General features: G+C 39.3%; 46 protein-coding genes and 1 pseudogene. 5 read left to right on the top strand and 42 right to left on the bottom strand.

Annotated elements, in window-relative coordinates; all coding sequences use genetic code 11:
* From RQ973_RS04435 to RQ973_RS04580, 30 genes and pseudogenes are all read right to left on the bottom strand, one after another.
* The coding region (locus RQ973_RS04435) for a Rib/alpha-like domain-containing protein (protein WP_311522912.1) at positions 1 to 1,735 on the bottom strand (1,735 nt) is incomplete at its 3' end.
* Positions 1,736 to 2,522: 787 nt separating this feature from the next.
* Positions 2,523 to 5,315 carry an isoleucine--tRNA ligase gene (gene ileS / locus RQ973_RS04440; protein WP_311522913.1) on the bottom strand — a complete coding sequence of 931 codons (2,793 nt, stop codon included), beginning with the start codon at positions 5,313 to 5,315 and terminating at the stop codon, positions 2,523 to 2,525.
* A gap of 274 nt (positions 5,316 to 5,589) precedes the next feature.
* Positions 5,590 to 6,348: a DivIVA domain-containing protein gene (locus tag RQ973_RS04445; protein WP_311522915.1), complete on the bottom strand. Its 759-nt coding sequence runs from the start codon at positions 6,346 to 6,348 to the stop codon at positions 5,590 to 5,592.
* Positions 6,349 to 6,357: 9 nt separating this feature from the next.
* Positions 6,358 to 7,143, bottom strand: coding sequence for an RNA-binding protein (locus RQ973_RS04450; protein WP_311522917.1), 786 nt, complete (start codon positions 7,141 to 7,143; stop codon positions 6,358 to 6,360).
* Complete coding sequence (locus RQ973_RS04455; RefSeq protein WP_049548720.1) at positions 7,140 to 7,403, bottom strand: YggT family protein; 264 nt, start codon at positions 7,401 to 7,403, stop codon at positions 7,140 to 7,142. Before RQ973_RS04455 ends, RQ973_RS04450 begins: the two co-directional genes overlap by 4 nt.
* The gene (locus tag RQ973_RS04460) at positions 7,403 to 7,954 is read right to left on the bottom strand and encodes a cell division protein SepF (protein ID WP_311522920.1); all 552 of its coding nucleotides are present in this window, start codon (positions 7,952 to 7,954) and stop codon (positions 7,403 to 7,405) included. The genes RQ973_RS04455 and RQ973_RS04460 overlap by 1 nt, the downstream gene beginning before the upstream one ends.
* A 9-nt stretch (positions 7,955 to 7,963) precedes the next feature.
* Positions 7,964 to 8,635: a YggS family pyridoxal phosphate-dependent enzyme gene (locus RQ973_RS04465; protein WP_248035604.1), complete on the bottom strand. Its 672-nt coding sequence runs from the start codon at positions 8,633 to 8,635 to the stop codon at positions 7,964 to 7,966.
* A 5-nt stretch (positions 8,636 to 8,640) separates the two neighbouring features.
* Entirely contained in the window at positions 8,641 to 9,897 is a 1,257-nt protein-coding gene (gene ftsZ / locus RQ973_RS04470; protein ID WP_311522921.1) for a cell division protein FtsZ, read from the bottom strand.
* 17 nt (positions 9,898 to 9,914) lie between these two features.
* The gene (gene ftsA / locus RQ973_RS04475; protein WP_281335631.1) at positions 9,915 to 11,288 is read right to left on the bottom strand and encodes a cell division protein FtsA; all 1,374 of its coding nucleotides are present in this window, start codon (positions 11,286 to 11,288) and stop codon (positions 9,915 to 9,917) included.
* 242 nt (positions 11,289 to 11,530) lie between these two features.
* Positions 11,531 to 12,385, bottom strand: a complete 855-nt coding sequence (gene rfbD, locus RQ973_RS04480; protein WP_311522923.1) for a dTDP-4-dehydrorhamnose reductase — start codon at positions 12,383 to 12,385, stop codon at positions 11,531 to 11,533.
* 215 nt (positions 12,386 to 12,600) lie between these two features.
* Positions 12,601 to 13,650: a dTDP-glucose 4,6-dehydratase gene (gene rfbB / locus RQ973_RS04485; RefSeq protein ID WP_311522924.1), complete on the bottom strand. Its 1,050-nt coding sequence runs from the start codon at positions 13,648 to 13,650 to the stop codon at positions 12,601 to 12,603.
* A gap of 12 nt (positions 13,651 to 13,662) precedes the next feature.
* Positions 13,663 to 14,256: a dTDP-4-dehydrorhamnose 3,5-epimerase family protein gene (locus RQ973_RS04490; RefSeq protein WP_311522925.1), complete on the bottom strand. Its 594-nt coding sequence runs from the start codon at positions 14,254 to 14,256 to the stop codon at positions 13,663 to 13,665.
* Positions 14,257 to 15,126, bottom strand: a complete 870-nt coding sequence (rfbA, locus tag RQ973_RS04495; protein ID WP_311522926.1) for a glucose-1-phosphate thymidylyltransferase RfbA — start codon at positions 15,124 to 15,126, stop codon at positions 14,257 to 14,259.
* Positions 15,127 to 15,183: 57 nt separating this feature from the next.
* Positions 15,184 to 15,618: pseudogene (locus tag RQ973_RS04500) on the bottom strand (UDP-galactopyranose mutase); the annotation flags it as partial.
* A 25-nt stretch (positions 15,619 to 15,643) separates the two neighbouring features.
* A complete protein-coding gene (locus RQ973_RS04505; protein ID WP_075227274.1) occupies positions 15,644 to 17,059 on the bottom strand; it encodes a flippase in 1,416 nt (471 codons plus the stop codon).
* Positions 17,056 to 18,237: a hypothetical protein gene (locus tag RQ973_RS04510; RefSeq protein ID WP_075227273.1), complete on the bottom strand. Its 1,182-nt coding sequence runs from the start codon at positions 18,235 to 18,237 to the stop codon at positions 17,056 to 17,058. The genes RQ973_RS04505 and RQ973_RS04510 overlap by 4 nt, the downstream gene beginning before the upstream one ends.
* Before the next feature lie 8 nt (positions 18,238 to 18,245).
* Positions 18,246 to 19,217 carry a DUF6625 family protein gene (locus tag RQ973_RS04515; RefSeq protein ID WP_075227272.1) on the bottom strand — a complete coding sequence of 324 codons (972 nt, stop codon included), beginning with the start codon at positions 19,215 to 19,217 and terminating at the stop codon, positions 18,246 to 18,248.
* Entirely contained in the window at positions 19,210 to 20,184 is a 975-nt protein-coding gene (locus RQ973_RS04520; protein ID WP_075227271.1) for a capsular polysaccharide synthesis protein, read from the bottom strand. The genes RQ973_RS04515 and RQ973_RS04520 overlap by 8 nt, the downstream gene beginning before the upstream one ends.
* 31 nt (positions 20,185 to 20,215) lie before the next feature.
* Positions 20,216 to 21,268 carry an NAD(P)-dependent oxidoreductase gene (locus RQ973_RS04525; protein ID WP_075227270.1) on the bottom strand — a complete coding sequence of 351 codons (1,053 nt, stop codon included), beginning with the start codon at positions 21,266 to 21,268 and terminating at the stop codon, positions 20,216 to 20,218.
* A 2-nt stretch (positions 21,269 to 21,270) separates the two neighbouring features.
* Complete coding sequence (locus RQ973_RS04530; protein WP_060805244.1) at positions 21,271 to 21,990, bottom strand: 2-C-methyl-D-erythritol 4-phosphate cytidylyltransferase; 720 nt, start codon at positions 21,988 to 21,990, stop codon at positions 21,271 to 21,273.
* Positions 21,991 to 22,887 carry a phosphorylcholine transferase LicD gene (locus tag RQ973_RS04535; protein WP_075227269.1) on the bottom strand — a complete coding sequence of 299 codons (897 nt, stop codon included), beginning with the start codon at positions 22,885 to 22,887 and terminating at the stop codon, positions 21,991 to 21,993.
* Positions 22,888 to 22,892: 5 nt separating this feature from the next.
* The gene (gene cps2T / locus RQ973_RS04540; RefSeq protein ID WP_075227268.1) at positions 22,893 to 24,065 is read right to left on the bottom strand and encodes a beta 1-4 rhamnosyltransferase Cps2T; all 1,173 of its coding nucleotides are present in this window, start codon (positions 24,063 to 24,065) and stop codon (positions 22,893 to 22,895) included.
* A gap of 37 nt (positions 24,066 to 24,102) precedes the next feature.
* Positions 24,103 to 25,473 carry a sugar transferase gene (locus tag RQ973_RS04545; protein ID WP_311522930.1) on the bottom strand — a complete coding sequence of 457 codons (1,371 nt, stop codon included), beginning with the start codon at positions 25,471 to 25,473 and terminating at the stop codon, positions 24,103 to 24,105.
* A gap of 16 nt (positions 25,474 to 25,489) precedes the next feature.
* Complete coding sequence (locus RQ973_RS04550) at positions 25,490 to 26,179, bottom strand: tyrosine-protein kinase (protein WP_075227266.1); 690 nt, start codon at positions 26,177 to 26,179, stop codon at positions 25,490 to 25,492.
* Between the two features lie 10 nt (positions 26,180 to 26,189).
* Positions 26,190 to 26,882 carry a CspC family polysaccharide chain length determinant protein gene (locus RQ973_RS04555; RefSeq protein WP_075227265.1) on the bottom strand — a complete coding sequence of 231 codons (693 nt, stop codon included), beginning with the start codon at positions 26,880 to 26,882 and terminating at the stop codon, positions 26,190 to 26,192.
* Between the two features lie 8 nt (positions 26,883 to 26,890).
* Positions 26,891 to 27,622, bottom strand: a complete 732-nt coding sequence (gene cps4B / locus RQ973_RS04560) for a capsular polysaccharide biosynthesis protein Cps4B (protein WP_311522932.1) — start codon at positions 27,620 to 27,622, stop codon at positions 26,891 to 26,893.
* 1 nt (position 27,623) lies between these two features.
* Entirely contained in the window at positions 27,624 to 29,069 is a 1,446-nt protein-coding gene (locus RQ973_RS04565) for an LCP family protein (protein ID WP_311522933.1), read from the bottom strand.
* Positions 29,070 to 29,565: 496 nt separating this feature from the next.
* Positions 29,566 to 31,524, bottom strand: a complete 1,959-nt coding sequence (locus RQ973_RS04570) for a peptide ABC transporter substrate-binding protein (RefSeq protein WP_075231276.1) — start codon at positions 31,522 to 31,524, stop codon at positions 29,566 to 29,568.
* A gap of 158 nt (positions 31,525 to 31,682) precedes the next feature.
* Entirely contained in the window at positions 31,683 to 33,650 is a 1,968-nt protein-coding gene (locus tag RQ973_RS04575; RefSeq protein WP_075231275.1) for a peptide ABC transporter substrate-binding protein, read from the bottom strand.
* 316 nt (positions 33,651 to 33,966) lie between these two features.
* Positions 33,967 to 35,577 carry an alpha-glucosidase gene (locus RQ973_RS04580; protein ID WP_311522934.1) on the bottom strand — a complete coding sequence of 537 codons (1,611 nt, stop codon included), beginning with the start codon at positions 35,575 to 35,577 and terminating at the stop codon, positions 33,967 to 33,969.
* Positions 35,578 to 35,727: 150 nt separating this feature from the next.
* Between RQ973_RS04580 and RQ973_RS04585 the strand changes: the two genes are divergently transcribed.
* Positions 35,728 to 37,212, top strand: a complete 1,485-nt coding sequence (locus tag RQ973_RS04585) for a DUF1846 domain-containing protein (RefSeq protein WP_311522935.1) — start codon at positions 35,728 to 35,730, stop codon at positions 37,210 to 37,212.
* Positions 37,213 to 37,579: 367 nt separating this feature from the next.
* Here RQ973_RS04585 and glmS read toward each other — a convergent pair whose 3' ends face one another.
* From glmS to nrdR, 12 genes are all read right to left on the bottom strand, one after another.
* Positions 37,580 to 39,388: a glutamine--fructose-6-phosphate transaminase (isomerizing) gene (glmS, locus tag RQ973_RS04590; protein WP_311522936.1), complete on the bottom strand. Its 1,809-nt coding sequence runs from the start codon at positions 39,386 to 39,388 to the stop codon at positions 37,580 to 37,582.
* A gap of 1,096 nt (positions 39,389 to 40,484) precedes the next feature.
* Entirely contained in the window at positions 40,485 to 42,500 is a 2,016-nt protein-coding gene (gene recG, locus RQ973_RS04595; RefSeq protein WP_311522937.1) for an ATP-dependent DNA helicase RecG, read from the bottom strand.
* A 24-nt stretch (positions 42,501 to 42,524) separates the two neighbouring features.
* Positions 42,525 to 43,628 carry an alanine racemase gene (gene alr / locus RQ973_RS04600; RefSeq protein ID WP_075231809.1) on the bottom strand — a complete coding sequence of 368 codons (1,104 nt, stop codon included), beginning with the start codon at positions 43,626 to 43,628 and terminating at the stop codon, positions 42,525 to 42,527.
* On the bottom strand, positions 43,618 to 43,980 hold the full coding sequence (acpS, locus tag RQ973_RS04605; protein ID WP_075231820.1) for a holo-ACP synthase: 363 nt from the start codon (positions 43,978 to 43,980) through the stop codon (positions 43,618 to 43,620). The genes alr and acpS overlap by 11 nt, the downstream gene beginning before the upstream one ends.
* A 45-nt stretch (positions 43,981 to 44,025) precedes the next feature.
* Complete coding sequence (locus RQ973_RS04610; RefSeq protein ID WP_311522938.1) at positions 44,026 to 45,057, bottom strand: 3-deoxy-7-phosphoheptulonate synthase; 1,032 nt, start codon at positions 45,055 to 45,057, stop codon at positions 44,026 to 44,028.
* 1 nt (position 45,058) lies between these two features.
* Positions 45,059 to 46,090 carry a 3-deoxy-7-phosphoheptulonate synthase gene (locus RQ973_RS04615; RefSeq protein WP_000232201.1) on the bottom strand — a complete coding sequence of 344 codons (1,032 nt, stop codon included), beginning with the start codon at positions 46,088 to 46,090 and terminating at the stop codon, positions 45,059 to 45,061.
* 81 nt (positions 46,091 to 46,171) lie between these two features.
* Positions 46,172 to 48,685 (bottom strand): preprotein translocase subunit SecA, encoded by a 2,514-nt coding sequence (secA, locus tag RQ973_RS04620; protein ID WP_311522939.1) that lies wholly within the window; start codon positions 48,683 to 48,685, stop codon positions 46,172 to 46,174.
* Between the two features lie 643 nt (positions 48,686 to 49,328).
* Positions 49,329 to 50,639, bottom strand: a complete 1,311-nt coding sequence (gene der / locus RQ973_RS04625) for a ribosome biogenesis GTPase Der (RefSeq protein WP_045762664.1) — start codon at positions 50,637 to 50,639, stop codon at positions 49,329 to 49,331.
* A gap of 13 nt (positions 50,640 to 50,652) precedes the next feature.
* Positions 50,653 to 51,366: an NADPH-dependent oxidoreductase gene (locus tag RQ973_RS04630; RefSeq protein WP_311522943.1), complete on the bottom strand. Its 714-nt coding sequence runs from the start codon at positions 51,364 to 51,366 to the stop codon at positions 50,653 to 50,655.
* A complete protein-coding gene (gene dnaI, locus RQ973_RS04635; protein ID WP_223140149.1) occupies positions 51,363 to 52,259 on the bottom strand; it encodes a primosomal protein DnaI in 897 nt (298 codons plus the stop codon). Before dnaI ends, RQ973_RS04630 begins: the two co-directional genes overlap by 4 nt.
* A complete protein-coding gene (locus RQ973_RS04640; protein WP_311522946.1) occupies positions 52,260 to 53,426 on the bottom strand; it encodes a DnaD domain protein in 1,167 nt (388 codons plus the stop codon).
* Positions 53,427 to 53,900, bottom strand: a complete 474-nt coding sequence (nrdR, locus tag RQ973_RS04645; RefSeq protein ID WP_001203674.1) for a transcriptional regulator NrdR — start codon at positions 53,898 to 53,900, stop codon at positions 53,427 to 53,429.
* Between the two features lie 139 nt (positions 53,901 to 54,039).
* Here nrdR and RQ973_RS04650 point away from each other — a divergent pair, with 139 nt between their 5' ends.
* The 4 genes from RQ973_RS04650 to RQ973_RS04665 all read left to right on the top strand — a co-directional run bounded on the left by RQ973_RS04650 (position 54,040) and on the right by RQ973_RS04665 (position 57,414).
* On the top strand, positions 54,040 to 54,405 hold the full coding sequence (locus tag RQ973_RS04650) for a GntR family transcriptional regulator (RefSeq protein WP_248035513.1): 366 nt from the start codon (positions 54,040 to 54,042) through the stop codon (positions 54,403 to 54,405).
* 3 nt (positions 54,406 to 54,408) lie between these two features.
* Positions 54,409 to 55,104: an ABC transporter ATP-binding protein gene (locus RQ973_RS04655; RefSeq protein ID WP_311522947.1), complete on the top strand. Its 696-nt coding sequence runs from the start codon at positions 54,409 to 54,411 to the stop codon at positions 55,102 to 55,104.
* A gap of 15 nt (positions 55,105 to 55,119) precedes the next feature.
* On the top strand, positions 55,120 to 55,851 hold the full coding sequence (locus RQ973_RS04660; RefSeq protein ID WP_311522948.1) for a hypothetical protein: 732 nt from the start codon (positions 55,120 to 55,122) through the stop codon (positions 55,849 to 55,851).
* Between the two features lie 306 nt (positions 55,852 to 56,157).
* A complete protein-coding gene (locus RQ973_RS04665; RefSeq protein WP_311522949.1) occupies positions 56,158 to 57,414 on the top strand; it encodes an ISL3 family transposase in 1,257 nt (418 codons plus the stop codon).
* Positions 57,415 to 57,671: the final 257 nt, after the last annotated feature.

Here is a 57,671-nt window from a genome sequence, read left to right on the forward strand (position 1 = left end):
CTGGAGTTTTAACAGTAACCTTAACTGGAACTTCTTCTGTTGACTTATCTGGGTAAGTTACTACAACTGTTGCGTCTTTTTCACCATCAGTTGCTGTATCTACTGGTGTCTTGAACTCGAATGTTGTTCCTTCTGGTAGATCTCCTACATTACCAATTGAATCTTTGGCAGATGGTTTATCTCCTGGTTTAACAGTTTGATCTTTCGCTACTGGTGTGTACTTATCTGCATCGCTACGTGGGTCTTTTACTTCAAATGTAATCGTAACTTCCTGTGGAGCTTGTTTGTAATGTGCTGGGTAAGTGACTACTACTGTTTTAGTGTAAGTACCTGCTTCTGTAGCAGTTGGTGCTTGACCGTCTTTCCATTTGAAGCTTGTTGCACCACGGTAGTTATTTGGGAATTCTGGTGTTCCAGCTTTATTGGTTACATAAGTAGCTGGATCAGCAGCAAAACTTCCACCAACTTTGGCAGTGTAGTTTTCTTTGACTGCTACTGCTTGGAATTTTGAACTTGCATTATCTATGAAGTTATCCATATAACCAGTCATAATCTCGGTTTTTGCACCAACAGCACCACCTGTACCTTGTAATCCCGCTACATAATCAAGTGGTTTCGACTTATCAAGAATTGGTGTATCATAAGTAATAGTCCAACTTGGATTTTTACCTAGCCAATCTCCTGCAACATCTGCTGTTAGTGTATATAAAGCCTGTGAACGCGCTGCTGCCTGAGCTGCTGCTTCTGCCTCTTTTCCTTTTAGCGCTGGATTGCCAATATTTTTGTAGTATTGCGTTAGTTTCTTAGTCATCTCATCGCCAGTATAGACGTTCGTTTTACCTTTTGCCCCCATGACATAAGAACCATCATTATTCTTCCAGTCAGTACGGGTACTCATGACTTTGCCATTTTTATCAGTCTGCACAATATTCCAGTTAGTTGGAGTACCTACTGAGTCTTTTGGTACAGTAAAGTAGGTATATCCGCTTGCTGCATTTCCAACTCGCCCGCCATTAACAACAGTTGTCCAATGAATGACATTTTTAGCGTTATCAACTTTGTAAGAAATCTTTATATAATCATCAACAACAACCTCGCCCCTTTTTTTATTTGTATACTCAAGGTTTTCAGCCCCTTCTGATGCTCGTGGTGCTGTTGCTCGTAGTGCACGATTAGTACGTGGTTTAGCTACTAAAGAACCATCTTTGATCGTTTGTGCTGCTGTCAAGTTTGCTCTTGACCCATCTGCAAAAGCAACAACTACTGAGCCGTCTGCTTGGACTTGAACATCAGTTGCTGTAGGGTTTGCTGCCTTAACAGCTGCCACAACTTTTGCTTTTTCTTCATCAGTCAGTGCTGCTGGATTGTAAACAACAGTCACTTCTGGAGCTTGGATGCTGTCTGCTTCCTTAGCTTTTTCAGTCGCAACTACTGGTTCTTCTTCAGAATTTTGAGTAGGTTCAACTGGTTTTTCAGCTTTTTCTCCAGTTGCTACTACTGGTGCCACTTCTACAGCTGGAGCTGCATAAGTTGGGTTCTCTTCAGATACAACTGGCTTAGTCCCATCTGTTGTAGAGCTAGTTTCTGGTTTAGCTTCTACTGTATCTGCTTTGACTGATGGAGCTACTAAAGTAGCCCCAACCGCAAAAACAAGCGAACAACCGAAAAGGAAATGTTTTCCTTTTTTGATCATACGCCAATTCTTTTGTTCTGCATTTTTACGATTAAAATACATATTTATTTCTCCTTTTGTGTTTATGTAGTATTATAAATACAATTTTATTATAATCTTTTTACTTAGATAAATCAAATTTATTCTTTAAATTTCTTTCAGTTTATTACATTCCAAATATATACATATAAGTTTTTATAATATCTAAATATAGTTTTTCTCTATTTTGTTAGTTTTTTTCTTAAAAACTTGATGTTCTTTTAAAATCAAAAAGAGCAGAAATTTTAACTACACAAACATATATATTTTATGTTTTGTTAGAAACTCTTCCTTATCCTCCTAGAATACGTTGATTAGCTGCTAGAATTCCAAATTTACACACGGACTTAGATATTTCTTAAGCAGCCTGCTAACAAAAAGTGCAATTTTATTTTATAGTGTAATGAAATCAAATCTGAACAAATTGACTAGGGAAATCAGAGTGATTTTTATCCATGTTTTAGAAGCAACAGTGTACTATTCAATATTCAATCTACTATAACGGAGTATGAAAATATAGTGGATTGAAATAAGATATGAACAAATCGATTAGGAAAGTCAAAATAATTTTTAAAAATGTTTTAGAATTCGTAGCGTACTATTCTAAGTTCAATCTACTATAGAATCCATAGCCTACTATTCTGGATTCAATCCACTGTACAAAAAAGATACATGGTAAAAATAGTATTACAAGAAAAAACGCATACTATCAAGACTTTAAAAGTCTTGATAGTATGCGTTTAATGTTGGAGAGCGCTATTGGCCTTTCTTTTCAAATCAACCTTTGGACTACCCTCGCCATTTTTTACTTTTATTTTACTTCAAATCCTTCTGCGACTGCATCCGCAAAGTTTTCTTCTACGATACTTGCACAGTGGTCACAGATGGTTGCGTGGTAGCAACGTTCTGCTGTTGTTGGATCTATGCGACGGCAACGGTCACACACTTCACCAGATGCACGTTCTACAGTGAAAGCTACATCTTCAAAGGCTACTGCACCTTCTGGAGCTGCACCTTCTGCGATAGTCAATTCTGAGACGATCAAGAGTTGAGCAACATTGCTATCAACAGCTCCAAGAAGAGTTTTCACCACTTCATTTGGGTAAACTGTCAAGTGTGCTTCAAGTGATTTACCGATAACTTTTGCATTACGAGCTTCTTCCAAGGCTTTTTGTGCTTGTCCACGGAAGTCCATGAAGGCTGCCCATGTATCCAAGATTTCTTCTTGGTTAGCAAATGACTCTGCTTCTGGCAATTCTGATAATTGAACGAAGTCTTCAGCTTCAAACTCAAGATATGACCAGATTTCTTCCGCAGTGTGAGGAAGGATTGGTGTCAAGAGTTTCGTAATTTTGACAAGAATGTCATAGAAGACAGTCTGCATTTGATGGCGTTCCAATGATTTGGCACCTTCGATATAAACAACATCTTTGGCAAAATCAAGGTAGAAGGCTGACAAGTCAACGTTGATAAAGTTCACCAAGGCCTTGTAGATTGTCAAGAATTCAAAGTCTGCATAAGCATCACGAATGGTCTTAACAAGCTGGTTAAAGCGAATCGTCATGTACTTATCAACTGAACGAAGTTCATCGTAAGCTACTGCATCCTCAACTGGGTTAAAGTCAGATGTATTGGCAATCAAGAAACGAAGGGTGTTACGGATCTTACGATAAGTTTCAGAGACTTGGCTCAAGATATCCATAGAGATACGCACGTCGTTGCTTGAGTCAACACTGGTTACCCAGAGACGCAAGATTTCCGCACCGAATTGTTTTTCAACATCGCTTGGAGCAATGGTATTTCCAAGAGATTTAGACATCTTCTCACCTTTACCATCAAGGGCAAAACCTTGTGACAAGATTTGTTTGTATGGTGCCACACCATGGTTAGCCACAGATGTGATAAGAGAAGAGTTGAACCAACCACGGTATTGGTCAGAACCTTCAAGGTAGAGGTCGGCTGGGTATTTGAGTTCTGGACGGTTAACCACGACACCATTCCATGATGAACCTGAGTCGAACCAAACGTCCATGATGTCTGTTTCTTTCTTGAACTCACCATTTGGTGAACCTGGATGTGTAAATCCTTCTGGCAAGAGGTCTTTAGCATCACGTTCCCACCAGATGATGGAACCATGCTCTTCAAAGAGTTGAGCTACATGTTCAATCGTTTCAGCTGTCATGATTGGTGTGCCGTCTTCTGCGTAGAAGATTGGAAGAGGAACTCCCCAAGCACGTTGACGAGAGATGACCCAGTCACCACGGTCACGGATCATGTTGTAAAGACGGACTTTACCCCATTCTGAATGGAATTTCACTTTTTCGATTTCATCTAAAATATCTTGACGGAATTTTGATACTGAAGCAAACCATTGTGGAACTGCACGCCAGATGATTGGTTTTTTCGTACGCCAGTCAAATGGGTATGAGTGAGAGATTTCTTCTTGAGCAAGAAGGAGGCTACCTAGTTTTTCAATGACAGTTGGGACGACCTTGTCGTAGAATTGACCTTCAAACTCAGCGCCAGCATTAGCCATCATGATTCCGCGTTCGTTAACTGTCACAGCAACCTCAAGACCATTAGCAATACCAACATTGTAGTCGTCTTCACCGAAACCTGGGGCTGTATGGACAATACCTGTACCAGAGTCAGTTGTAACGTGGTCACCAAGGATAACGAGTTCATCTACTGCAGTATCCCATGGGTGTTCTGTCACGATATGGTTGAGTTCTTGACCACGGTAAGTTTCCAAAACTTGAACATCAGCCCAACCAAATTTCTCAGACAAGCTGTTCAACAATTCTGCAGCGACCACAAACTTACGAGCTTCACCAGCAGGTTGAACCAAAACGTAATCAATATCCGCACCAACAGTCAAACCACGAGAAGCTGTGATAGTAAATGGAGTAGTTGTCCAGACAACGATATAAGTATCTGTATCTAGAACACCTTTGCCATCTTTAACCTTATTGGCATAGTACAGTGATGTTGAAACCAAGTCATGATATTCAATCTCTGCTTCAGCAAGAGCTGACTCAGATGACCAAGACCAGTAAACTGGCTTAGCACCACGGTAGATGTAGCCCTTGTTAGCCATCTCACCGAAGACACGAATTTGGGCTGCTTCATAGTCAGGGGTCAAAGTCACATATGGATTTTCCCAGTCACCAGACACACCCAAACGTTTGAAGTCTTCGCGTTGTTTATCTACTTGAGAAAGAGCGTATTCACGGCAAAGTTTCAAGTATTCAACCAAATCCATCTCTTTGCGTTTGACACCTTGTTTTGCCAAGACTTGCTCGATTGGCAGACCATGTGTATCCCAACCTGGGATATATGGCGCGTAGAATCCTGACATAGACTTAGAACGAACAATGATATCTTTTGAAATCTTGTTCATAGCATGACCAACGTGGATATTTCCATTAGCGTACGGAGGTCCATCATGAAGAGTGAAGTGAGGTTTCCCTTCATTCAACTCTTGACGACGTTGATACAATTTTGCTTCTTCCCACTCTTTTTGCCAGACTGGCTCTTTTGTAGGAAGGCCTGCACGCATTGGGAAGTCAGTTTTCCCTAGATTTAAAGTTTCTTTGAGTTTCATGATATCTCCTTTTTTATATAGACAAAATAAAAACCACGACTCGCTAAAAAGGACGAAAATCGTGGTACCACCTTTATTCGGAAAAAGAACTAGTCTTTCTCCCTCTTTTCCCGTAACGTGGGCAACGTCAAATCCTACTAACTTCAGACTTGATAACTTGAGAGGATAATCTTATCAACAGGGATTGTAGGACTTCCACCATCTCCTACTCGCTGTAAATATGTGTGATTAGATCTTGTTCTCAGATTTTACAATTACAAATGTTGAGAAAGTGTTATTCTGAATCCTCTTTAGACTCAGAGCTCATTTCATTATTTACTAACGAAGATAAGTCAGATAAAGTTGATTCATCCTGTGCTTCCATCAATTCACGATTAGTTGCTTCTATACGTGCTTGGAGCTCAGCAACCTCTTCTGGTGAAAACTGACGAGTCAAATCATTGGATTCCTCCTCATGAAATGCTGAAATATTTTCCCCCAAAGCCTCTCTAACCACCTCTTTAAAGACCTCATCACTGGTTTGTAAATAAGTTGCTGTTGGACGTAAAATTTCTTCCCAATCAGATGAATCAACGATGGCCAATTGACTTTCAATTGTAGATTTCAAGCGTTGATGGAAGACGCGACTCTTATTCTTCAGTTCTTCTGTCTCAATCGCAACCTTCTTAGCATTATCAGTTGCTTGACGTAAAATTTCATTTGCCTTGTACTTAGCTTCATCAAGCAAACGTTGTGATTCCTGTTCAGCATGATGAATGATATTATGAGAGCGTTCAGTAGCTGCTTGTTTAACTCGCTCAGCAGTATCTTGAGCAATTAAAACAGACTGACTCAATGAATCTTTCATCTCATCAAAATAAGACAAACGCTCTTCTAAATTTCTAATTTGTTGCTCTTTATCATGGTTACTTCGAACCAATGTTTCATAGTCTCGAACTACAATATCGAGAAATTCATCAACTTCTTCAGGATCAAAACCTCTAAACTTAGTACTAAAGCTTTTATCCTTAATCTCTAACGATGTAATTGGCATATTTTCCCCTCACTTACTTAATAATAATTGTATTGTCAATTTCTTCTTATCCCTTTTTGTCTGACCATTTTCTCTCAGAACACTAATCCTTCCAAAACGTCTGACACTTACTAAATCACCAATCTTAACTTGATAATCAGATTTTTCAACCAGATGGTAATTTATCTGAACATATTTTCTTTCTAACAAATCAGCTGTCTGCGAGCGAGACAATTTCAGAACATTTGACAAGAAAGCATCCAAGCGCATACTCGGAACTAAAACTTCCTTTTCCTGATAATCACTCTCGGCTTCTATCAATTCTTCAAAGGATTTGACTTCAAGTTTGACAGGCAATCGAGCAATCTTTTGAATCCCATCTTGAAAGAGAGAAGTGAATTTTCGGTCCACAATGATTTGAGCTCTATTTTCCGTTACCAATATATCACCAAACAACTTGCGATCGATTCCCAGACGATTCAGAACAGTTCCTAAAATCTTGGAATGTGTCAATTGGTCAAACTTGCTAGAATAAACAATCTCAAGCAATTCCATTTCAAAATCCGTCAAAGTCGGTATGAAATAATCTGGTGCAAGTAGTACACGACTATACTCAGTAGCTACAAAATCATTGCTAGAAAAAACTTGAATCCCTTGATGATTTCCCAATGTCTTTAAGATAAAGACCTGATGGGGATTGATAAAGGGAGTTAAGATGGAAGCGTAATGCTCTTCTACCTGCCTTAGCCACTCCAAGCCTTTATCAATAAAGGAAATATCCTCGACTGAGAAATGCTGATAGATGTCTTTTCTCATGCTAGTATTAAAAGAAAACGGATCAGATAGTTTCCAAGCAAATGAACTAAAACGACAGCCACCCAGACTGAAAAATCTAAACCACCAATACTCAGCGGCAGACGTCTCAGGGGTTGAAGAATCGGTTTGACTAAATTAGTCAACAAACGACCTGCTCTAGTCTCATAGGCAGTTGGAAACCAGGATAAGAGAGCAAACGCTACAAGTATCATAGAATAGATATCTGTAGCGTTTTGAATAAAGCGAACTAGAAATATCATTATCTCACTCGTTTTCTCTTCATATCGAAATCAAACTCTTCACCATGAGTTCCCTCAGGTAAACGAATATCTTCAATGTTAACCACAACTCCTACTGGTGTCAAAAGGTACATGGTATTTGCAACCTTTCTTAATTCACCAGCAAGTACATGACGAGCTCCATCTAAATAGTCTAGACAACGACGCGCTTGTACTTCAGTCATGTATTGGAAATCGATTAAAATACTTTCATTGCCTGCTAGTAAATCAACGATATCCGTTGCATCTTCGTAGCGACGAGGATAACGAACATCAATGGTTACCTTTTCTGTACTACGATGACTCTTCATCGCTAATTCTTGCTGACGAGCATGAAGGCGCGTAATATTTTTTTCCTTTGAATTCACTTGTGAAGGCTGAGGAAGTTGTTGAGCTTGTGGAAGTTCTTCCATGGGGGCAGAAACTGATGTTAGCGTTTTTTCAGGCTTTAATTCAGCAACGTTTGGTGCCACTTCTTCTCCATCTTCAGTGAAATAATCTATAAACTTTTCAAATTTATGTTTTAGTGACATGGTTATTTCCTACTTAAAAAATGCTGTGCCGATTCGAACGAAAGTTGAACCACATTGAATCGCTTCTTTGAAGTCTCGACTCATACCCATACTGAGTTCTGTCATCGGCATATTGGGGAGATGTTTTTCTTGAATGTTTTTTTGCAATTCTTGCGTTTCTTTAAATATCTCTAGTAACTCTTGACTAGTTGCTTCAAATGGAGCCATGGTCATCAGTCCCACATACTCAATCTGGTCTAATTCTGAAAGTTCTGGTAAGAGGGCTAACAATTCTTCTTTCGAAAAACCGTGCTTGCTCTCTTCCTTAGAAATATTTACTTGCAAAAAGCACTTAATCTTGTGGTCTGCTCGTTTTTGAATTTCCTGAGCTAGCTTTAAGGAATCTAAAGCATGAAAATAATCCACATAAGAAATCACTTCCTTGACTTTACGTCTCTGTAAGGTTCCAATCAAATGCCAGGTAAGATTCTTATCACTTAGAGCATGATACTTGTCAAGAAATTTATCAACACGGTTCTCACCAATGTGTTGCACTCCTTGCGAAACCAAAGCTGAGGCTGTTTCAACATCTACATATTTGGTCACCGCAATCACAGAAACCGAGTCGTTTTCACGACCAGCTTCCTGAACTGCATTCGATATCTGTTGAAAAACAAGGTTCGTATTTTCTTTTAAATTCATCTTCATTAACGATTTTTAAAGAATGGTGGTGTTTCCAACTCATCTTCATCCGTAGCTGCTGGAACTTCAAAACGTTCCACTGGAGAAACAACTGGCTCTCCTTGACGAACGATAGCATCGCGTCTCAAGTCCCAGTCACCAAAAGCTGATGTCTTTGGAGCTTCTTGACGACGATAACTTGGAGTTGGAATTTCTGCTGTATCAGCCATATCAAAATTACGATCAAAAGTTTGCGTATGACTAGTTCGAGCAGGTTCACGGTGTGTTGCTTGGCGCGGTTGAGGAGTTACAACTTTCTCAACTTTATCCTGACGTACTCCTGTCGCAACAACCGTCACGCGGATTTCGTCTTTCATTGTCTCATCAATAGATGTTCCAAGCCAGATGTTAACTCCATGCCCAGCTGCTTGGTTAACAATCTCTGATGCTTCTTCAGCTTCAATCAAAGTCAAGTCCAAACCACCAGTTACGTTAACGATAACATCCTCAGCACCATCGATAGTTGTTTCAAGAAGTGGTGAGTAGATTGCTTTACGAGCAGCTTCTACAACACGTTCTTCACCGCTACCGATACCAATTCCCATAAGGGCGTTCCCTTTATTGGCCATAACAGTCTTAACGTCTGCAAAGTCCAAGTTGATCAAACCAGGATTTGTAATCAAATCTGTAATCCCTTGCACACCTTGACGAAGAACGTTATCTGCTTCACTCAATGCTTCAAGAAGTGGAGTCTTCTTGTCAACGATTTCTAGCAAGTTGTTGTTTGAGATAATCAAGAGTGTATCAACATGCTCACGAAGTTCGTTAATCCCTTCGATAGCAAATTGTCCACGTTTGCTTCCTTCAAAACCAAATGGGCGAGTAACAACACCGACTGTCAAAGCACCAAGACTTTTTGCAATACGAGCGATAACTGGTGCAGCACCTGTACCAGAACCTCCACCCATACCAGCAGTGATGAAGACCATATCAGCACCGCTGATTGCTTCTGTCAATACTTCTTCGCTTTCTTCCGCAGCTTTACGACCAACTTCAGGTTGACCTCCTGCACCAAGTCCGCGAGTCAATTTAGGGCCGAGCTGGATAACTGTCTCAGCTTTTGTACTGCTCAAAGCTTGTACATCTGTGTTGGCTGCGATAAATTCAACGCCAGAAACGCCTTCGTCAACCATACGGTTGATGGCATTCCCACCACCACCGCCGACACCGATTACTTTAATTACTGCACCTTGTGCTGCTGCTGTATCAAATGAAAATGTCATATTTATATTCCTCTATTTTATTCGTCAAACATGCTTCCAATCAAGCTACGGAAACGATCTGTTAATTTACCCTTGCTCTTTTCTTCTGATTGAAGAGGAGCTACTGGTTCAACAGATTGGTTTGTTTCAGGCTCAGGTGTTGTCACTGTATTAAATACTGGTCGTGGAGAAACAGGTGAAACAGGTTGAGCTGAACTTCTAAAGTCAAGTGGCTGGTGGCTTAAAGTATGTTCACCTCGAATTGCTCGCTGAGCTAGAACATTCACTTCAGTAAGGCTTCCAGCGAATTCTGACAAGCTAATGACATGGGCAAAAGCAGGATTGCGAATCCCAACTTGATTTGGTACGAATAACTTAACACGGACTCCAAATACTTCTTGGGCCAATTCAACGACACCTGGAAGGAGGGCATTTCCACCAATCAAAGCAATACCTCCTGGCAAGTCTAATAGGTGACGTCTTTCCAAATCTTGCTTAATTTGCTCAAAAATGTGCTTAAGTCTTGCCGAAATAATCTCAGCCAAGTATTCTTCGGTCACTTCAACTGGTTCAACTTCACCGATCACTTCAACTTGGAAAGTTTCTTTGCTTGCTAGCGGTGGATAAGCTTCACCATAGTTCAATTTTAGACCTTCTGCAATTTTCTTAGAAGTCTTAAGAACTTTTGAAATGTCTTTTGTGACATAATCGCCACCCTCTTGGTTAACATTTGTATATTGAAGTTCTTGATTGCGAATAGTGGCAACCGTCGTTTGGCCACCACCCATGTCGATAACAGTCGCACCAAACTCACGTTCACCTTCATTCAAGACAGAGTGAACCATTGCAAGAGGTGAAATAATCACGTTATCAACTTGAATGCCTACACGCTCTACAGTTTTACGAAGATTATGGAGAATCGTACGTGGGCCAGTGTACAAGAGACCGCGCATTTCCAAACGCACACCCATCATCCCGCGAGGATCACGAATTCCTTGGAATCCATCTACGACAAATTCCTCTGGAATAAAGGTGATAACTTCACGGTCTGGAGTCATACTTTTAGTCAAAGCTGATTTAACTACATTTTCAACATCTTGATCTGTAATTTCTCTTGTATCTGATGTCACCGGAATCATGCCCTGAGTTGGCTCAACTTGTAGCAAATTAGCTGGCAAACCAACGTTTACAGACTTGATTGAAATCCCTGCTTTTTCTTCTGCTTGAGAAATTGCAGACTTAATAGCAGTCGCTGCTGCTTCGATGTCAACGATAATCCCATCTTTGACACCTTTACTTTTGGCATTGCTCACGCCAATTACATTTACTTCACCATTTACAAGCTCTGCAACCAACACTTTAATAGAGCTAGTTCCGATATCTAAGCCTGTAAAAAAACCATTTCTAGTCATTACACTGCGTCCTCTCTATCTTCCCAGTTTCACACTTCTATTTTTAATAGCTACACCAAGGCATAACTACTCACAGAATATTATAACACAAAAAATACATTCGTGCTCGAATTTTCTAACATTTAACCAAGCTTTTTCTTGAATTTTTATAATTATCCGACGATTGCATAGACGAGTAAACAAAAAAAGAAAGAGAATCTCTCTTCCCTCTCTTTCTGTATACATTTTGGCCTCCAGTAAGGCTATTTTTTAAGTTCTTGTTTGTAAAATTCTTTCAAGGCATCTTTCCAAGTTGGAATGACAAATCCAGTAGCTTTGGCTTTTGCAAGACTCATTGTTGAGTTTAGTGGACGTTTAGCTTTGGCAGGAAATTGACTTGAGTCTACTGGCTTGACTTCGACATCGGTATCCTTCAAAATTTCAACCGCAAAGTCATACCAAGTTGTGTCTTCTGTCGCATCATTTGACAAATGGTAATAACCAAATTCCTTACGATTTTCAGCTAGGAAAGTCATGAACTCAGCCAAGGTACGCGTCCAGGTTGGTCGACCATGTTGATCATTTACAACTGTCAAGGTCTTATGAGTTTTAGCAAGATTTTGCATCGTGAAGACAAAGTTTTTGCCGTAATTTCCAAAAACCCAAGCAGTACGGATAATATAGAAGTTTGAAACGTGTTTTTCTACAAGCTCCTCTCCCATACGCTTAGTACGACCATATTCCGTTTGAGGATCCGGTTTGTCATCCACTTCCCACTCTTGTCCAACTGGTTTCTTACCGTCAAATACATAATCGGTAGAGATGTAGACTAGAGTTGCACCATGCTTTTCGGATGCTTTTGCGACATTTTCTGTCCCCGTCACATTGATGGCAAAGTCCAGTTCTTTTCCTTCATCCTCTGCTGCATCAACAGCGGTGTAGGCCGCACAGTGGTATACTAAAGTCGGTTTCACCTCTTCAAAAACTTTCTCCACCATTGCTGCATCGGTAATATCCATCTCAGCCACATCAACCGCAACGTATTCTTCATTACGCTCATCCAACAAATAACGAAGTTCCGTTCCTAATTGGCCATTTGCCCCTGTAATTAAAATCATTTTTCTTCCTTTCAACTGATTCACAATTCTTCGGTATAGCAATAGAGGTTGGGTCAAAAGATCCCGACCTCACTTTTTATTAGCAATCAAACTTTGACGCGGTTGCTGATTGAACTTTTTGTTCATCTTTTAGACTCCAAAAACTCCTAATCATCTTCGCGGGGCTGGGACTACGAAATCGATACTTTGTCTATCGATTTCTGTCCCACCGCCTTTTATTTTTCAAGAACCTCTTGTGTTTTAGCGTAGTTTGCTTCAACAGCTTCTTTTTCTCCTTGCCACCACTCTTGGTTATCTTTGTACCATTGAATGGTTTCTTTGAGACCTTGTTCGAAGTTGGTGAATTCTGGTTTCCAGCCCAACTCATCACGGAGCTTGCTTGCATCAATCGCATAACGAAGATCATGTCCTGCACGGTCAGTCACATGATCATAGGCATCAGCAGGTTGTCCCATTTCCTTAAGGATTAGCTCCAAAACTTCCTTGTTGTTCTTCTCGCCATCAGCACCAATCAAGTAGGTTTCACCGATTTGCCCTTTTGTCAAGATTGTCCATACACCTGAAGAATGATCATTGGTATGAATCCAGTCACGAACGTTCTTTCCTTCACCATACAATTTGGGCTTAATTCCACTTAGGATGTTGGTAATCTGACGTGGGATAAATTTTTCAATGTGTTGATAAGGACCGTAATTATTTGAACAGTTAGAAATCGTTGCCTTGACTCCAAAAGAACGTACCCAGGCTTTGACAATCAAGTCTGAAGCTGCCTTAGTTGATGAGTAAGGAGAGCTCGGGTTATATTTAGTTTCAGCGGTAAATTTCTCACCTGGACCTTCACCATGACCTGGCAAATCCTCACGTAGAGGGAGATCCCCATAAACTTCATCTGTCGATACATGGTGGAAGCGAATATCATACTTACGAGCAGCTTCTAAAAGAGTATAGGTTCCGATGAAGTTAGTATGGATAAATGGTGATGGATCATTGAGTGAATTGTCATTGTGACTTTCCGCGGCATAGTGCACAATAGCATCTGCTTGAGCTGCCAACTTGTCTACCAACTCAGCATCAGCAATGTCACCAACAACTAACTCAACACGATCGCCTAAAATTTCCTCAATATTCGCGCGGTTTCCAGCATAAGTCAACTTGTCCAAGACTGTCACATGAACATCTGGAAAATTCTTGTAAACATAGTGGACAAAGTTGGAACCGATAAAACCAGCTCCACCCGTCACGATAATTTTTTTGTATTCAGTCATATTCTTTCCTTTTTACAAATCTTCTTTTTTCAAAGGTTTTACATCCTTGAGTAGTGGATGATTTTTATCTGCTTCTGAAACCTCTGCTTCTGCAAGATTTTCCCATTCAATACCAAGGCTTGGATCAGCGTAGTTTACAAAGGCATACTTGGGTTTGAGTTCAAGAGCCCAGTAATCATTGACCAGATAACTATAAGAAACTGTATCTGATAGGACTTGGAAGCCATTGGCCACCCCTCGAGGAACAAAGATTCCCTTGCTAGCATCAATGACTGTCTGGTAGGTATTTCCGAAGGTTTCGCCCTCACGTAAATCAACCCAAGAACCTAGAACTTTCCCACCATCTGCCACAGAGATGTACTTATCCCAAGGTTCTGCGTGGAGACCACGAAGAACATTTTTGCGTGAGAAGGATACATTGTTTTGCAATTTTCCTTCTGCAAAGAAAGACTCTGGAAATCCAAGTGGAAGCATTTTTTCCTTTTGGAAATTTTCTTTAAACCAACCACGATTATCACCATGAACTGGAATATCAAACTCCAGCATACCTGGAATAGCTTCAACCTTGTGTGCAGTAAGCGTCTTACCGAAAAAATTATCTGTCATCTATACTTCTCCAATCAAACGGAGCAGATACTGCCCGTATTCATTTTTCTTAAGCGGTTGAGCTAAGGCCAACACATCTTCTCGACTGATATAGCCCATACGGTAAGCAATTTCTTCCAAGTTTGCCACCTGAACATTTTGCATCCGTTGGACTGTTTCGATGTACTGTGAAGCCTCTAGCAAACTTTCATGAGTACCAGTATCCAACCAAGCAAAGCCACGTCCCATGACCTCAACGGATAAATCTCCGCGATTTAGGTAAGCCTTGTTTACATCTGTAATTTCCAATTCCCCACGAGGGCTTGGTTTTATATTTTTGGCAATTTCTACTACATCATTATCATAGAAATAGAGGCCTGTAACTGCATAATTTGAACGAGGATGTTCTGGCTTTTCTTCGATAGAAATGGCGTTCATGTCTTCATCAAACTCAACAACACCAAAACGTTCTGGGTCCTTCACATGATAGCCAAAGACAGTCGCTCCTGACTCCTTGCTTGCTGCCTTTTGTAGCATCTTCGAAAGGCCAGGGCCATGATAGATATTGTCACCTAAAATCAGAGCAACGCTGTCATCGCCAATAAACTCTTCCCCAATGATAAAGGCTTGGGCCAAACCGTCTGGACTCGGTTGCTCCGCATAAGACAGTTGAATCCCGAACTCAGAGCCATCTTGAAGAAGCTCTCTGAAACGAGGCAAATCTTGAGGAGTTGAGATAATCAAAATATCCCTAATCCCAGCCAACATCAATGTTGAAAGTGGATAGTAAATCATCGGTTTATCATAAACCGGCATCAGTTGTTTTGATGCAGCTCGAGTCAACGGATATAAACGTGTCCCCGAACCACCCGCGAGAATAATACCTTTCATAGTAGGGTACCTTTCTTTGCTGTTCTACAAAAATTAAATTGTTAAAAAATGTGTGTCTTAGTAACCAAACTCATCCGTTACTACACTAAGTGCTCGTTCAATAAAAATATGCATATTATAGCATTTATAGTCTGCTAGACGTCCATAGAAGATGGCCTTGTCATTTTTAGCTGCTTCTTCTTGATACTTAGCAAATATAGCATTATTTTTGTCGTCATTAATCGGATAGTATGGCTCATCCCCACGTTTCCAATCTGCTGGGTATTCGCGAGTAATGACTGTCTTCGGTTGTGTACCATACTCGAAGTGCTTATGCTCAATGATACGAGTATAAGGAATCTCATGCTCTGTGTAGTTAACCACTGCATTTCCTTGATGGTTTTCCTCATCCAAGACTTCATGTTCAAAACGAAGACTGCGATACTCCAACTCACCATGTTTGTAATCAAAGTACTGGTCAATCATTCCTGTGAGGACTACTTTATTTGCAGTAAAAATCTCTACAGATTTTTCACTACTATCTCTTTATTTTTTTAAGTATAGTATTTACAATTTCAGTCCTGCTATACCAAATCACTATACAATATACCATTAATCCAACTGTTCCTTGAACACAGAGTTTCATAATACCATCATAAAAATAACTCCCAATTACCAAACAAGTCGTTCCCATTATGAGACTAGAAACTAAAATTTTAGAAATATCACTAAATAATAAACATAATCTAGTATGTTTTGAAACATAATATAACTGCACCAAAGCTATTGTCGCCTCTCCTATAACTGATGAAATTGAAGCTCCAGAAGCTCCTAACATCGGAATCAATATGAAAGAGGATATGAGCAAGATCAATGAAGCAATAAAAACTGAAACAGTTAAGCCCTTCGTCTTATTAATAGCTACTAAAAATTGGTTACCCAAGACTGATGACCAGCCCATAAAAATCAATTCTATTGATAGTATCCCCAAAACAATTTCAATTCCTTCAAATTCACTTCCAAAAAAAAGAATTGAAAACGGCCTTCCGATTACCATAATACCAACAATCATTGGGAAAGCAATAATATTAACAGCACCAAAAGATAGTTTTAATAATTCTTCGACATTTCTTTTTTCTCCTCTATTAAAGCTATTTGCCAGTCTTGGAAAAATTACTGTCCCAATAGCTGTGATAAATGTCAGTAAAATTCGTATCACTTTATCTGCGCTATCAAAATAGCCAGATTGAGATAACGTTGATAAGTTTCCTAATAATAATTTGTTTAACGTGAGAAAAAGAGTTGTTGCTAATTGAGGTATAAATAATACAAATACAGGTTTAATATGCTCTTTAAGTTGCAAGCTTTTAAAATTAATTACTTCAATCGCATCAAAAACATATGTCCATAAAGTTAAATTCCCTAAAAAAGTCGAAAGAACTAAAATTAATATATATAACCATAAATCTTCCCTACTTTTAACAAATGCAATGATACAAATTGCAGATAATATCTTTGTCAATATATTTCTAGTAACTGTTCTTTTAAAATCTTCCATTCCTGTAAAAAACCAAGAAATATCTATTGCTGTTGCAAGGATTTGAATAGACTGTATATATAAGAAAGTAGTATATTCTCTATAAATACATGTAAAGGTAAAAAACAGCGCCAATGAAAACAAAGCCATAATAATTTTTATGACAAAGATTTCCCAGAATTTTTGACTTCTTTTTAAAACAGAATCTCTAGTATACGAAATCGTTCTATTTCCATAAGTAGTTAACCCAACATTTGCAATCAGAACAAAGTAAGAAATAATTGTATTTGTATATGAATTAATTCCAATCATTTCTGCACCTAAGACCCTAGAAGCATATGGAATGGTCACCAATGGTAAAATAATAGCTACTATTTGATAAACTAAATTATATATGTAGTTTTTTAATAATTTCAATAGCTTACCTCTACATCATCTAAAACATGAGCCATTGAGGCATATACACATATCATACTTACACCTAACACACCAGTAATTATATTTGCACCAACTGAGGAAATTAACAAATAACCTATAATTAAAGATAAAGATACCACTTGATTTTTATACATAGATTTAATGAATAAATCCTTCATAATAGCCATCATCATCAATATATAAAATATAGAGCCAATAAAACCAAATTGTGCAAAAATCATCGGCCAAAAGTTATCATTAGCTATATTCCCATATTCTAAATTAAGCCCCCAAATATGATGAAAACCAAATTGAAAATACAAGGGAGAGTAATACATATAAGCAGCGTTACTCCCATATGAAGCAAAACCCGCCCCTAATGGGAAAAATTTCTGAAAAACCTTTATACCTCCCTGGAATAAAAGTTTTCTAGGTGTTTCCAAATCCCCGAAATATGTACTTATAGCTCCATTACCTACAAAAATAATAGACGGAATCAATATAAATAGGTGATACAATCTTAAATTTCTGCCTATAAATACACTCAAAACTAGAAGTAAGGCAATAACTCCAAAAGCTACTGATCGTAGAGTTGCAATCATATTTAAAATAGCTAAAATTTTATATTTAAGATCACCTGAATTATTAGAGTAATTTATAAGTGAATAACAAGCAACCATCAATGCTAGAAAAAATCCTGGGTTATTATATATAAACTGAAAACTCCCTATTCCAAAGCGGATATCATAGGTCATGCCTAGTTCAAAACTATAATTTAATAAACAGCAAATAAAAGCAATAACCACAACAAACTTACTAAGAATATATAAAATATTCAAAAAATAAGTTGAATTTTGTTTTGTAAATAAATATCTAAAATATAAATAGGTAATGGGAAACTTAATAAATGTGAAAAAATCCGATACTATAGCTATCAAAGGGCGGCTAAGCTCTGAAAGGTATGTTGATACTAATCCAATTAATAAAAAACCAATTGCACCTATAATTACTAATCTACTTTTTTGTAGAAGAGCTCTAAAATTCATAATCACATATGGAAGTATTATCAAAGTTAATAGTTCATCTACATAATTAAATATCGGAACACCCGGAATCCACATTAATATATACATTGTTGTCAATATCCATATATATAATTTTGTAATTGAAATTTTCATTATTGAAGTTATCTCCTAAATATATATTTTAACAATCGCCTTTTCCAGATGAAATAATATCGTTGTAAATCTTTTGATATTTCTCTTATTAAGTTATAGTTGTTATATTTTTTAAAATCTTCTTTTTTAATATTAAAACCCTGCTTCTTCTCTATAATCCCATGATTAGTAATAAAAAACGCTTTTATACTAGAATTAAAAGGAAAGGTTATCTTCATTTCTCTTTTTTGAAAATGAAGATAATTGAAAGAATCGTACTCTATTTTATGTGTATACGGGTTGATAAATCCTCTAAAAATCTTACCATTTTCCCAGAAAAACAACTGCTCCTTATGATTAAATGAATTTAATTTTTCTTTGGAGATACCTGTTTCTACTCTTTTTAACTGATACTTCCAGGGATTTATATCAGCACAATCTCTTGGTATATATGTAGGAATTCCCATTAATTCATATTTTCTCTGAATTCCTTCTGTCTCATCAAATACTTTAATAACTTTAGTTGTAAAAACGTCTTGGTAATTCATTCCAACTTCAGACATGAAACGTCGATTATTTTCAGGGTCATTTTTATAAATAGTTAAATGACCATATTCATATATTTTGCTGTAATTATCCAATATATTCTCAGGTAAAAACGAAAACACATCTCCCAGCACCATATCTAAATCACAATATCCCCAAAATGGATATTCAGATAAAATATCTTTAAAAAGCATTCCATATATAGGCTTGTAATCACATAATTTATAAGGAGTATCTAAAACAATTTTGAAATCAAATAAATTTTGAATATCATTTTTAAATTCAGAGAACGTTTTTTTTATAACAATTAAATTATCCATGTTTATATTTACACATTGATCCGTCACTAAAAACAAATCAATCTCAGGATTATAATTTAAAGAATGGAAAAAAATTTTAGAGTATTCAGGTAATTCACCAAAATATGCTATTATTAGAGCTAACTTTTTATGCATCAATCTCACCTTCACTTAGTATTTTATTCAAGTAGGTTTCAGTATAACAGATATCAGTATCATATTTATAAGTTAGTTTATGTATAGAAACTTGTTGATAAACATATTCTAGCATCCTCTTATCAAATGTTTCAAATAATCTTAATAGCAGTATATGGGAAGGAGAACTAGAAAACGGAATCACTTTATTCCATTCTTGTGGATATGTCTCAATTGATAATTCCATAAAATCATGCATTAAAAAATAGTCCATCATATAATTGTGTTCCAACCAATATTGATACAACAACTCCTTGGTAAGAACAAGTATTGGATGATTAGACTTCGCACAAATATACCAGCTTGAAATTCTCTTAGGATTTCCATCTAACCCCGGTTTTAATTTTTGAAATAAAAATAATTCAGAAAACAACATATAATCAGGGATTTTATTGGAAGATATAAAGACAGTTGCATCAATCCAAATACCTCCATGCAATGTTAGCAGTTCTAATCTCAACAAATCAGACAAGTGTGTTTTAGAAATAACTCCTTTATCAATCTTCTGTTGAACATGATTTGGAAAGATGACATAATTTCTATAAGTATCTTCTGTTAAAAGAACTACCTCTTTATCAGGGAGATTTCGAACCACAGAATTATAACATAACTTTACGATTTCAGGAGCATTGTTCATCCCTTGCAACCACAAAATCCACACCTTATTAGAAGATTGACGTTCAGCCGATTCCCGTAAAATTCTATCTTTACTTTCAACTATATAGGGAAGGTATTTTTTCCTCAATTTAGCTAATATTTTATTATCTACTGAATTACGAACAATTTCTAAAGACTTTTTTGAAAGACCTTGAGATAGTATTTGGAAAATAGCAAAAAATAGTACCCTAGACTTAAAATACTGTTTTAAAATCTTTAAACCGTCTACTTTTTTTAATAACTTTAAAAAAGAACCTAATTTACCATCCATTTTAAACTCCGTTACTAAAAGAATAATCTATCTAATTGCTTCTTAATACTTTCAAAATTTGGAATGTATTTCCTATACCTTTTTCAGCAGAAAATAATCCTTGCCATCCTAAACCTTCTAGCTTATCACTCCTAAGACTAGCATTCTGCATAGGATTAGTCTGCTTAATATCTTGATTGCTAGGAACAGCCATGGTGAGTTTCACATTGCCAACTCGAGAAATTATTTCAGCCATCTGTTTTATAGTAATAATTGAATTTGGATTGGAAACATTATAAGCTTGCCCTGACTCACCCGAAAGGAGAACACTTATAATAGCACTGGCACAATCCAAACTATAACAATAGGATCTTAACTGACTACCTGCACTTTTCATGACAATATCACGCCCAGCAATCGCTTCTGTCATAAAAAATGATGATACACGATTATCAGAGTCCTTGGCACTAGGACCATAGATATGCCCGGGCCTTACTATCATTATTTTGATTCCATACTCGGATGCAAAACTAGCACAAAGTGTTTCAGTAGCTCTTTTTGAACTGGCATAAGAAGACCGTACGCTAAGATGATCAACAGTTCCAATATAATTTTCGTCCAAAGGATTATTACTAGTGCTAATTCCATAAACTTCACTAGATGAGATATAAACTAGATTTGAAACTTTAGCATTTTTGGCGTATTCCAGGAGATTATACATGCCCAAAAAATTACTAGCCATTGTTTCTACAGGCTGATTAACATACAATTCAGGACTAGCAGGACTAGCAGCATGAATAATGTAGTCCACTGCAAAATCAAAGTGAGGTACTTCAGTCGCATCATAGAACACAAAGTGTAAATACTCTGTTTGTCTACCAAATCGTTTTTCTAATGATTCAAACTTTCTTCCACAACAAAAAATTTTAATGTTAAAATTCCTTATTTCATTTAGCAATAATAACTGGTCAATGACACTTGAACCAATCAAACCAGAAGCTCCAGTAATTAAAATTGACTTGCCATTCAAGTCATTAATATTGACGATTGTTTCTAGAGAAGATTCTACATCTTGTCTATATATTTTATTTAATAATAATGTCATTACTATTTAATCCACTTATCTCGAGTTGAACTTAATAAAGCTTTAAAAATATCGAGATCTTCTACAGTCGTAATTTTCAAGTTTTTCTCTGATCCAAGAGAGAAATAACTCTTTTCTCCGAATAGTTGCATGAGTTGGCATGATGCTGCAACATCGGTTATCCCATTTTCTAATGCTTTTTCATGAAGCGATAGAATATTATCAAGATGGTAAACATGAGGAGTTTGTGTTCGTCTCAATAAGTCACGATTCAATGCTTCTGTGGACGAAGTTGATTGTGGGTTTTCTAAAACAAATACTACCTCAGTCGTTGGTATTGCTGCAACAGCATTTCCAAACTGTTGGTATGTTGCTAAAGCGTTGCTAATAATATCATTGCTCACTAAAGGACGATTCCCGTCATGAATTAATACAGTCACATCCTCATTGGGATGAGCTTTCTTAACTGCTCTAAGACCGTTATAAATTGATTCTTGACCAGACTTCCCTCCCAAAGTTATCATCTTTAACTTTGTAATTCCAAATTGTTCTGCATAAGCCTTAACCATCTGCTCCCACCCTTTTAAAATGACAATACAAATTTCATCAATTTCTGGATGATTTTGAAATTTTTCAAGGGTATAGATAATGACTGGCTTATTTTCAACATGAATAAATTGTTTAGGGATATCTTGACCAATCCTGCTCCCGATACCTGAAGCAGTCAATATTGCTACTTTCATTTATTCTTCTCCGTAACTCAACTCTAAAAACAAATGTTGCTCCCTCTTATCAACAGGAGGAACGACCATATAATCTTTACCGTAAAACATTTCTAGATACTCTTCTGACCAAACAGGAACATTCACCATCAAAGTTTCAAAAGGAACCTTTTTATAAACATTCATATTCTCTCGCAAGTAAGTCTCGCGTCTAAAGTGTTTTCTTCCTGTAGGTATAGATACATATTTTGTATGTGAATCCTTACAGCTTGAATTACATTTATCAAGCCAATTCAACCACTTTTCAATTGGAATTATTCCAAAAAACCAACCAACCATTAACTTTCCAGCTGAATAATTTAGTTTTCTACCTTCCAGTCTAAACATTTCTTTCATCAGGGCATGATTCTTTGTTTCTCGTACAGAAGCCAAGGCAAAAGTTAAAAACATACTTGTATAACCTTGAAAGAATCGTTTCACTGGATTATTGTATACATTTTCTACAATGTAAAGATCTATAGAAATACCGCACTCCTCAGCCGAATGATCATATTTCCTACGAGCAACTGTTCCTTTTTTTCTAATTTGAGAAACATGAAGTCCCAACTCTGGATGACTTTTTGGTGATTGAAGATAATATTTGCGACTAAGACTATTATCTGACTCAAATAGAGAAAATAGTTTATCGTAACTTTCCCTCGGAATATTGATATCAACATCATCATCCCAAGGGATAAACCCTTTATGACGGATTGCCCCTAAAATGCTACCTCCACTTAAAGAATACGCTATCCCATTTTCATCAAAAAAAGTAAACACATCTGATATCATTTTCAACAATTCTGATTGGTATTTTTTCAATCCGTCATCATCTAAAAATATAATATCTGACTTATCATATTTTAATTTTACTGCCATTAACTCTAACCTTTAAATAATTTCTCGTAGTCTGTGACAATCTTTTCCCAAGTGAAAGCATCCGCAATTCTCTGATTTGATTGTCTATCTAACTCATCAATCATTTTTCCATCAAATTGTTCAACTTCCTCAATCACTTGTGATAGTTCGTCTTTTTTCCAATAGATCGCACTTTGCTCCCCAACTTCGCGGTTAAAACCAACATCGAGTAGTAGGTTCAACTTTGTTGACTCCAAAGCTTCAAGTAGCGAAGGATTTGTTCCTCCAACTTCATGTCCATGGAAGTAAGCAAAGGCGTTTTCTCGAATATATTTCAGAAGTTCTTGGTCGTAGACTGTTCCAACAAATTTCACTCGTGGATCTTTATCAAATCCAGTACTTGCTAATAGCTGATTATAAAATTTATTCTGTTCTACATTTGTGATTAGGACGAAGTCCTTCTTAGAGTTAGACGCCAAAAACCCACGTATCATAGCCTCATAGTTATTCTCTGGAACAAAACGTCCTACAACTAGGTAATAGTCGTTTTCAGAAACATTCTTCTCTTTGAACCAAGTACGTACTTTTTCATCACTACTTTTTAATGTAGAGCGTGTTGTATCTGTCCCATAAGCGATATAGGTTGTCTTAGGTTGATACTGTTTATAATCTTCTTGAATATATTTTTCAATATTCTTACTATCACACACTAAAAGATCTGCATGTTTAACCATTAGACTTTCAGAAATTTTCCAGTAGCGACGAATAGGGGCGCTCCACTTAGCACGCAACCACTCATGACCATCCGGATTAACCAAAAGAGTCCCACCTATTGCTTGAATTTTTTTCTTGATTCCATGGATAAAAGGTCCAATGCGACAAGCTAAAATATAGAAGATAGGAGCTTCATCCTTATTTTCTTTGGCAATTTCAATTGCTTTGTTAATTGCAGCAATGTCATAGGCTATAGCTCGCGCTGGACCAATATTAGGTACATCGACGTTATAACAGATAGCACCGTTATGTTCAAAAACATCCTCAGTAATCCCTGACTTTGCAGAGTTTTCACGCATACAAGCCACATAATATTGGATATCCTTATCTTGTTGAAAGGCTGTTAATTTTTCAACAAAAGTTTCAAATCCCCCATACTTAGCAGGAATCCCTTTTGACCCTACGATATAGACAGTTTTTTTCATGTTACTCCTAATTTATAGACAGGGAGAGCAACGAGACTTACTTCGCTCCATCTCTCATCAATACAACTTTTACAGTTTTTAGCAATATTTCAAAATCTTTCCAGATGGTCCAATCATCGATATAAGCTACGTCCAGTTTCACGACTTCATCAAAGTTTGTAATTTCACTTCGACCACTAATTTGCCACAAACCTGTAATACCAGGTTTAAAGCTTAGACGACGTTTTTGCTCAGGTGTGTATTTTTCGTACTCATCTACAGTTGGTGGGCGTGTACCGACTAGACTCATGTCTCCAATTAAAACATTCCAAAATTGTGGTAATTCATCCAGGCTAGTTTTTCGGATAAATTGTCCGATCTTAGTCACTCGAGGATCGTTATCAATCTTAAACATCCCACCTTGCATGATATTTTGATCCATCAACTGTTCCTTGATAGCTTCTGCATCGACTCGCATCGAGCGGAATTTATAAAAGGTAAAGTGACGACCATTTTTTCCGACACGAGTTTGTGAAAAGATTGCAGGTCCGCCATCTTTACGAATCATGGGAACTAGAAATAGACTAGCAATTCCACAAAGGATCACCCCAACGATAGCACCACAAATGTCAAGGATGCGTTTAGCAATCACATGGCTCGGATTGTAAAAATTTGTAGAAAATGTCACTACGTTCAAACCCGCCATCTCATGAATTTGTTTATCACGGCCTAAGTTTTTATCAAAAGCATTGAGATTGACTGTGACAGCGATTCCCATGGTTTCAAACTGAGAAATAATAGCTCCAATGTCATAGTCTTCACTTGGAAGATCGACAAAGACTTCATCCACTACCTCATGCGTTGCATAAGAGATCAACTGTTCCCTCGGAACAACCGTCACCTTTTCATGAGTAAAGTCTGGCATGTCTAAAACACTGACTGCAACCAGTTTCCCTTGAACATCGTTAGCGGTCAACAAACGGTCCAACACTTTTTCAGTACGTGATGTCGCTGTGATCAACAAAATATTACGACTGCTCTTCAAATTATGATTAATGGTTTTCCAATAACGCTTCACAAAGAAACTAAGTAGATAATTCAAAACACCATACAAGGAAAGCAAATAGAGCATTCCTCGTCTAGAAATCACAAATTTTTCTTTTAGGAAGAAACTTGAAAAACTAATCAACAAGGCATAAAAGAGGACGTATTTGATCGTTTCTACTAACTCAACATACTGGCCTCGTTTGAAAAAATCTTTACCATAATCACTAATGTAGAAGGCTGCAAAGTGAAGAAAAAATAAGACGAATACTGTATTTGGAACAATATCAGTTTCTGAAATTGCAATCAGTATATAAGCTAATACACTAACAAGTATACTCTGTAAGAATGCCAGAGTTACATTGTAGAAACCCCTTCCTTCCATACTGGACTCCCTAACTTCATTTTATTTTTTCCCCATAATTGCCATAGCCACCATAAGAACCATATTTTTCACGTTGAATGTCGAATTTATTCAAAATCACACCCAAAAATGGTTTCCCAGTGTGTTCTAACTGACTTTTGGCTTTTTGCACTTCTCTTCGTTTTGCCACACCAGCTTCAGTAACTAAAATGGATGCATCACATTTTTGTACAATAATGGCTGCATCAATTACAACCCCTATAGGTGCAGTATCAACTATGATATAATCAAAATATTTGCGTAAAGTCTCAATCATTTTTTCAAAGTTGGCGCTTTGTAAGAGAGCTGTTGGATTCGGTGAAACTGCTCCTGATTGAACTACAAATAAATTTTCAACGTCTGTTTCACAGAGACCATGTGACAAATCCTGAGTCCCAGCTAGATAATCTGTCAAACCAGTGATTTTTTCTCTTGACTTAAATACTCCAGACATGACTGAATTTCGGATGTCGGCATCAATCAATAGCGTTTTGTAGCCTGCACGCGCAAAAGCCCAAGCGATATTTGTAGAAGTTGTAGATTTTCCTTCACTCGGATCGACCGATGTAACTGCAATAACCTTTAAGTTATTTCCACTCAGTTGTATATTTGTACGTAAAGCATTGTAATACTCTTCCGCCTTTTTTACAGAGTTCAGTTTTTGTTGTGCTAATTCTAACTTTACCATATATTCTCCCTTACTTTAATTTATCCAGGTCTGGAATGACTCCAAGGAGTGAGATTTTCATAACGTCTTCGATATCTTCTGGACGTTTCACACGATCATCTAATAGTTCAACTAATAGAACCACGACAATCACCAAGCCTGCACCAGCACCGATTCCCATTAAAGTATTACGACGGATATTTGGTGATGAAGGACCAGTAGCTGGACGGGCCTCCTCCAGAGTCGTTACGTCCGAAACTCGAGTAACTGCGATAATTTTTTGTGCTGCAACGTCTCGCAGTGCATTTGCAATACGACTAGCTTCGTCAGGTTTATGATCACTAACTGAAATAGATACGATACGTGTATCTGCAGGGACCGTTACTTGAACCTTTTTAGCCAATGCTTTTGCATTAACGTTCAAGCCAAGATCAGCAACTACTTTCTCTAGGACATCTTGAGATAGAATGATTTCACGATAGTCCTTGACCAAGTAGGCCCCTGCTTGTAAGTCCTGATTTGTTAGTCCTGCTTTATCGTTTTGATTTCGATTGACCACATAGATTCGCGTTGTACTTCTATACTCAGGTTTGACTACAAAACTACTATATGCAAAGGAAACAGCTCCTGCTACGATAGCTACAAGGAGAATTAGTAGCTTCTTTGCCCATAGCGCCTTTAACAACTGAATAACGTTAATTTCAATAGTTTCTTGTTCTTTCATTTTAACTCCTATATTATTTGATCTTTAATGACTTTTTCAGGATTTTCCACAAAGAGTTCCCTAGCCTTATCTTGGCCATATTTTTTGCTCACTATCTCATAAGCCTCTCGCATATAAGGTGGACGACCATCTAGATTATGCATATCACTAGCAACTATATGGACCAAGTCCCTCTCTAAGAAATAGCGAGCACGCTTTTTCATAAACTTATAAGTATCGCCAAACAATTTTGGTTTGAGGATGCTCGAACTATTGACCTGGGTATAACATCCCATGTTGATGAGGTCGTGCACCCTTTTTTCATTATTTTCCAAAGCATCATAACGTTCTATATGGGCAATAACAGGGGTTATTCCCAACATCAAAATATTGGTCAATGCGCTATGGATTTCACGATAAGGGGTATTCATACTAAATTCTATCAAGGCATAGCGAGTGCCATTTAGTTGCGGAATCTGTTGATTCTCTAATTTGTTTAAAGCATCACTGCTGTAATAGATCTCTGCTCCATACAAGATGGTTAAGTCGGGAGCAATTTCTTTAGCCAATTCCTTGACAACTTTAAAATTTCTTGCAATATCCTCCTCTGGTGTTTCAAACATCCCTTTCCGACGATGAGAAGTCGAAACGATGGTGCGAACTCCTTGAGCATAAGCTTCCTTTAGAAGGGCTATACTCTCTGCCTTATCCTTTGGGCCATCGTCTACATCAAAAACTATGTGCGAATGGATATCAATCATCTTATTTTCCTTCCATGATATCTTTGATTTCTGTTTTGAGTGTCTCTAAGCTATTTGGATCCACCTCTAGCATATAAAGGCTACTGTCAGGCATGGCATAGGAAGGAAGATCCATACGACCAGTTCCCTTTAGATCTCGAGTGATGACAGTATATTTCCCTCCACTTGCTAGTTGGGCGTTCACTAAACTAACCATTGTTTCAGGAGGCATATTAGTTTGGACAGAATCCTGTAAACTTTGCATAATATCATCAAAATTTTTCAATGCTTCTGCCGAAGTTAGTTTCTGGACAATTGCAGAAATGACTTTCTGTTGATTGCGCCCACGGTCTCCATCGCCATTTGCTAATGAATACCGCTCGCGTACAAAGCCTAGGGCCTGCTCAGAGTCTAGATGAACATTTCCAACAGGAAAATGGTAATTACCATGAAGCGAGGTAAATTCTTGGTCATTATTAACATCGACACCACCTAAGAGATCAATTAATTTCAAGAAGGAAGTGAAGTTGAGTCGTGCATAGTAATTTAGGTCAATTCCATAAAGATTTTCCAAAGTATGAATCGAAGCATCCACACCATAAATACCTGCATGGGTCAATTTATCATTTTGGTTATTGCCTCCATCAGCTATGGGCACGTAAGCATCACGAGGGGTCGTTGTCAAGAGAATTTTCTTGGTTTCTTGATTAACCGTCATGATGATATTGACATCCGAACGAGAAACGGAGCTAATCGGTCCGTATGTGTCAATCCCACTAATATAGATATTAAAAGCCTTGTTTTGAGAAGACTTAGGTGCCTCAACAGTTTTGGTTAGTTCTTTGGTATAAATCTTCTTGATCTTTTTGGCATGATCTGGATACTCTTGTTCAATCAGATTTTCAAAGACACTATTCAAAACAATTGCCTTGGTCTCTCCAACTAAGAGACTCTTATAAGCCGCAAGGTAAGAAGAACTATCCTCAACCTTTAGGTCTTTATTCTGACTTGTCTTAATATCATCGAGCAGTTTTTTGATATTCTCCGCATCTGTTTTTGTCGGAGCTGTCACACTGGATAGTTGGGACACATTACCAATCTCACTATCCGTCAAAACTGCAACACTGATGGAGTAACTAGAATAGTTAGATGTTGCATTTAAATGATTGGCCAAACTAACGAACTGATGAACTCCAACCAAGGCTAGTGAGCTAGCTACAATAGATAGCAAGAGCATGATTAAAGTCAACTTCTTAGCTTTTCTATTTGATATTAAAAATAAAGCTACTAGCGCAATGAACACCATAATAGCTGCCAGAATAAGATTGAAATAACTAACGGCTAAGATATGATATCTGAATATTAAAAACAGCAAAAAACAAGTAAGTACTATATATAGAAACAACAAAATAATATTGAAACTTTGCTGAAACTTGCTCGTTTTATTTTCTTTTAAACGTCTCCCCACCTTACACCTCTATTAATTATTTTATTTCTATTATATCACAAACTAACACTGGATGCTATCAACACCTGAATTGCAACCGTTTTATTTTACCTTAAAACCAAAATTATTATATTTCAATCATTAAATACCTCATATCTTTTTTTGAAAGAAGACTTCCAACAAAAATACCAGGAGATAGAAATCGATTGACAAGTTCTCAATACCATACTCTCACACCCTAAAACTTTCAATAATTCCCAAGAAAGTTGAAGGTTGCAACTAGAGAAACTCAAGTTTTTACAAAAATATCCTTTTAGAGTCTCGAAAACAAAAACAACCCGCTATCGCAGTAAAGATTTATCGTTAATAAAAAGCAAGAGGCAGGGTAAAAGTCTTCAAAATAAAAAAAACACATAGTATTAAGTGTTCAAAAACTTTATACTATGCATTTTATAATTGAAAGCTTTACTCAATTTCATTTTCAAATTGAGTTTTTACTCAACCTATCTTCTTAAACTTATTTCACGTGACTTTCAAAGTCTTTTTGACTCTTTTCGACAGAATTTTTACGTTCTTGTTCCCATTTAGCCTTAGCTTCAGCAAATTGAGAGCTTGTAACGATATCTGTCTGCAATCTCATGTACTTGTAGTTGCTTCCAGTTCCTTTGATCCCAACCAGTGAGTAAGCACGTGTAAATGGTATCACGCGTGTCACCGAAGCTCCACCACCGTTTGACACAACTGGGATTAGAAGGGAACTATCAATCAACCAAGCTTGTGCATCGGCGTAGTTTTCATAGCGTTTAGCTACGTCTGTATTTTCTGCATCTGCTGTCTTTAATCTTTGAGTAAATTGGTCCAAACCTAGACTAGTAATCTTACCAGTGTCCTTGCTTGGATCAAGTCCCAAAATTTTGAGATAGAATCCATCTTCAGAGTTGAAAGGATTGAGGTAAGTTGATGGATCTTGGTAGTCAGCTGACCATCCATCCAAGTTCAAATCATAGTCATGATCTGCCGGTGTTGGTGCTTGAGCTGTTGCATTTGTATAATCATCTGTCGACAATTGGATAACATCAACCACTACATTTTCAGAACCAAGTGTTGATTCGATTGATTGTTTGATAGAGTTTGTTCCTGAAAGCAAGGTCTTGTTTACTTGATCTACAGGCAAGTCCAAATGAATTGGGAAGGTCACACCTTGGGCTTCTAATTCTTTTTTAGCTTCTGCAAACTGGGCTTGTGCTTTTTCTTTATTGAAATAACCATCTTGAGCATCTTCAAGATTCATATTTGACCATTGTGTACCATAGTTGACCAATTTTGAAGCAACTGTTTCACCAAAAGTCTTGTCTCCAACTTGTACGAAAGTTGGTGGTACAAGCGAGTTACGAAGAGTGTTTTTAGCTGCTTCTTCACCGTTTGATTGAGCTGAGTAGGCTGTACGATCAATGGCGAAGTTAATTGCCTGACGGAAGTTTTTATTCGAAACTGCAGCTTGAGTTGCTTGTTTTTGCTCATCGCTTGTTTTTGCAGTATGGTTATAAGCACCACGGTTGACGTTAAAGTTATAGTACCAAGATGTTGCATCTTGTAAGCTATAAACGATATTGTCCTTGTACTTTTCCTTGGTCTTAGCGAAGTTTGAGCTATTTGGATAAACACCTGCAGATGAGTAAGCACCACTTTCAAAGTTACGGATTGTCAAGTCTTGGTCTGAACCATCAAAGTAGGCCAATTTCACCTTTTCAATCGTTACTTTTTCTTGGTCATAGTAATGTGAGTTTTTCACATATTCGATAGAAGACTTAGATGTAAAATCTTTTAACAAATATGGTCCGCTATAAAGAATGCTATCTGGTTTCAGGGTTCCGAAGTCTTTACCTTTAGAAGCAAGGAACTCTTCGTTTACAGGGAACAAGATACTGTTAGTTGTCTTAGAATTCCAGAATGACTCTGGACGAGTCAAGGTATATTGCACAGTATAGTCATCTAAGGCTTTGACACCAACATTTGAAAAGTCAGTATTTGCACCTGTCACATAATCGTCCAATCCCTTGATAGAGTTCTGAATCAAGTCTAGGGCTTGACCCTTGTTATCAGCAGCGTACTTGATACCAGTTACAAAGTCTTGTGCTTTAAGGGGAGCGTATTCTTCACCGTCAGCTGTAAACCACTTGGCATCTTGGCGAAGTTTGTAGGTATAAGTTAAACCATCCTTAGAAACACTCCAATCTTCTGCAAGGGCAGGAATAAGGTTTCCGTAGTTATCATTTTCAAGCAAACCATCAACCAAGTTGGTTACAATGGCAGTGTTATCACCAGCGTAGTCCAAGAGATAGTTGAAGGTTGTCGGATCCGCACCAAAGGTCGACGAGTATGTTTTACCATCTGATGCTGACTGGCCACATGCTGCCAATAGGACCGCAGCAGCAAGTGTCATACCTGCTCCTAATAAGCGTTTTTTCATGCTCATGATTCATTTCTCCTTATATGTTAGATTTTATAACATGACTATATTTTAACAAATTTTGTCCAAAAAGTAAAGTTATATACTGATTTGACCCCTCATTGGAAATCAAAAAATAAAGAAATCCCGCTTAAAAACAGGATTTCTTTATTCATTACAAAAGACTATTTAACGTGATTTGCTAGTTCTTTTTGGTATTTGGCATTTGTTTCAATCTTCTCTTTTTGCCATTTCTTGAGAGCTTCTTCGTATTCTTTAGCTGTTACAATATCGTTTTGCAACTCTAAGCCTTTAAATACAAATGGATCACCCTTGATACCAACTTGAGAGTATGCTTTTGTAAATGGCACTGTACGGCTAACTGTCGGAGAACCACCTGAAGATGCTACAGGGATAAGGAGTGAGCTATCTGAAACCCATGCTTGTGCTTTGGCATATTTTTCATAGCGTTTGTTAAGATCGCTTGTTTCTGATGCTGCATCATCCAAGAGTTTCTTGTACTCATCAAGTCCAACTTGAGCCATGACTTCTGGATCTTTACCTTTTGTGATACCTAAGTGTTTAAGAGCAGACCCCTTCTTAGCATCTAAGATATTGAGGTAGGTTGCTGGGTCTTGATAGTCTGGCCCCCAACCAGTTCCGTTCAAGTCATAGTCTTTTTGAGAAGGGACTTTGGCTTGAGATGTGATACTTATTTTCTCATTGTCAGTCATTTGAAGTACATCGATGACAACATTTTCACTTCCAAGCGCCGCTTCGACAGACTGTTTGAGGGAGTTGGTCTGCTGTACCGCAATGACATCTGTCTGTTCAACTGGAATATCTAAATGAATAGGGAAGGTTACACCTTTGGCTTGCAATTCTGATTTTGCTTTTTCAAAGGCAGCTTTTGCTTTTGTTGGATTGTAAAGAGTATCTTTACCATCTGTCAAAGCTACATCTTTCCACTGATCTCCGTATGTTACTAATTGTTCTTGAGCCAATTCACCGAAGGTCTTTTCACCAACCTGAACATAGTCATAAGGCACAAGACTAGTACGGATAATCTTGTCTGCACCTTCTTCGCCATTCATCTGTGCAGAGTAAGCATGACGGTCAAGAGCGAAGTTGATGGCTTGACGGAAGTTTTTGTTGAGAAGCGCTTCTTTAGTTGATGTTTTTTGGGCATCATCTGTCTTAGCTGTTTTATTGTAAGACTGACGATTTACGTTGAAAGTAAAGTAATAGCTAGTCGCTTCTTGTGGGCTATAAACAATTTTATCGCCGTATTCCTTCTGAGTTGAGGCAAAGCTTGAACTAGTTGGGAAAAGGCGTGCTGTCGTATATGAGCCTGACGCAAAGCTACGAATCAATGATTCTTGGTCAGAGCCGTCGTAGAAAGTAAGCTTGACGTGGTCAATCTTCACATTGTCCTTATCCCAGTAATTCGGGTTCTTTTCGTACTCGATCACTGATTTTGAAGTGAAGTTCTTCAAAATATACGGACCATTGTAGAGAATACCTGAAGGCGCTGCTGCACCGTAATCTTTCCCTTGAGAATTTAAGAATTCTTCATTAACAGGGAGCATAGTCGCTGTTGTCACCTTAGAATTCCAGAAGCTTTCTGGTTTGTTCAAGGTATACTCGACTGTATAATCGTCAACTGCTTTAACACCGACTGTTGAGAAGTCATTTGTTTCACCACTAACGTACTCTGCCAAACCTTTGATAGAGTCTTGGATAAGAGTTAGGCCATCTGATTTACCATCTGCAGCATGCTTCAAACCTGTCACAAAGTCTTGGGCCTTGACTTCAGCATACTCTTCTCCTTCTGAAGTATACCATTTGACACCTTTACGTAGCTTGTAGGTGTAGGTCAAACCGTCCTGTGAAACAGACCAGTCTTCAGCAAGCGATGGAATTAAGTTTCCATATTTGTCATTTTCCAAGAGTCCGTCGACCAGGTTGGCGATGACGTCTGATGTTGAACTTTTACTAGTAACGCTATAGTCCAATGTTGTTGGATCAATGGCATATACATACGAAAATGTTGTTGGAGCATCTGCTTTTTTCTCAGTCTTGCCACAAGCCGCCAAAAGAAGAGCTGCGCTCATCGTTATCCCTGCTACTGCGAGCCACTTTTTCGATTTCATCGGTATTCTCCTTTAAAATACTATTTTTCACCATTATACCCTATTTTTATATAAAAGCAAGGGTTTACAGGGTATTTTTTAGAAAATTCAAACAAATATTTTTTAAAGAATTTTCTACACTTATTTTAGAAAAGAGAGTGGGACAGAAATCGGTAATTCGTTAGAATTCGATTTCGTTGTCCCACCTCCGCACAGTTGAGTAGGGCTGTAAAAGCTGATAAAATCAGCGTAGTAGAGCCCACTCAACCACTGCGTCTTGCTCGGTAATCCAAAGACAATTGAGAGGCTGGCACTTTTGTCCCAGCCTCTTTTAGGTTTATTTGGCTAATTCGACACAGAAGGCATCCCAGGGAGCTAATGTTAGTTGTTCTATTGTAGCTTTGACATCTGTATTTGCAATCAAGACAGATGTGATTGATTCTTCAACTGCGAACTCTTGCTTTTGGTTGGACAAGTTAGCCACAACTAGGAATCGACGGTCGCCATCTTTACGGATGTAAGCAAAGACTTTTTCAGCCGTTTCAAGGAGTTCAAAATCAGCTCTCACCAACCAGCTATTTTCCTTACGAATGTTTACCAATTTTTGATAAGTATAGAAAATAGAATCTGGGTTTTCCAGTGCTTCCTGAACGTTGATTGCTTCGTAGTTTGGATTAACAGCCAACCAAGGTTTTCCATCTGAGAAACCAGCATTTTTTGTCTCATCCCACTGCATTGGGGTACGAGCATTGTCACGTCCAATGACACGGATACTATCCATGATTGTTTCCATTGAAACACCTTTTTCAAGAGCTTCACGCGCATAGTTGAGGGATTCAATATCCTCTACTTGATCTAGCTTTTCAAACGGGAAATTGGTCATCCCAATCTCCTCCCCTTGGTAAATATAAGGAGTCCCTCTCATGAGATGAAGCAAGATTGCATACGCTTTAGCAGATTTTTCGCGGTATTCTCGGTCATTTCCCCAGATAGAGACGATTCGAGGGAGGTCATGGTTGTTCCAGAAAAGGGAATTCCAGCCATCCTCAACTCCTAATTCTGTCTGCCATTTGTTGAAAATTTCTTTTAATTTCCCAACATTTAGCTCTTTTTGGTAGTGCCACTTAGGTTGTCCTTCCTGATACTGAAGACAGATATGTTCAAACTGGAAGACCATAGACAGTTCTTGTCCTTTTGGATCTGAATAGAGTTTTGCGATTTCTGGTGTCGCTCCCCATGTCTCCCCTACTGTCAAGAGCTCTTTGTCGCCGAAAGTAGCCTGATTCATTTCCTTGAGATAGGGATGGAGCATAGGACCATTGTTGACAATCTTCTGATCAGGAATTTTCCCAATCATGTCAATAACGTCCATACGAAATCCACCGATCCCTTTATCAATCCAGAAATTCATCATTTCATAGATTTTTTGGCGTAGTTCTTCATTTTCCCAGTTAAGGTCTGGTTGTTTCTTACTGAAAAAGTGCAGGTAATATCGACCAGCCTTTTCATCATATTGCCAGGCAGAACCACTAAAAATTGACTCCAATTCGTTAGGTTCATCACGCCAGATATAGTAGTCTCGCTCAGGACTATCAGGATTTTCACAAGCTTCGATAAACCAAGCATGCTCATCTGATGTATGATTGACCACCAAGTCCATGATGATTCGAATATCTCGTTTTTTAGCCTCAGCAATCAGCTCATCCATATCTTCCATGGTTCCAAAGATAGCCGCGATATCTTGATAATTGGCAATATCATAACCATTGTCATCCATGGGGCTATCATAGACTGGAGAAAGCCAGATCGCTGTGATCCCTAACTTCGCTAGATAGTCTAGCTTACTGGTAATCCCAGGTAAATCACCAATCCCATCTCCATTGCTATCATTAAAACTTTTTGGATAGACCTGATAAACAACGGCATTGTGCCACCATTTTTCTTGCATCTTTTTTCCCCTCTTAACATTCACTTTATTCCATCATAGACCTTTTATCAATTTTATGCAAGCGTTTGCCTCAATCTTTTTCCTTATTTCGAACCTCCGTTGTTTCTTATCTTCCATTTTTTTTATATAATAGAGCTCAGAGGTAAAAAAATGAAAAAACAAGCTTTTAGTTCTGAACAATATTTGAATCTACAACGCGACCATATCTTGGAGCGCATCAACCAATTTGACGGCAAACTCTACTTGGAGTTTGGTGGCAAAATGTTAGAAGATTTCCACGCTGCTCGTGTCCTTCCTGGATATGAACCTGACAATAAAATCAAGCTCTTGCAAGAGTTGAAGGAGCAAGTTGAGGTTGTTATCGCTATTAACGCTAGCAATATCGAGCACTCAAAAGCTCGTGGAGACTTGGGCATTTCTTATGACCAAGAAGTGCTTCGTTTGATCGATAAATTCAACGAGCTCGGTATCTTTGTAGGTTCAGTTGTTATCACTCAATATGCTGGCCAACCTGCAGCAGATGCTTTCCGCAATCAATTAGCTAAAAACGGTATCGACTCTTATCTTCACTACCCAATCAAAGGGTATCCGACAGATATGGATCACATCATCTCTCCAGAAGGTATGGGGAAAAACGACTATATCAAAACTAGTCGTAACTTGATTGTCGTGACTGCTCCTGGGCCTGGTTCAGGTAAGTTGGCAACTTGTATGTCTAACATGTACCACGACCAAATCAATGGTATCAAGTCTGGTTATGCCAAATTTGAAACCTTCCCAGTTTGGAATCTCCCACTGCATCATCCAGTAAACTTAGCTTATGAAGCTGCTACAGCAGACCTAGATGATGTCAACATGATTGACCCATTCCATCTCCAAACTTATGGAGAAACCACGGTCAACTACAATCGTGATATCGAGATTTTTCCTGTTCTTAAGCGCATGCTAGAACGTATCTTGGGTGAATCTCCATATGCATCTCCAACTGACATGGGTGTCAATATGGTTGGTTTTGCAATTACTGATAATGACGCTGCAATTGAAGCATCTAAACAAGAAATTATCCGTCGCTACTATCAAACAGTTCTCGACTTTAAGGCTGAAAAAGTTGCTGAGTCTGCTGTCAAGAAAATCGAGCTTCTCATGAATGACCTCGGTATCACACCAGCTGACCGTAAGGTAGCTGTAGCCGCTCGTCAAAGAGCTGAAGAAACAGACGGACCCGCTCTCGCTCTTGAATTACCTTCTGGTGAAATCGTTACTGGTAAGAACTCAGAACTCTTTGGTCCAACAGCCGCTGCTTTGATCAATGCTATCAAGATGTCCGCTAACATTGATGCTGAAACAAAATTAATTGAACCAGAAGTGGTGAAACCAATTCAAGGTTTGAAAATCAATCACTTGGGTAGCCGTAACCCTCGACTCCACTCAAATGAAATCCTCATCGCTCTTGCTATCACAGCAATGCAGAATCCTGATGCAGATCGTGCCATGAAAGAACTCGGAAATCTCAAAGGAAGCGAAGCTCACTCTACGATTATCTTAACGGATGAAGACAAGAATGTTCTTCGCAAACTAGGTATCAACGTAACCTTTGATCCTTACTACCAATACGATCGTTTGTATCGCAAGTAAAATACGACACTCACTCCTCTAAGAGTTGGATCCTTATCATCCAGCTCTTAGAGTTTTTTTATAGCTTGCAAGTCTTTCACAAGCATATCTTTCAAAAAGAATTCTCATTTTAATAGAAACTGAGATACCATTTAATTTTAGATTTATTTCTAATGAATCCTTAAAAGGAGTGATACTCAATGAAAATCAAAGAGCAAACTAGGAAACTAGCCGCAGGTTGCTCAAAGCACTGCTTTGAGACATCTACACAAGAGAACTAGTTTGGTCATTGATTTTCATTGAAAATACAAAAAAAGGTGAACAAGACAGCATTCTGATTTCCAGAAAACTATTTTGTTCACTTTTGCTTATGAGTTAAACTTTTAGTTTATTCTACCGTTACTGACTTAGCAAGGTTACGTGGTTTATCCACATCAAGTCCACGGTGTAGAGTTGCAAAGTAAGCGACCAATTGTGTTGGTACGACCATTGAGATTGGTGAGAGGTAAGGGTGGACGGTCGTAAGAACGATATCATCTGTATCTTTGGCAACATTTTCTTCTGCAATGGTGAGGACCTTAGCTCCACGTGCTGCCACTTCTTGGATATTTCCGCGAGTGTGGTTTGCAAGAACTGGGTCTGACAAGAGGGCCAAGACAGGTGTTCCTTCCTCAATCAAGGCAATCGTTCCGTGCTTGAGCTCCCCAGCCGCAAAACCTTCACACTGGATGTAAGAAATCTCTTTGAGTTTGAGACTCGCTTCCATAGCTACGTAGTAGTCTTGACCACGTCCGATGTAAAAGGCGTTGCGTGTTGTTTCAAGGAGGTCACGAACTTTAGCATCAATCAATTCTTTCTCTGAAAGAGTTGATTCGATAGACTGAGCCACGATAGACAATTCATGAACCAGGTCAAAGGCTTGCGCTTTTGCATTGCCATTTGCTTGACCGACTGCTTTTGCAAGAAAGGCAAGGGCTGCGATTTGTGCTGTATAAGCCTTTGTTGATGCTACGGCAATTTCAGGACCTGCATGAAGAAGCATGGTATAGTTCGCTTCACGTGAAAGAGTTGAACCTGGAACATTTGTCACTGTCAAGCTTGGGATTCCCATTTCATTAGCCTTGACCAAAACCTGACGGCTGTCAGCTGTTTCACCAGACTGACTGATAAAGATGAAGAGTGGTTTCTTGCTGAGCAGTGGCATACCGTAGCCCCACTCAGATGAGATTCCAAGTTCAACTGGTGTATCAGTCAATTCTTCCAGCATCTTCTTAGAAGCAAATCCTGCGTGGTAAGATGTTCCAGCTGCAAGGATGTAGATGCGGTCTGCATCTTGAACAGCCTTGATGATAGCAGGGTCAACCACTACTTGACCAGCCTCATCTGTGTAGGCTTGGATGAGTTTACGCATGACCGTTGGTTGCTCGTCAATTTCCTTGAGCATATAGTAAGGGTAAGTTCCCTTACCGATATCTGACAAATCAAGCTCAGCAGTGTAGCTAGCACGCTCACGACGATTGCCATCATAGTCTTGAACTTCTACGCTATCTGCCGTCACAATCACCAACTCTTGGTCATGGATTTCCATGTATTGGTTGGTCTCACGGATCATAGCCATAGCATCCGAGCAGACCATGTTGTAACCATCTCCGAGACCAATCAAAAGTGGTGACTTGTTCTTAGCGACATAGATAACATCTGGATTTTCAGAGTCAATCAAGGCAAAGGCATAAGAACCACGGATGATGTGAAGAGCTTTTTTGAAGGCTTCAAGAACTGAAAGACCATCTTCTTCTGCAAATTTTCCAATCAAGTGCACTGCGATTTCCGTATCTGTTTGCCCCTTGAAGTGGTGGCCTGCAAGGTATTCTTCCTTGATTTCAAGATAGTTTTCAATGACCCCATTGTGCACCAAGACAAAACGTCCAGTCTCAGAGCGATGTGGGTGAGCATTGTCCTCGGTTGGTTTACCATGAGTCGCCCAACGCGTATGTCCGATACCAGTTGTTCCCTCAACACCAGTAGTTTTAGCAGACAATTCTGCGATACGACCTACAGCCTTGACTAGGTGATTTTCAGCACCACCTAGGACAAAAATCCCCGCAGAATCATAGCCACGGTATTCAAGTTTTTCAAGCCCTTGAATCAAAATATCAGTTGCATTTGTGTTTCCAACAACACCGACAATTCCACACATAGTATATACGACACAGACCAGCTGTGCTTTCCCCTTAAATTGGTATAGTCTGATTTCCCTTTTACAGAATCAGCAAAAACAGTATATACTTGTTTCTTTTACTTGTCAAGAATAAAAATTGGTATAGCGTGATTCTGCCGATTCTATCTACTAAAAATCTATCATATTTCGCCTAAAGCAAGTATTTAAAAAGGGCTCTACTGCCCTTAACAACTACTATTTTGTAGCAAGTTTTTCTGCTTCTACTACTTCTTGAAATGTTTTTTGATAATTTACTTTAATCGTCATTGTCATGTGAGAGTCCTCGTTTCTTTTTGATGAACCTAGTATAAAATCCCTTCCTAAAACATAGCTTATATTTTCCTTAGAAAAAACTAAAAGTAACTTTTGACTCAATGAAAACGAAAGAGAAAATTAGAAAGCTAGTCACAGTTTTCTCAAAGCACTGTTCTCAGTTTACCAGATAGACTAAGACCTTGTTTGAAGTGATGTTTAAGTTTATATATTCCGTAAATCAAATCAACATAAGCATTTTTCTAAATCCCTTAGCTACGAATCCCCACTCAAAAAGAGCGTTATCGCTCTTTTACTTAGTATTTAGGAGAAGGTGCTTGCTCCTGTTGAAACGTTTTTTGGTAATTTACTTTAATCGTCATTGTCATGTGAGAGTCCTCGTTTCTTTTTGATGAACCTAGTATAAAATCCCTTCCTAAAACATAGCTTATATTTTCCTTAGAAAAAACTAAAAGTAACTTTCGACTCAATGAAAACGAAAGAGCAAACTAGAAAGCTAGTCACAGCTTTCTCAAAGCACTGCTTTCAGTTTACCAGATAGACTAAGACCTCGTTTGGAACGATGTTTAAGGTTATACATTCAATGAATAATTTATCAGAATCTCTTACCTGCGAATCCCATACAAAAAGAGCGTTTCCGCTCTTTTACTTAGTATTTAGGAGAAGGTGCTTGCTCCTGTTGAAACGTTTTTTGGTAATTTACTTTAATTGTCATTGTCATGTGAGAGTCCTCGTTTCTTTTTGATGACTCTAGTATAGGCAATAACCCTAAAAGCAAACTTAAGATTTTCTTAGAGAAAGCTTAATCTAAATGTTCTTTCTTTTCTAGATTTAGAGCAATCATATGCCACTCTGGGTCCTCCTGCCAGTTAGACAGTGAGCTAATATAACTAGCCACCTTACGTGCTTCCTCAAGTATTGGGAAGTCCTCGATAATATCAGCCACTTGAAACTCTGGTAAACCTGACTGCCTGGTTCCAAAAATCTCACCCGAACCGCGCATTTTCAAATCTTCCTCCGCAAGGACAAAACCATTGGTCGTTTCTGTCATGATACGCATGCGGTCTTTACCTGAGTCCGTTTTAGGATTAGCCACAAGAACCGCATAGGACTGCTTGTCTCCCCGACCGACGCGACCTCTGAGCTGATGGAGTTGACTGAGTCCAAAACGATTAGCATCCATGATAATCATGACGGTCGCATTTGGCACATTGACCCCAACTTCTATAACCGTTGTCGAAACCAGAATATCAGTCTTTCTATCTTTGAACTCCTGCATAATCTGGTCTTTTTCATCGCTCTTCATCTTCCCATGCAAGAGAGCAACTTTTGCTTTTTCTGAAAAATGAGCCGTCAACTCTTCCGATAAAGCGATAGCATTTTTCAAATCCAAGGCTTCAGATTCTTCAATCAAAGGAGAAATAACATAGGCTTGAGACCCTTTTTGAATTTCTCCTTCCAACCAAGTCAAAACCTGTGGCAGTTGCTCATGCTTGATCCAGCGAGTTACGATTGGTTTGCGCCCAGCAGGCATCTGGTCAATAATGGAAACATCCATATCTCCAAAGGCGGTGATGGCTAAGGTTCGTGGAATCGGAGTCGCCGTCATCATGAGGACATCTGGATTTTCTCCTTTTTCACGTAAAATACGTCTTTGTCCCACACCAAATCGGTGTTGTTCATCGATGATAATCAAACCAAGTCGAGCGTATTCCACCCCATCCTGTATAAGAGCATGGGTACCGACGATCACATCAACCTCGCCCTTAGCAATCGTTTCCAAAACCGTGCGTTTTTCTGCAGCTTTCAGTGAACCTGTTAGGAGGGCTAGTTTCAAATCTGGAAAGAGACTCTCTAAACTTTCAAAATGCTGCTCTGCAAGGATCTCTGTTGGAACCATGAGAGCGGCCTGATAACCAGCCATTACGGCTGCGTACATCGCTAGACCTGCTACCACTGTTTTCCCACTACCAACATCCCCTTGCAATAGTCGATTCATGTGATGGTCCGACTTCATATCTGTTAGGATTTCTTGCAGGCTTTTTTCTTGGGCTTGTGTCAAAGCAAAGGGTAACTTTTCTTTAACCGCAGTTAGTTTTTCTTGCGACCAATTCAGGACCAATCCACTTCCATCAACCTTATTTTCAGACTTGAGGGTCTGTAATTGCATTTGGAAATAGAAAAGTTCCTCAAACTTGATTCGACGGAGAGCCTGCTTGTATTCTGCCAAATCCTTAGGAAAATGCATAGCACGAACAGCCTGACAGCGAGACATGAGTTTGTATTTGTCTAGCAAGGACTGAGGGAGATTTTCCTCTATCAAGAGATCTAGCCCCTGATCAAAGGCGGTTTTAATGATCTTAACAAGACTTGCTTGACTAACTCCTTGTGCGAGACGATAGACAGGTTGGAGATCATCCTCCACCTGGGCTAAAACCTTCATCCCTGTGAGACTAGCCTTGGCGCGATCCCACTTACCAAAAACGGCTAGAGTCGCTCCTAGCTCAATCTTGTCAGCCAGGTAGGGTTGGTTAAAGAAGTTAACTGCAAACACAACCTCTCCCTGCTTGAGGCTAAAGCGTAGGCGATTGCGCTTAAAACCATAATACTGAACACTAGCTGGTGTTACTACCTGACCAGATAGGACAGCCTTTTCACCGTCTTCTAGCTCTAGCACCTGCTTGGTCTTAAAATCTTCATAACGGAAAGGAAAGTAGAGCAAGAGATCTTGCAGGTTTTCAATTCCTAGTTTGGCATATTTCTCTGCTGACTTTGGTCCCACTCCAGGCAAGACATGCAAGGGTTGATGTAAATTCATGCTCCTCTCCTTTCCTTCTCTCTTTTAATGATATTCTCTCGGAATTCGATCACTGAGGAGACAAACTACCTCATAATTGATCGTTCCACGGTAAACCGCAACATCTGTTGCAGTAATCTCCTTGTCACCGTCTGCACCAATCAAAGTTACCTTGGTACCTAATGGATACAGCTTAGGCAAGCGAATGGTGATTTGGTCCATGGATACCCGCCCTACGATAGGGCACAATTGTCCATCCACCAGAACTGAGAAATTCTGCATATCTCGTGTCCAACCATCCGCATAACCGATTGGTAAAGTAGCAATGACTTGCTCACTGTCTGCCTGATAGGTCGCTCCATAGCCCATACAAGCCCCAGCTGGGACTGTTTTAACATGAACAATAGCAGTTTCTAAGGTCAAGGCTGGTTTTAGTTCATAAGGCAATTCCAAAACTTGTCCGCTTGGATTGAGACCATACATAGAATCTCCCATACGAACTGCATTAAAAATCGTTTCCGCATGCCATAGAGTAGTCGCAGAGTTACTCGCATGGACTAGTTCTGGTACTTCTTGCAAGTCAGCAAGTATTGTCTTGAAACACTCTAACTGTTGCTTAAAGTAGCTATCCGACTCTTCATCAGCAGTTGCAAAGTGCGTAAAGATTCCCTCAACATTTGCTCCATGTTCCTTGAGTAAAGTTTGGGCTTGTGCTGCCTCGCTTGCACTTCTAAAACCAATTCGCCCCATACCTGAATCAATTTTAAGGTGAACGGTTAAGCCTGATAAATCTGAATCAGTAGCAAGGAGATTCTCAATCCATTCCAATCCTGCCACTGTCAAGGTAATATCAAAGTCCTTGGCCAATGAAAGAGATTCAACTTCAGATACTCCCAAAATAAGAATCTTCTTAGAAATTCCTGCCTGACGAAGCTCGAGGGCTTCATCGATATTAGAAACGCAAAAGCCGTCAACATCATCCTGGATAGCCGTCGCAACAGCTACCGCACCGTGTCCGTAAGCATTGGCTTTTACAACTGCCCATTTGAGGGTATCTTTGGGAATGTGCGCACCCATTTGTTGGATATTGTAGCGGATAGCTCCCAGGTCGATGAGGGCCTTGGTTGGTCTATGTGGACTAGTTTTCATGATTCTCCTCCAAAATAACACTAGCTGTCACAAACTGATCGGTATGGCTGATCGATAGCCACACTTTTCCTGAAAATGGGGATTTGCTGAAGTAGGGAGCTCCTCTTTCATTGTTCAAAACTTCCAAATCCTGAAAGCCCAACTTACCAATCCCTGTCCCTAGAGCCTTGGAGAAGGCTTCTTTAGCTGACCAACGCCCAGCCAAATACTCGATTTGTCTACGACCTTTGAGACTGGCAAAACGCTCCATTTCCTTGTCTGTCAAGACACGCCGTGCAAATCCTTCTCTTTTTTCAACTGCATTTTGTATAGAAGCTAATGCTTCGATATCAATTCCGTGTCCAACTATCATTTTTCTCAAAAGGAGTTGAGATACCCCCAACTCCATCCTTTTCACTTATTTTGTTAAGGTAGTATAGATTTCTTCTACCAGGGCTACTGTATTTTCCCATCCTAGACATGGGTCTGTAATAGAGCAACCAAAGATCTCTGGTTGATTTTGGCGACCATCTGCTAGGTAAGATTCGATCATAAAGCCTCGAACCGTCTTTTTAATCTTTTCATTCCAGTCACGATTCAGCAAGGCTTGGCGAACAATGCGAATTTGTTCCATATACTGCTTACCAGAATTGTCATGATTGGTATCGATGATGATAAAGGGATTTTCAAGTCCCATAGTCTCATAGCGATTGATTGCATTCAAGAGAGTTTCATAGTAGAAGTTTGGTTCATTCTTCCCATATTCATTCATAGCTCCACGAAGGATAACGTGAGCTAGGGGATTCCCTGAAGTCTCAACTTCTTGTCCATGGTAAAGAAATGTTTGCTTGTTTTGTGCAGCATAGATGGCATTAAACATAACAGACAGATTTCCAGAGGTTGGATTTTTCATACCCACTGGTGCATCAATCCCTGAAGCTACAAAACGGTGTTCCTGATCTTCTACTGAACGCGCACCCACTGCATGGTAGCTCACCAAGTCATCAACCAAGACTAGATTGGATGGATAAAGCATTTCATCCGCTGTGGTCAATCCAGTTTCTGTAATCACTCGATAATGAAGCTGACGAACAGCCTGCAAACCATTAATCAAACTTGGCGCTTTAGAAGTATCTGGCTGATGAACCAAACCCTTGTACCCATCTCCATTAGTACGTGGCTTAGCTGTGTAAACACGCATGACCATAAAAATCTTATCCGCCACTTTTTTCTGCAAGTCTGCTAAACGGCGAGCATATTCAAGCACTGCTTCTTCATTATCAGATGAACAAGGACCAATGACTAAAAGGATACGATCATCCTTACCAGATAGAATATCAGCTAGTTCTTGGTCTCGGCTTTCCTTATGTTGCAAGGCTTCTGCAGACAGCTGTGTTTCCGCCTTAATCGCTTCAATGTCGATTTCTTGACCTTTTTCAATAAATGCCATACTATTCTCCTAGTCTTTGGTAGATTTCGCGAACAAGAGCTTCAGTATTCTCCCATCCAAGACAAGGATCGGTGATAGATTTTCCAAAGACCTCTGGTTCATTTTGACGACCGTCTTCTAGATAAGACTCAATCATGAAACCACGGACATATTTTTTAATCTTTTCATTCCAGTCGCGGTTAATCAAGGTCTGACGTACGATACGAATCTGATCCATATACTGCTTACCTGAGTTGTCATGGTTGGTATCAATGATGATAAATGGATTTTCAAGCCCCATCTTTTCATACTGGGCAATGGTATCCATCAAATTATCGTAGTAATAGTTTGGAATGTTTTTCCCGTATTCATTGAGGGCACCACGGAGAATAGCATGCGATAGAGGATTTCCAGTCGTTTCAACTTCTTTCCCTAGGAAAAGGAAACTTTGTTTGTTTTGAGCCGCATAAATACCGTTGAACATGACATTGAGATTTCCAGACGTTGGATTTTTAAAACCTGTCGCAAAATCTGCTCCACTAGCTACAAAACGGTGTTGTTGATCTTCAACCGAACGAGCTCCAACTGCCATGTAAGAAATCAAGTCATCTACCAAAGGAAGGTTTTCTGGGTACAACATTTCATCCGCTGTCGTCATTCCTGTTTCAGAAATAACACGGTAATGCAGGTGACGAACCGCCTTGATCCCATTGATGAGACTAGGTGCTTCTTTGGCATTTGGTTGGTGAATCAAGCCCTTATAGCCATCACCATTAGTACGTGGTTTAGCAGTGTAGACACGCATGACCATAAAGACGCGGTCTTTTACTTCTTCTTGCAGTTTTGCCAAACGCTTGGCATACTCAAGAACTGCTTCTTCATTGTCAGACGAACACGGACCAATCACTAACAAAATGCGTTGATCTTCACCACGAATAATCGCTTCAAGTTCTTGATCGCGTTGTTGTTTATTGGCAAGTGCTTGTCCTTCTAATTTAGACAAACTACGAACTTCTTCAATATTAATTTTAGGGCTTTTGGCTGTAAATACCATGATTCATCCTCCTTATAAAGCAAACGGACGCCAAGCGAAAATTCACTTTTCACTAGGCATCCGCCTGAAAATTAGTCATTCTTAACGTCGTTTACCGTGACAGTTTTTAAATTTCTTACCAGAACCACATGGACACAAGTCATTACGCTTAACTTGGCTAAGATCCAAATCTGCAGGAAGCTCAGCCTGTTGTGCAGCAATATTACGAGCCGCTGTAGTACTGATATGACGCTCTGCTTGTGGACGCTCTTGTTCATGAATTTGTGCTTTCATCATCAAACGAGTCACATCAAACTCAATGGAACCAATCATATCATTAAACATACGGAAACCTTCTGCTTGATACTCAACGACAGGGTTGTTTTGTGCATAACCACGAAGGCCAACAGCATTACGCAACTGATCAAGAGCATCGATATGGTCTGTCCACTTGTTGTCTACAACACGTAGGATCAAGACTTTTTGGAATTCTTTAACAGCTTCCTCATCTCGAAGCTTAGCAACTTGGCTATCGTAGACTTGCAAGGCACGTTGGTAAAGTTCATCTTTGATTGCTTGGTCTGACAAACCTTCTAGGTCTGAAAGTGAAATTGAATCTTCTGGAAGCAAGTTGTATCTTGCAAAATTCAAGATAGCTTCTAGTTTTTCATCCTGTTTAGCACGCGCATGATTATCAACAACACGATTAATAGTGCGTTTAATCATCGCATGAATCTCAGGAGCCAAGTCGCGATCAGCAGTGATGACATCGTAACGTTGCGAGTAGATAATCTCACGTTGCTCACGCATGACATCATCGTATTGAAGGACTTGTTTACGTGTGTCGTAGTTGTTTCCTTCAACACGTTTTTGTGCTGCTTCAACCTGACGTGTCAACATACGAGATTTGATTGCTTCGTCTGACATATTGAGACGTTCAAAGACACCCTTCAAGCGCTCTGAACCGAAACGTTTCATCAAATCATCTTCAAGAGAAAGGTAGAATTGAGATTCCCCTGGATCCCCTTGACGTCCTGAACGTCCACGAAGCTGGTTATCGATACGACGGCTTTCATGACGTTCTGTACCGATGACACAAAGTCCACCAAGTTCACGAACACCTTCACCGAGCTTAATATCAGTACCACGACCGGCCATGTTGGTCGCGATTGTAACTGCACCACGCTGACCAGCGTTCATGATAATTTGAGCTTCTTTGTAGTGGTTCTTGGCATTCAATACTTCGTGAGGAACACCTGCAGCTACCAATTTTTTAGAAATATAATCACTAGTTTCAACTGCAACAGTACCTACCAAGACAGGTTGACCTTTTTGGTAGCGAGCTTTTACATCTTCGACAACAGCCTTAAATTTAGCTTCAAGACTAGCATAAAGTACGTCTGGATGGTCAATACGTTGAACTGGACGGTTTGTTGGGATAGGAATAACACGAATATTGTAGATTTCGCGGAATTCTTCTTCCTCAGTCTTACCAGTACCTGTCATACCAGACAACTTCTTGTACATACGGAAGAGGTTTTGGTAGGTGATGGAAGCTGAAGTCTTAGTTTCGTCCTGGATTGGCACACCTTCCTTAGCCTCAATCGCTTGGTGCAAGCCATCAGAATAACGACGACCTTCCATAGTACGACCTGTAAATTGGTCGACAATCAAGATTTCCTGCTCTTCGCTGACCACATAGTCAATATCAAGAAGCATGATGTAGTTGGCACGAAGGGCGTTGTCGATAAAGTGAGTCAGAGCAACATTTTCAATGTCGTAGAGGTTGCTTAGATTGAAGTAGCTTTCGGCCTTGTCAATACCAGAATCAGATAGACCAATCGTCTTAGACTGAATATCAATGATATAGTCATCCTTATCCAAAGACTTCACAAAATGGTCAGCCATATGGTAGAGTTGGCTTGTTTCAACTGCATTGGCCCCTGAAACAATCAAAGGAGTACGAGCTTCGTCAATCAAGATTGAGTCAACCTCATCGACCAAGGCGTAGTTGAGTGGACGTTGAACCATATTTTCAGCACGAACGACCATGTTATCACGAAGATAATCGAAACCAATCTCTGAGTTTGTTGAATAAGTGATATCACACTCATAGGCTTCTTTTTTCTCCATTGGAGATTTGGCCGCCAAGTTAATCCCTACTGACAAGCCAAGCCATGAGTACAACTCACCCATCTCAGTCGCATCACGTTCAGAAAGGTATTCATTGACCGTAACTACGTGAACCCCTTTACCTGAAAGAGCATTGAGGTATACAGGCATAGTCGCTGTCAAGGTTTTCCCCTCACCAGTACGCATCTCAGGAACGTCACCATGGTGAAGAACGATCCCCCCCATAACCTGAACCTTATACGGGAAAAGACCAAGAACACGCTTAGCTCCCTCGCGTACAACAGCAAACGCCTCATACAAAAGTTGGTCAAGAGTCTCACCATTTTGATAGCGTTGTTTGAATTCTTCTGTTTTTGCTTTCAATTGCTCGTCTGTTAACGCAGCCATTTCATCTTCATATTTTAGGACTTTGTCCGCCATCTTTTCCAGACGACGAATCTCTCCTTTATCATTTTCGATGATTGTTTTTAGTAAATTTGCCATTTTTTTCCTTACTTTAAATTCTGAATATTTTAGAATGTTCTTTTTATTGTAGCATATTTGCCCAATTTTTTCAAGAAATATTCCGTTTTCCCTTAGGACGAAAAAAGGGCTAACCAAGGTGATTAGTTCCCTTAAAATTCCTATTCCGAGGCTAGTTTTCTTCATTAATGCTTCTAGCTAGTTTTTCCATGAAAAATTGACCATCATTTTCTATCAGATACAAGTTTGCCTATTTCTTTCAAGGAAGACTGGATTTTTTCTTTTCCAATCGCAGCTTATTCATAAATTTTAGACAAGCATAGATTTTCCAGTCATTGACTAAGGATAAAAGGACTAAAAGTAGCCATATCATCCATCTAGCAAGATCCCTTGGTTCTTGTAAAATAAAGTTAAATAAGACTAGCGAAAAAAGAGTGAAAACTAGACTAAACAAGGCTGCTAGAGGCATATAAAACCAATAAAAATAGTAAAAGACAGAAAAGTACTTACTTCCTGGCTGTACCTTCCCTTGCCAACGAAAAAAGTAGAAGTAAGGTGCCAAAATCAAGAATTTTAATAGTTTTTCCATCTCCTTACCTCTCCAACGCGTTCCTTATTTTATTATAGCAAAAAATCTGGAAATATCCTTCCAGATTCTGCTTTTTTACTTCCGTTTTCTTGCGATCAGATGAATCGGTGTTCCTTCAAAGACAAAGGCCTTTCGGATTTGATTTTCCAAGAAACGCAAGTAAGAGAAGTGCATGAGTTCTTCTTCGTTGACAAAGATGACAAAGGTTGGTGGTTTGGTTGCCACTTGAGTCGCATAGAAAATCTTGAGGCGTTTCCCTTTGTCTGTCGGTGTTGGATTGATGGCAATAGCATCCATAATCACATCGTTCAAGACAGCTGATGGAATACGGGTATTTTGACTTTCACTGATTTGCTTGATCATCTCAGGTAGTTTGTGGAGACGTTGCTTGGTTAAAGCTGATACAAAGATAATCGGGGCGTAAGGCAAATATTGGAACTGCTCACGGATATCCTCTTCCCAGTTTTTCATGGTGTGGTTGTCTTTTTCAAGTGTATCCCACTTATTGACCACGATAATCATCCCTTTACCAGCTTCGTGGGCAAATCCAGCGATACGCTTGTCATACTCACGAATACCTTCCTCGGCATTGAGGACCATCAAGACTACATCTGAACGGTCAATGGCACGCATAGCACGCATAACCGAGTATTTCTCAGTATTTTCATAGACTTTACCTGACTTACGCATACCAGCCGTATCAATCATGGTAAACTCTTGGCCGTCAGCATCTGTAAAATGAGTGTCAATGGCGTCACGAGTGGTACCAGCTACAGGGCTAGCAATGACGCGGTCTTCACCCAAGATAGCATTGATCAAGCTAGATTTTCCAACATTTGGACGTCCAATCAAGCTGAATTTAATAACATCTGGATTTTCTTCTTCAACTTCATGTGGAAGATTTTCCACAATAGCATCCAGCACATCCCCTGTCCCGATACCGTGAACAGATGAGATTGGTAGAGGTTCGCCCAATCCAAGAGCATAGAAATCATAGATATCATTTCGCATCTCTGGATTGTCCACCTTGTTAACGGCTAAGATGACTGGTTTATGAGTTTTATAAAGTTTACGGGCAACGTATTCGTCCGCATCTGTAATTCCTTCTTTACCAGACACGACAAAGACGATAACATCTGCTTCTTCCATGGCAATTTCTGCCTGGTGCTTGATTTGTTCCATGAAAGGAGCATCGACATCATCGATTCCTCCAGTATCAATCATACTAAAAGAACGGTTAAGCCACTCACCCGTGGCATAGATACGATCTCGCGTTACACCTTCAACATCTTCTACGATTGAGATGCGTTCTCCCGCGATACGGTTAAATAGGGTTGATTTCCCAACATTGGGACGTCCCACAATGGCAACAGTTGGTAAGGCCATGTTTTCTCACTTTCTACAATAACTTCTTCTGCTCAAGATTTTCTCGAGTCGAGCTTGGTTCTGGATTGCCGAATTGCTCTGCCAAACGTTGACTCCAAGTTGTAGTCGCACGCGCACCTGCATATTCAGTCTGTACACGGTCATAGGCTTCAATAGCCTCAGTTGACTGTTCTTGGTATTCTTCCTCAAAGACAACATTCTCTAGTGGTAATCTTGGTTTTACATCATGCTTTTGATTTGGCACACCTAGTGCAATCCCAAAGACTGGATAGGTATAGTCAGGAAGTCTGAACAATTCTGCTAATTCAACAGACTTGTAACGCACCAAACCGATAATCACTCCTCCGTAGCCTAGGCTTTCTGCCGCAAGCAAGGTATTTTGCCCAACAAGCGCAGCATCTACTGAAGTGATGAGGAGTCCTTCCACCCCTTGAGGTTGGAAAACATCCGTATGGAGACGAGCCCCTTTTTCTGCACGGTTTAGGTCACCAACAAAAAGTAAAAAGGCTGCAGACTGGCGAATCGCTTCTTGAGGAACTAACTCAAATAAGGCATCCTTCTTTTCTTGACTTCTGACAAGAATGACAGAATACGATTGGAAATTTTTCCAAGAAGAAGCCATTTGTCCTGCAGACAAAATGGTATTTAAATCTTCTTGGGGAATCTCTTGCTCCTTAAATCTACGCACTGAAGTGTGAGCCTTCATTAATTTGATTGTTTCTGTCATCGGCGGTTTTCTCCTTCAAGTCTGGTTTCCTCTGCTAAATAACGAATGCGTTCCATGACGCGTCTAGCTTCCCAGGTTTCGTCATTTCCATTTTTCCCTTTAGCGAAATGCTTCTCCAAATCTTCAAAATTGAAGTTGGAGGTGAAAAAGGTCGGTAAATCTTCCTGCATACGATATTGGAGAATGACCTGCAGGATCTCGTCACGCACCCAAGCTGTTGATTGCTCGGCACCAATATCATCCAAAATCAAGACTTCAGCAAGCTTAATCTCATCCACCAAGGTCTTGACATTGCCATCACCGATGGCATTTTTGACATCGATGACAAAGCTCGGATAGTGGAGGAGAGTTGATGAAACACCACGTTTTTCTGACAAATCATGGGCTAGGGCAGCCACCATGAAACTTTTACCCACACCAAAGTCTCCATATAAGTACAGACCTTTTCGAATAGCTGGATATTGCTCCACAAAGGCTAGGAGCTTTTCAAAAACGGATAAGCGTCCCAAATCATCCAAGTCTACTTGAGCTAGGCTAGCTTTTTTAAGACTAGCTGGAAGATTGATTAGCTTGAGACGGTTTTTAATCGCCGCTTCTTTTTCTGCCGCGATTAGCTCCGGAGTCTCTTCATAAGAGACATCTGCATAGCCATGGTTCATGACTAGGATAGGCTTGTAGCCACGCGCGATATAGTCTGTATCTCCTCGGAGGAACTTATCTCTCTCAGTGATGTATTGGTTAAACTTGGAAATACTACGGTTCAACTCCTCCTGACTGAGGGATTCTTTCTGGATAAAGGCCGCAACATCAGGATCTTTCACAATTTGCTGGACCAAATCCTGATACTGAAATCGGCTTGGTTGACGCTTGAGTACGTCTCCGACACTTTCCATCTAGTCTCCTCCTTTTTCTAATCGAGCTAACATTTCTTTTTTCTTACGTTCTAGTTCTAAACGAGTTTCTTCGCTCGTTTCATTCTTATATTCAGGATTGCTCCATTTAGGCACATTGGTTTTTACTGGGGCAGTCTGATTCTGCTTTTGCGTTTTTGCTTTTTGGCCACGTTCACGAATACGGAGGACAGCCTCCTCGGCACTACGAATATTTTGATAGGCGTAGTCATTAGCCACCTTCATGGCGTATTTTTCATTGATATTGGCCGAATCAACCTTATTAAAGGTTAGGAGCAAGATAACATTGATCACTTCATCCAACAAGCCCAAGGCTGCCATCTGCTGGAGCAGGTCCCGTTCAGTCTGGGTAATATTTCCCTTGCGGGTCTGCTTGATTTCAGCAAGGAACTGCAAGGCTGTCTTTCTCTTAGCCTCTCGGATAATGGTTGCTTCCTTGGGACTAAAGTCAGAAGTCACAGGCTTTTGCGCTATCTTTTCACGGATGCGTTTGACAGAAATCACTTGCGACACTGCTGTCGCTTTGGCTACTTGATAAGTCTCAAACCAGGTCCACTTCTGCTCGTCTGCTATTGCAAACAAGGCCAAAACATCCGAAGTCTCATCTTGAAAACGAAGACCATCGCGAGCCATGAGCTGACGGAAATGCTCCAAATCAAAATCATCTGCTAGAGGCTGACTACTAGAGGTTTCTTGACTCGCAGACTCGGATAACTGAGGGAAAATTTGACTCAAGGCCACCGAGATCGGCTCCCCTTCAACACTATCCTGTCTCATGGCTGCAACCGCACTATCCCCAATCATTTTTTCTAATAAGGTCCGATAAACTGTATGTTGTAAAAATTCTTGAGTTGATAAGGGAGAATGGAGTAACAAGTTATAGGCCTCTCCCTGCTGATAGAGAGTCACCAATTTCATGGCTGTCAGAGTTTTAAAAGCCTTTAAAAGGGTATCCATCCCAAAATTCAGATGATTGAGCATGGCTGCAAAGAGATGTTCTTTTTGACCACCATCCCAAAAAGTCACAGCATAAAGATAGAGGCTCAGCGCCTCCTGACCGATAATCGGGAGGTAGCACTGCACCATTGATGAGGTATCTTGCGACACCCGATTATTCTTTACAAAAGAAAAACGGTCATTTGGCTTCATTTATTTTTCCTTTTTCTTTTTAGAGGATTGTGTAATCTGCTGGAGTAGGCTTTCAAGCTCACTCACATCCTTAAAGCTACGGTAAACGCTGGCAAAACGTACATAAGTAATCTCATCTAACTCTGCCAACTCTTCCATAACCAAGGAGCCAATAACCTCACTCTGAATTTCATTTTCATTGCGACTACGGAGTTTTTGTTCGATGCGATTGACCACCATGCCAATTTCATCACTGGACACTGGACGTTTCTGGGCTGAACGAATAATCCCGTTAAAGATTTTATCTCTTGAAAATTGTTCCCGTGTACCATCTTTTTTGACCACAACTAGTGTTCTCTCTTCTACACGTTCATAGGTTGTAAACCGATGCTGACACTCTTCACACTCACGTCTTCTTCTGATTGTATTTCCTTCTTCAGCCTGGCGACTATCGATCACACTTGATTTTGTAGCGCCACATTTTGGACAACGCATGCCTTTCCCTCCTTGTCGTTTTCTTTTCATTATACCATTTTTTAAGAGATTCCCAAAATAATTCTCCTTTTGGCTTGACAAGTTTTTTGTTTTGTTGTATTATTGAATTAACACAAAGGTAAATAGAAAGGAGATCGTGATGTCTTGGACATTTGATAACAATAAACCCATTTATGTGCAGATTATGGAGAAAATCAAATTGCAGATTATTTCCCATAAACTCGAGCCCAATCAACAGCTTCCAACCGTTAGAGAATTAGCAAGCGAGGCAGGGGTCAATCCCAACACCATCCAGCGTGCCCTATCGGACTTGGAGAGAGAAGGCTTCGTTTATACCAAGCGGACATCTGGACGCTTTGTCACAGAGGACTTGGACTTGATCCTCCAATCCCGTAAGCAACTGTCAGAAGAACAGTTACAACAGTTTGTAACAGGCATGGTAGAATTCGGCTATGAAAAAGAAGAACTACCGACTGTTTTGAGAGATTATATTGAAGGAGTTTAAACTATGACCTTGTTAGCATTTGAAAATGTGTCAAAATCCTATGGAGCAAGTCCTGCTCTTACAAATGTTTCCCTTGAAATTCCAGCTGGAAAAATCGTTGGCCTCCTTGGTCCAAACGGTTCTGGAAAGACAACCTTGATTAAACTAATCAACGGCTTGCTACAGCCAGAGGAAGGGCGTATCCTCATCAATGGCATGGAACCAAGCCCAACAACTAAAGCAATTGTTTCTTATCTTCCTGATACGACCTACCTCAACGAGCAGATGAAGGTCAAGGAAGCTCTCACTTATTTCAAGACCTTCTACCAAGATTTTAATCTGGAACGTGCTCAAGGTCTCCTTCGTGACCTTGGCATCGATGAGAATAGCCGTTTCAAGAAACTCTCAAAAGGGAACAAAGAAAAGGTTCAGTTGATCCTTGTCATGAGTCGTGATGCTCGTCTATACGTCCTTGATGAACCAATCGGTGGTGTCGACCCAGCAGCTCGTGACTATATCTTGAACACCATCATCAACAACTACTCTCCAACTTCGACTGTCTTGATTTCAACTCACTTGATTTCAGACATCGAACCAATCTTGGATGAGATTGTCTTCCTCAAGGACGGAAAAGTCGTCCGTCAAGGAAATGTTGATGATATTCGCTATGAGTCTGGAGAGTCTATCGACCAACTCTTCCGTCATGAATTCAAAGCCTAGATAAAGGAGATTATTATGTTTTGGAATTTAGTTCGTTATGAATTTAAAAATGTTAACAAATGGTATTTAGCCCTCTATGGTGCTGTGTTGGCACTTTCTGCTCTTATAGGAATTCAAGCAAAGACCTATAACAATCTACCTATCAAAGAAAGTCAACCTATTCTACTTATTTTTCTAGCACTCGTGTTTGGTGGCTTGATGATTACGCTTGGGATTTCAACCTTGATTTTGATCATCCGTCGCTTCAAGGGTAGTGTCTATGACCGACAAGGTTATCTCACTTTGACCTTGCCAGTTTCCGAACACCAGATTATCTTAGCCAAACTCTTGGGAGCCTTCATTTGGTCTCTGATCAGTTCAGCAGTCTTGGTTCTGAGCATTTATATCATTCTTGTGATCATTGAGCCTAATTCTGTTGATTTCCTTGCTTTTAAAGACTTGTTCCAACAGTACCTAGACAGTATCAGCTTATCTCTGATTTCATTCATCCTTAGCACTGTAGCAAGCATCCTTTGCATCTACTTGGCAATCTCTATCGGACAACTCTTTAATGAATACCGCACAGCTCTTGCCGTTTTAGCCTATATTGTCATTCATGTTGTCCTTGGTTTCAGTGATCTCTTCTTAAATTTTGGTAACCATTACAATATGATGCTTACTTATGAAATCTTCAAAGACCTAATCCTCATCGCAGTTTTCTATCTCGGAACCTACTACATCTTGAGAAACAAGGTTAATCTTCAGTAATCATTCAGAGGCTAGTCAAAAACTTAATTTTATAGTGGATTGAACTTAGAGTAGCACGTCATGGATTCTAAAACATTTATTAGACATTGTTTTGACTTTCCTAACCTCTTTGTTCATATCTTATTTCAATCAACTATAGTAGAAAATGAAATAGATCTGTCTATGATAAAACGCATATTATCGGCTCTATAATATTTGTAGTGGGTAAATCCCCTATAGATATTATGGAGCCTATTTTGTTGTAGAAAAAAAGTCCCATATGACCTATAATGAAAAGCGACAAAACAACTCATTAGAAAGATTCATATGGAACAATTACATTTTATCACAAAACTCCTTGATATTAAAGACCCAAACATCAAGATTGTAGATATCATCAATATGGATACTCACAAAGAAATCAGCGCTAAACTGGATTATGAGGCTCCATCTTGCCCTGAGTGCGGATGTCAAATGAAGAAATATGACTTCCAAAAACCGTCGAAAATTCCTTATCTTGAAACAACTGGTATGCCTACTAGAATCCTCCTTAGAAAGCGTCGATTCAAGTGCTATCATTGCTCGAAAATGATGGTCGCTGAGACTTCTATCGTCAAGAAGAATCATCAAATTCCTCGTATTATCAACCAAAAAATTGCGCAAAAGTTAATTGAAAAGACTTCTATGACTGATATTGCCCATCAGCTATCCATTTCAACTTCAACTGTCATTCGTAAACTCAATGACTTTCACTTTAAGCATGATTTTTCTCGTCTTCCAGAGATTATGTCTTGGGACGAGTACGCCTTTACTAAGGGAAAGATGAGCTTTATTGCACAAGATTTTGATAATCTCAACATCATCACTGTTCTTGAAGGCAGAACACAAGCTATCATCCGCAATCACTTTCTTCGCTACGATAGAGCGGTTCGCTGTCAGGTGAAAATCATTACTATGGATATGTTTAGTCCTTACTATAACTTGGCTAAACAGCTTTTTCCTTATGCTAAAATCGTTCTAGATCGTTTTCACATTGTGCAACATCTTAGCCGTGCTATGAGTCGTGTCCGTGTTCAAATCATGAATCAATTTGATAGAAAATCCCATGAATACAAAGCTATCAAGCGCTACTGGAAGCTCATTCAACAGGATAGTCGTAAACTAAGTGATAAACGTTTTTATCGCCCTACTTTTCGCATGCACTTAACAAATAAGGAGATTCTAGACAAGCTTTTGAGCTATTCAGAAGACTTGAGACACCACTATAATCTCTATCAGCTCTTGCTTTTTCACTTTCAGAACAAGGAGCCAGACAAATTTTTCGGACTCATTGAGGACAATCTTAAACAGGTTCATCCTCTTTTTCAGACTGTCTTTAAGACATTTCTCAAGGACAAAGAGAAAATTGTCAACGCCCTTCAACTACCCTATTCCAACGCCAAATTGGAAGCGACCAATAATCTCGTTAAACTTATCAAACGAAATGCCTTTGGATTTCGGAACTTTGACAACTTTAAGAAACGAATTTTCATCGCTCTGAATATAAAAATGGAGAGGACAACGATTGTCCTCTCCAGATGTTAGCTTTTATTCAACCCACTACAGTTGACAAACATACTAAGATTAGTAGTGAGAAAATCTCCGACGGGAGAGAGTACTCACTACTTTTTCTTTATGTTAAAGTAGAGGTGTCTTGTAAAGTCGTAGGGCTCTTTGGCGCTAGACGTCGCTTGACAAACTGGAAAGACACCTGTTTTAGGTGGAATTTGATCAAAGTATGTGGGACGCTAGACGTCGCGTATTGAAAATAAAATCACTAAAACACGGAATTATTCAAGACA

Origin of the sequence: uncultured Streptococcus sp. (genome assembly GCF_963511325.1) — a bacterium.
GTDB lineage: Bacteria > Bacillota > Bacilli > Lactobacillales > Streptococcaceae > Streptococcus.

Bases quoted from the DNA above. Each gene is read 5' to 3' on its own strand.
- ileS (WP_311522913.1), bottom strand. From the start codon at position 5,315: ATGAAACTCAAAGAAACTTTAAATCTAGGGAAAACTGACTTCCCAATG.
- RQ973_RS04445 (WP_311522915.1), bottom strand. From the start codon at position 6,348: ATGCCAATTACATCGTTAGAGATTAAGGATAAAAGCTTTAGTACTAAG.
- RQ973_RS04450 (WP_311522917.1), bottom strand. From the start codon at position 7,143: ATGAGAAAAGACATCTATCAGCATTTCTCAGTCGAGGATATTTCCTTT.
- RQ973_RS04455 (WP_049548720.1), bottom strand. From the start codon at position 7,403: ATGATATTTCTAGTTCGCTTTATTCAAAACGCTACAGATATCTATTCT.
- RQ973_RS04460 (WP_311522920.1), bottom strand. From the start codon at position 7,954: ATGTCACTAAAACATAAATTTGAAAAGTTTATAGATTATTTCACTGAA.
- RQ973_RS04465 (WP_248035604.1), bottom strand. From the start codon at position 8,635: ATGAATTTAAAAGAAAATACGAACCTTGTTTTTCAACAGATATCGAAT.
- ftsZ (WP_311522921.1), bottom strand. From the start codon at position 9,897: ATGACATTTTCATTTGATACAGCAGCAGCACAAGGTGCAGTAATTAAA.
- ftsA (WP_281335631.1), bottom strand. From the start codon at position 11,288: ATGACTAGAAATGGTTTTTTTACAGGCTTAGATATCGGAACTAGCTCT.
- rfbD (WP_311522923.1), bottom strand. From the start codon at position 12,385: ATGATTTTAATTACAGGGGCAAATGGCCAATTAGGAACGGAACTTCGT.
- rfbB (WP_311522924.1), bottom strand. From the start codon at position 13,650: ATGACTGAATACAAAAAAATTATCGTGACGGGTGGAGCTGGTTTTATC.
- RQ973_RS04490 (WP_311522925.1), bottom strand. From the start codon at position 14,256: ATGACAGATAATTTTTTCGGTAAGACGCTTACTGCACACAAGGTTGAA.
- rfbA (WP_311522926.1), bottom strand. From the start codon at position 15,126: ATGAAAGGTATTATTCTCGCGGGTGGTTCGGGGACACGTTTATATCCG.
- RQ973_RS04510 (WP_075227273.1), bottom strand. From the start codon at position 18,237: ATGAAAATTTCAATTACAAAATTATATATATGGATATTGACAACAATG.
- RQ973_RS04515 (WP_075227272.1), bottom strand. From the start codon at position 19,217: ATGCATAAAAAGTTAGCTCTAATAATAGCATATTTTGGTGAATTACCT.
- RQ973_RS04520 (WP_075227271.1), bottom strand. From the start codon at position 20,184: ATGGATGGTAAATTAGGTTCTTTTTTAAAGTTATTAAAAAAAGTAGAC.
- RQ973_RS04525 (WP_075227270.1), bottom strand. From the start codon at position 21,268: ATGACATTATTATTAAATAAAATATATAGACAAGATGTAGAATCTTCT.
- RQ973_RS04530 (WP_060805244.1), bottom strand. From the start codon at position 21,990: ATGAAAGTAGCAATATTGACTGCTTCAGGTATCGGGAGCAGGATTGGT.
- RQ973_RS04535 (WP_075227269.1), bottom strand. From the start codon at position 22,887: ATGGCAGTAAAATTAAAATATGATAAGTCAGATATTATATTTTTAGAT.
- cps2T (WP_075227268.1), bottom strand. From the start codon at position 24,065: ATGAAAAAAACTGTCTATATCGTAGGGTCAAAAGGGATTCCTGCTAAG.
- RQ973_RS04545 (WP_311522930.1), bottom strand. From the start codon at position 25,473: ATGGAAGGAAGGGGTTTCTACAATGTAACTCTGGCATTCTTACAGAGT.
- RQ973_RS04550 (WP_075227266.1), bottom strand. From the start codon at position 26,179: ATGGTAAAGTTAGAATTAGCACAACAAAAACTGAACTCTGTAAAAAAG.
- RQ973_RS04555 (WP_075227265.1), bottom strand. From the start codon at position 26,882: ATGAAAGAACAAGAAACTATTGAAATTAACGTTATTCAGTTGTTAAAG.
- cps4B (WP_311522932.1), bottom strand. From the start codon at position 27,622: ATGATTGATATCCATTCGCACATAGTTTTTGATGTAGACGATGGCCCA.
- RQ973_RS04570 (WP_075231276.1), bottom strand. From the start codon at position 31,524: ATGAGCATGAAAAAACGCTTATTAGGAGCAGGTATGACACTTGCTGCT.
- RQ973_RS04575 (WP_075231275.1), bottom strand. From the start codon at position 33,650: ATGAAATCGAAAAAGTGGCTCGCAGTAGCAGGGATAACGATGAGCGCA.
- RQ973_RS04580 (WP_311522934.1), bottom strand. From the start codon at position 35,577: ATGCAAGAAAAATGGTGGCACAATGCCGTTGTTTATCAGGTCTATCCA.
- RQ973_RS04585 (WP_311522935.1), top strand. From the start codon at position 35,728: ATGAAAAAACAAGCTTTTAGTTCTGAACAATATTTGAATCTACAACGC.
- glmS (WP_311522936.1), bottom strand. From the start codon at position 39,388: ATGTGTGGAATTGTCGGTGTTGTTGGAAACACAAATGCAACTGATATT.
- recG (WP_311522937.1), bottom strand. From the start codon at position 42,500: ATGAATTTACATCAACCCTTGCATGTCTTGCCTGGAGTGGGACCAAAG.
- alr (WP_075231809.1), bottom strand. From the start codon at position 43,628: ATGAAAACTAGTCCACATAGACCAACCAAGGCCCTCATCGACCTGGGA.
- acpS (WP_075231820.1), bottom strand. From the start codon at position 43,980: ATGATAGTTGGACACGGAATTGATATCGAAGCATTAGCTTCTATACAA.
- RQ973_RS04610 (WP_311522938.1), bottom strand. From the start codon at position 45,057: ATGGCATTTATTGAAAAAGGTCAAGAAATCGACATTGAAGCGATTAAG.
- RQ973_RS04615 (WP_000232201.1), bottom strand. From the start codon at position 46,090: ATGGTATTTACAGCCAAAAGCCCTAAAATTAATATTGAAGAAGTTCGT.
- secA (WP_311522939.1), bottom strand. From the start codon at position 48,685: ATGGCAAATTTACTAAAAACAATCATCGAAAATGATAAAGGAGAGATT.
- der (WP_045762664.1), bottom strand. From the start codon at position 50,639: ATGGCCTTACCAACTGTTGCCATTGTGGGACGTCCCAATGTTGGGAAA.
- RQ973_RS04630 (WP_311522943.1), bottom strand. From the start codon at position 51,366: ATGACAGAAACAATCAAATTAATGAAGGCTCACACTTCAGTGCGTAGA.
- dnaI (WP_223140149.1), bottom strand. From the start codon at position 52,259: ATGGAAAGTGTCGGAGACGTACTCAAGCGTCAACCAAGCCGATTTCAG.
- RQ973_RS04640 (WP_311522946.1), bottom strand. From the start codon at position 53,426: ATGAAGCCAAATGACCGTTTTTCTTTTGTAAAGAATAATCGGGTGTCG.
- nrdR (WP_001203674.1), bottom strand. From the start codon at position 53,900: ATGCGTTGTCCAAAATGTGGCGCTACAAAATCAAGTGTGATCGATAGT.
- RQ973_RS04650 (WP_248035513.1), top strand. From the start codon at position 54,040: ATGTCTTGGACATTTGATAACAATAAACCCATTTATGTGCAGATTATG.
- RQ973_RS04655 (WP_311522947.1), top strand. From the start codon at position 54,409: ATGACCTTGTTAGCATTTGAAAATGTGTCAAAATCCTATGGAGCAAGT.
- RQ973_RS04660 (WP_311522948.1), top strand. From the start codon at position 55,120: ATGTTTTGGAATTTAGTTCGTTATGAATTTAAAAATGTTAACAAATGG.
- RQ973_RS04665 (WP_311522949.1), top strand. From the start codon at position 56,158: ATGGAACAATTACATTTTATCACAAAACTCCTTGATATTAAAGACCCA.